Consider the following 57,671-nt stretch of genomic DNA (forward strand, 5'->3'; position numbering starts at 1 on the left):
AACTGAAATAATATCGTTCTTTGATTTCATGTAAATATTCTTGTTTTGCTGCATGAGTCACTACCGAATTCCTTGAAATTGTTGGGTTACCTAACTTATGAGGCAACGACTCCATTTTCAAACCCTTTCGGTTACATTTTTATGAGTCAACTCGACGCCCTCTAATGATTTTATTTTACGAACAATTATTCTATCTTCTCCCGATGTTTTATTGAAGAGTTTATTGTTTATTCATTTATAAAGAAAAAGTGTAAGGCAATCTCTTATATTGTCATTGCTTGAAATACCCATTAAGGATTTTCCTATGAAATATGTTTTCATCAGTTACTCGCACAAAAACAAACAGCGGGTTTACCAAATCAAAGAATTTCTTGAATCGAACGGAATAAAAACATGGATTGATGAAAAAGGAATTGGTGGGGGTGATTCCATCCCCGGTGAAATTGCTGAGGCTCTCAATAATGCAACGGCTTTTATTTGTTTGATTTCTTCTGCTTATATGAAATCAAAGTTTTGTCTGCGCGAATTGGAAATGGCAATGAATACTAATAAAACCATAATTCCACTTCGCTTAGACCGTACTCCTTTTATTCCTAACCTTACCCTAATTATTGGAACCACCAAATACATTGACCTCACTTCATACAGAACTTATCAGCATAAATTAAAAGAAGTAATTAGTAGCATAGAAAATATTGGAATAACTTCAACACAAAATAATCTCAACCATCATTCTCTTCCCTTTCTGGAATATATTTTAATAGTCATACAGCATCACAAAAAAAACATTGCTTTATTAGTATTACTTTTATTAACGATCTTTTTAATTTCAATATTCAACAAAAACAATATTACAAAAACGAATCAACAACATGAATTAAGTTACACAACAAAACGCATACTCATTTTACCTTTTGAACAAATTGGCGATTCAACCGATCTAAATACTACATATGGTATTACGAAAGGGCTGAATGATTACTTAGCAGAACAATTGCCAAATGTAGGCATAAGTGTATTTACTTTACCAGAAAATGCTGATTATAAAACATTTTCAAACAAACAAAGTGAATTAGCAGAATTTGTGATTATCGGAGATGTTCAACGGCTAGAAGACCATCTTAATATTAAGATACTATTCGGAAATACAATGAACGATTCACTTCTTTGGAAAAAAGATTACTCACCAATTAAGATTGAAGATATTGAATATGCAATCTATTATGATTGTTACAAACAAATTTCTGAAAAATTGGGATTACCGATTGAAGCACGACTAATCGAAAAATATGAAACACGAGCTTGGGACGCTTTCAATGAAGGTTTGAATTACGGAAGAAAACCCAAATCAGCCCAAGAGAATAAACTTTCTATGAGAAATTATCAAAAGTCAGTTGAAATTGACCCAGACTTTTATTTAGCATATTGTCATTTGGCAGGTAGTCAGTTATTTCAATATCAAAACTTTGATAATGATAGTGGTTGGATTAGTAAAGCAGAAAGGAATTTAAACAAAGCATTTCAACTTGATAGTTCACGAGCAGAAGTGTACTGGCATAGAGGAAGAATCCTAGAAATAAGAAATCAAAAAGATTCTGCTCTTAATTTATATAACCAGGCATTGAAACGAAATCCCAATCTTTATCAGGTATATTTATACATTGGCAATATCTACTTTCAGCAAAATAAGTATCAGGAAGCTTTTGAACAATTCAAGAAAGCCTATCAATTAAATCGGGTTGACCATCTTACCATAATGAATTTGGGTGCTACTTCTATTGAGTTAGAGCAATACTCAGAAGCCATTCATTATTTGAATAAAGCACTAACTTTAGACTCAACCGAAGAACTGATATTTTCCAATTTGGCTCTCTCTTATCAAAAAAATCATGATTTTAGAAACGCAGATGAAAATTATCGAAAAGCATATGCTCTTGATCCTGAAAATACATTAAATGACTATTCAGAATTTCTTTTGATTACAGAACAATTCACTGTTGCTGATTCTTTATTGTCGCTTCCACTTTCAACCACGAAAACAACAACAGTATTGAAAAATTATCACAGGGGATTTGTGAAATATTTCCTTCGACAAGAGAATTTAGCAAAACAATTTTGGAAACATGCCCTAACAATTATTAATGAATTACTCAAGCAAAATATAAATGACCAGACAATTTTGAGGTTAAGGGCTCTGTGCTATTCTGCACTCAATAACAAAGAGAAATCACTTTATTTTGGAAAACAAATTTTGTTATCTGATTCCACAAACATAGAACACGTTCTCTTAATGGCAAAAATTCATGCAAATTTATCTGAAAAAGAGAAAATGTTTGAATGGATCAAAAAAGCATACAATATTGAACCTTCGACCATAACACAAAATGGCTTCAATTCAGAAGTCGAATTCATACGGTATCAACATGACCCTTCGGTTGAAATATTTTTTAGTGTTCATCATTAATTGATTGCTTTCAAAATAATATCACGAAGTGTTCAATATTCCAACTCTTATCGTATAAATATCATTTTTTTCACTTCGATAAAATTACCGGTCTTCAATTTGTAATAATAGACACCGCTCGCACTACCTGAACCATTCCAAGAAACTGTCTTATATCCAACATCTTGAACTTCATCAACAAGAGTAACCACGTGTTGTCCAAGGAGATTGTAAACGTTCAGCGACACATGTGTGTGAACAGGTAACTGATAACGAATCACAGTTGACGAATTGAATGGATTCGGATAATTTTGATACAAAGCAAAAGTGCTGGGTATTCCTGCCGAGATGGATGAAGCAAGTAGTAATTTAATGCTCTCCTTCTCATCATTTAACATAATTGAAGATGTCCCGGACAATATAATTTGTTTTTCAGCAACACGCAGGGATGCCGCTCCACTATGTTGATGCACATCCCAAGATATTGTTATCGGATATTTTACAGAATGTAACTTTACACCTATTTCTCTACTCTCCGATGTTTCTGCGCACACTAACCAAGTATTTGTGCTGTAGCGTATATCAAAAACTCCATTCGGCGGCAACGGTGGTAATTCGTAGTCTGTTTCTTTCACATTGTCATTGGGGAAACTGAAAAATAATTTTTTTGTTTTTCCGTCACTATCTGTCAAGGTTAGGTAATTGAAATTCAGAGCATCTTCACGTACCGTATTAGTTCGATGAGTCAATGGAGTAATGGATTTTTTTAGGACTAATTTTCCACTAATGCTTGATTTAACCCAATACGCTTTCATTGGCTGCAATACTTCGGTTGGGAAATAGCCTTCATCATAACTGTAAAAAGGAGTTAAAACAATCGAACCCGGTAATTTTTCAATTGAATCAGTACTTATAGGAATACTTAATGTGCCTATCATATTCCAACCAGAGTGTAGCTTCATTGTATCTGAAATTCTCACATCACCCAACATTGATATATTTGTTGCATATGGAAATTTTAGCCAATAACCGACACCGACTTTCAAAGACTCTTTTGCAACATATCCAAAACCTGAGTCAAACGAATAAGCTAAAGAATTCGACGTCTTGAATAGCGAGTCTTTTAATGTTTTATCAACTTTTAAAGAAACTGATATCATATTCCAACCTTTCTTAACATTTGATTCTGATATATATCCATCCAAGATCTCTAAACTATTTTCATCTGTCTGCGCTCGTACTTCATCCTGTTTATATCGTAATTGTAAAGTTGCACGTGACATGTCATCCGTCGTCGCTCGTATCAAATACATTCTATTCACCCGCGCTTCACCCTTATCGCTTGGAACAGATTCCACCCGCAGATTTTGCTTCGGTAACCCGATGCGAGCTTTGCGAGTTGACTTTATTTCTTTTTTGTTGTCGTCAGGCATCGCACTTAATCCCCAAGTACTTGTAGTATCGAATGTATAATATGAAGTTGTCCTTACCCAGTTCACTGAAGTATCACGTGTACTTGTTAGTCTGCGGAATACTTTTGTGGTATCTGCTAACGTATCCGGAATTGTAGTTATTTCCGTCCACACCGGAGGAGTGCCTTCTGTATATTCTATATAGGTTAAAGGGCTTTCAAATCGGTACGTTACATATAAGCTTGATGTCTTTCTTTTAATGGTTCCGGAAGGAATCATCCCGCCTCCTTGAATCGCTGTATCTGCGCTTTCTATTATGAGCGTATCCTGCAAACGTAAACCCAAAGAATCATTTAGTAACAGGGTATTCATAATGCCGATTGTTCCCGATGTAGTTGTATTCGCTCCATTTACAGTAAGATTATAAAATCTCGTCTGAGAGATAATTTTAGAATCATCACCGGCAAATTCAATTGTTGAAATCGTCGTATCAAATGTGCCGTTGTTTATCCAACTTCCATATACTATAATCCCCGGTTGTCCGGCTTTAAGTATTCCACCGGAATCTATGTTCACGTCGTTCGCAATGCTCATATAATTGAAAGCGCTCGAAGGAAATATTAGGTTTCCTCCAGCTTTGATCAACAAACCACAAATCGAATCTTGAGAAGGAAATAAGGAATCAATATTAATATTGACTGTCTTGGAATCAATAACAGCAACCTCGCTTGGGAGTGGAACATGACCTAAAAACCAATTCGCGTCCACTTCCCAATCGCCACTGTCTGCACCAATATACTTGTTTTCTGTACATACATTAGAATAATTGTATATCAATTGAGAGTCATATATTGCTGGAGCAACGTTACCCTTACCCCCTTTTTGATAAATATTGATATTTGTATTGTCATCCAAGATGAACGGGAGAACATCACCTTTTGAGGTGACAACAATGCGTTGTTGTGCAACATTTGGCAACGATAAAATTATTGTTAAAAAAATAATAGTAAAGAACTTCATGGGTTTTCCTTTTCTGATAGTGAATTAGAACTATTGAATTAAACCATCCTCATTTTCCTAAATTCATGTTTCTGCAAACTACATGGATTGAATAGAGGTGTTCTGCTTATCTTTAAAACTCTTTGCCCGCTCAGTAATCTCCCCCGCAATCTTGAAACACCCCTGAAGAATGTTATTTCTTTTTCTGATACTTCTCAGGAATAATCCCCCCGCTAAGAAGAACAACGAAAGAAGAAACAGGAAAAATCGTACAAACGACTTGAGAGTGTTAAACGCCTCAATATTTATTTCTGTTGTCGCCGTTACTCCTTCTGCCACTTGTTCTGTGGCAACGAACGGATTGTATGACCACAACCAGAATAAGCAAATAATACAAAGCAAAAAGAAAAGGTAATTGAGCAATTCAAAAATTAGAATTACTCCTTTCTTTAACCAACGAACAAGTAACTTTTGTTTTGCTAAAGATTGGATTGCTATTGATTTTTGAAGAGTGAAGTCTGTAAAGTTTTGTATTGATTCGAGCATTTTAGTTATTTCAAATGAACAATGTAATTTTCGTTCGTGTAGATTTTTTTTCTGTAATAAATAGTAATGCCTTAGTTCTTGTTGTCTTGCTTAAACCATGCCAGTTTATTAAAAAATTATCTTTCTGTTGAATTCATTAAGTAATATACCAACTGATTAATTTGTCTTTCACCGCAAAAATAATGAAACGAAAATCTCAATATTTTTTCTTTTTCAAAACTTTGAGTTGTGACGTTAAATTTAGTGAGAAGATTAACTCTAATCTTTTCAGCATCCTCGGAATAAATGCTTACTATTCCACCTTTATAATTTGTGTTAATAATCTTTATCCCATAAACTTCTGAAAGACATTCAGAAAAATATTTAGATAAATATGTATTGTGTTTTTCTATTTTATCTTGTCCTATTTTAATAAATTCATCCAGCATAATTGATAAGCTAATCAAGGGTTCTATATCAATTGTTTCTTTAAAATCTTCAATAGTATAGTTATAATGTGAAAATGAGCGATTAGTTTGAACAATTGTATCTGTATTAATTCCGGCTTTTATTAACAATTCTGGACAATGAAATAATATCCCACTCGTTGTTTTACCCAATAACCATTTATGTCCACAACATGCGTAAAAGTGTACTAACGACATTATTTTTTCGTCAACAACAATATTACCAAATGCTTGCGCACCATCTAAAACAATTATTATTCGATTATCACTTATCTCATTAATAGATCCTAGCAACGTACAAACATCTAACGAAGTACCAGATTTATAATAAATATGCGACAATAAAATTATCAATTTCCCACTTAAATTCTTTCCCTTCCAATCAGAAATATTTTGCTTCAATTCTGCAATTAAGTAATCAGTACTAAATGTACCTTTTATAATTTCATTATGGAGTTTTATCTCATAACGAAAACATTTATTATAATCATTTTTAATAATTTTAATTATCGATTCATAATCTGCATCTGAGTGGATGATACAATTTGTTTGATTGTTTTCGATAATTTTAGAGAAAGCGTATCTAATTGAATCTGTTGTACTATTATGTAGTGTAATTCTATTTTCTAGATTAATCTGTTGTGTTGGAGAGATAAAATGTGATAGTTTGGTAAATATATTCCTATAACCATTAAATCTTGATTCATTATTTCCCCTCACAATATAATTAGTAACTATCTCGCTCGATGGAATATTTCCTTTTTTTCTTCTGTAATATTGTAATTCAGTTGTGGTTTCAATCGCTTCACCTCCTATAGAAGCTGTATTAAATGAAATCTCCGTAAAGGTATAATTATTTATCGCTGTAAGATGTTTTGACAGATGTAGAATATATCTAATAACATAAAACACTACTGGTAATATAAACGTAATTAAGCCAAAATAGCTAGTAAAAACGTTAGTACCACATAAATGTGCTAATGGAATTGTTACCGAAACAGTTACAATTACTAAAAATATTTCAATAATGTTATTAATAGGAAGAAATATTGTATCTATTTTTGAATCTATTTTACTGGGTTTATACAAAAACTGAATGTAAGTTTGAAAACTAATTTTTAGAAATTTTGAATTGAAAAGGAATAGAATTCCAACTAGAACTAATGTTGTAAAAGGATCTGAAAGCCAATAGTTTAGAATATATTCCCACCACATTTCTGTTTTTAGTACATCCCAACTAAAAATAGAATTTTCCATTCCGAACTTAATCAAACTCCATGACAGTGAGCAAATTATTAATAAAAAAATGAATTTAAATATAGAATATCTGCACAGTAATGATACCGTACTATATTGTAACAACATTTGGTATAATGTTGAAAAGGAGGTTCTAACGGTTTTCCTAAGGTAATTTATCATTTAACATGTTATAAATTCTAAATTTTGCATACACATTTTGACCATTAATAAATGAATATTTATTGATCAATTTTGCTTGTATTTTGTCATCATTTTTTAGGGTACTAATTGTTTCTACTAGGTCTTGCTTGGACCTTTTATGATTGAATATCAATTTTTCTATCGAATGTTTTAATATTCTAAATGCGTCATATCCAAATATAGAATACCCATGTAATTTTTTCTTACTCAACGTATCTATTGTGTTGTTATCTGGAAAAGATAATAGGACATTTTTTTTATATTTTATTTCTTCTAACCATCTGCCATAAGCGCCGTCACTAAAGAGAATTGGCTCGGGCATTTTTAGTTTTGATTTTTTAATTAATATTTCTTTTGCGTCTTGTTGGTAGCTGAATGCTATCCAGCCATTTATCCCAATTTGTTTACCATAGTTTAATGTTCCAACCAGATCAGTAGTAGTGCTAATTGAAAAAGGAATGATATGATTAATTCCTATTTGAACTTGTAACTGTTGGAGTAAGTCAAATCCATAAGTCGTGGGAGAATATAGAATTCCCAATTGTAGATCTTTGTTATTTTTTAGATTAGAAGTTTTGCTCCATTTTACAATCTCCTCAATCTGTTTCTTATTATTTGCTAATAATCTAAAGGCGATTTTTTCATATCCAATTAAAATATCATCTGCAGTTGCGATTGTAATCAACACAGGTATATTATATAATTTGCCTATTTCTAAACATCCAGTTATTGATTGCGAAGTATTTGCAGCTATAATTCCAACCACCTTGTCCGAAGCAATAACTTTAATAAGGTTGTCCTTTACGTTTTCAATCAGTTCAGCTGTTTGAGATAACATCGAACTTGGTGAAACATCACTTACTAAATTTTCTGTTATATTCAAGAAAATAATTTTATAATTTTTATTATCTTCCTCATTAATTGCAATGTCTACTCCATTACGAATCATATTTCCAAATGATTCTTGCTTAGAAAAATCTCCAACAATTATTATTGTATTCCTTCCTTCAAAAATTTCTACTTTACTACTTAAAATATTTGGTATGCTAAAATGAGCGTTTAGTACAATGAAAGAAAAAAAGAGAAACCAAAATAATAATTTCCATTTTGCTTGTATTAACATGATGGTAGATGTTCTAATTTATTCTTAATAGTTTTATGAAAATTCATCTACCCCCCACCCACTCCACCACCCCGCGCATATCTACCGACTCCGCAAACGCAATCATCTCATCAATCTTATCAACGGCGTCCATGTCGTACTTGGAGCCTTCGGGGAATACGGGGGCGAGCCGGTGGTAGCGCTCGGACAGTATTTGTTTGCATTGATAGTCGGCGATGCCGTTTATTCCATCAAGCATTAAACTTACCAACGGCTTTGCCCACTGTGCGTATCCCCAATTTCGTATCGTTTGAACAGTCAAACACACTGTTTGGTCATTTGCACATAAGTTCATAAATATTGTTTCCTCTTAATACCGTTCCACAAATCCAACGAGGGTAATCTCCCCTTCCCATCGGTGTCTTCATCTTCTCGATAGAAGGTTAGCAATGTCATCGGGTTCGATTGTGCAAATCTTGCTTCTATCCACTCATGATTATGAGTATCATTCCCTATCAAGACTAAAATTATCGCCGCTCCTTCTATTTTACTTTTGATATGTTGACGAATTAATTCTTTCCCCTGTTGACGTTTATCTTCGGTTTCATGTGTAATTATTACGTCGCCAAGTTTTTTTTCTGAAACGCACTTTTGAATAGTATGTATTTTGTTGTTATCCTCGTGGACACAACTAATGAAGATTGACTTACTCATATGTACTCCGTTCTGTTACCTTCCTGCTTTCTGAGCGGCTAACTCAATCCACTTTCCAATGTTGTCATATCCATTATTATCCACCCAATCATAGCACGGATAGTTAGTACTGAAATATATCGGGTTTCCTTTTTCATCATACCCGATAGCACCAAAGTGATTTGAACCCTTTACAGAGGTTTGTTCATTCCTATCTCGTAATTGATGAATGTAAATGCCAAGTAATCCATTTCCTTTTTGAAAACTTTGCTGAAGTTCATATTGTACGTAAGGACGATTGCTCGTGTCAGAACCAAGCAACACAACTGTTACCGAGGTTCCATCAAGTTGCTTATTAATCCAGCGTTTGACAGACTCCTCACCTTCTTTTTCAACCTTTTCAAATTCTGCCGCATCAATAAACCCGGCAATTTCTCTATCTTCTTTGGTGATCCAACTATTTCTTACCTGATTGGCTCGCCAGACATCATTTTTATAATGGAAACTAAAAAATACTCTTCTTGCCATGCCTTCTCTTTTACAATGAATATTTTATTACAATAATTATTGAAAATATAATAATCCCATGAAACACCAGAATTGTTTGTGAGACTAATGCCCTTACCATCGAACCTGCATCTTCTTCTACACAAGATGTATTCATGGAAAAATCTATCTTTGCTTCAGTAAGTAATCTTACTCTCTCGTACAACTTTCTAAACAACCGCTCTTGCCAAAGATAATACCCATCTAACGCCCAAAATATTATCGCCGGGAAATATGCCAGATACATAAAAGATGTATTCGATTCTTTCTGTGCTAAGGCGAATAACGCTGCAACGAGTGTTATTATCCACCCCTTTAGTAAAAACGAATTACTCGCCATTCGATTAATGACGCCTTGAATCATCTCAAGATGCGCGCGTTTGTTTTCCATATTCGGACGTAGTTCCTTCAAATGTCCACGTTAGCGTTGAATCTTTTCGGACGTCATGCACCATTTCACGACTCTGTTCTTCTGTCATGGCGTGACCGTGACAGCCGAATCAATAATAGTTGCTATTTCTGGCATGTGTTGTTTTTTCTAATAATTTCAAAACAGCTTATTACCTGACGGTAATTATCATTTCAAATTTTCTACTTTATTACTTAATTCAACAATTGAAGCATCTGTTGATATCTTTACTAATAAAATAGCATTGATACAATCTTGTTTTGTGAGATAGTTTTCACTTGATTCCGCTATCTTCTTATTGTTTGTCGCGACTAAATTCCAACGCCACAAATCAAATTTATCTTTGTGCATATAGAAAATCATATTGTTTATACCTACTTCTTGTTCGTATGAATCATTTCAAGATACTTTCCTTCTGACAGGATCAGATAATGAAAGCCATGCTCATTAGAAATTCCATTCCGGTGTAGCAAATCGAACATTGAACGAAGTAGTAAGAACGTCTTCTTGTTGTTCTTCCTTCTGCCAATGAAGAGAGCCTTCTACCCAAACGCCGTTAAGGACATTAAGTTCGAATCCTGTTGCAATACCGAACGCTAGTTCATGCTGGTATTTACCGATGAAGTCGCCTTCAAGAAAACCTTTGGCTGAGTTACTACCGTAATATCCTCGAAACACTCCGTTCATTTCCCACTCCGTCCATTGTTGTAATTGGTTTCTTTGAATATTTGTGTGAAGATTAATGAGCAACTGCACATCATCTCCGAAAAGAGGAAAACCACCAGTAACCCAAAGACCATGCTTAGCAAGCGAATAGTTCTTTAATACTGAATCTGTTGAGAATGCGGCGACTGCTATACCAAGTTCTATAATAGTCTTATTCCAATTATTCATCTTAACAGAATCTCTCATTTCTTCAATTTTCATATCCACTCTCTTAGATGCACATTCATCAATTACAATATTATCTGTTTCGGTCATATTAAATTCATCAATTTTCAATTCAAGCGCGCATTGTTTAATTATTTCATTATATACATGCAACTTGTTTACAAGCAACTGTGTATAGGTATCATTGGTTCGCATATCTGTTTCATCATACAACGTAAATCGTAATCCCAATCCTAGTTCACGTTCTCCGGTAGTTGATTGTTTCGAGGCAAAAGAAATTCTCGCCCTGTTGACAAATCTATACCAACTGTCATTGATGTATTTATACAGATCTTGTTTTCCGAGCAACATTCCTGGTGCTATTTCCAGCGCACCTCCTCCCTCCAATAAATTTTGTACACTTACAGCAATTTCCCTTATACTTCCCGGCTTTAAAATAATATCCTGTTCGAGTCCTAGAATTGTAGACGCTGGCGCAGAAGGAACGGCATAATCAATTCTCGCCTTTTCCGATGCTTTATCTATTTCAGGTATTTTAATTTCTTGACTGAATGTGCTAGCAGAGACGAATAATAACGCAGACGAAATAACAAGAATGAACAATCCTGTTCGATATTTCTTTTCCAAAAAAGACACTTTCATAAATTAATTTCCCTCCTTAATGAACTCAACAGCAAATAGTTCTCTTGCATAAGAACCGGAAATACTTTTCTCAGTTGTACTCAGCGTTAACTCATTATTCCCCTGCTTTAGTAATAATGTAATTTCGTACATCCCTCCTTTACCATCTTGGTCACATATAGATATATAAATAAAAAGTCGTCTGCCAATATTCACATTTGAAGGTAAAGGAAGAGAAAACTTATCAAGTTCAGCCGTCGCGTTATCTCCTTTCACAGGAAATCCCTGAACAGTATTATTCGTTCCTTGCAAACGAAGGTCTGCATCATAAACGCAGAGCAAATGGGTATTGAATTGTAGCTCAAATGTAACAACTTCATCGGCCGATGAAATAGCAAATTTATTTTTTATTGGTATCGACATAGAACAGTCCTTTAATTTTTTGATTGATATTGAATTATATGATAATATTTTTTTTAAGTTTTCTTCTTCACATTGTTGCGCCGCTCCAAAAGCAATTTCCTTCCTGGTCTTTGTTCCAAACAGAATTGCCGTTTACACTCTCACCACTATCAATTATCTCAGTATATTGAAGCGTCGTACCCGGAGGTACTGTTCGAACTATTGGCGCACGAGTGGAGGGAACATTTTTTCTGATATTCACTCTTATCGTTGTTACAACAGAACCCGACTCTCTACGACTGTTGTATTCTGAAGAGCCAGTTCCCGTACATTCATTGTATTCCTGAACAACATCACGTAGAAATTGGTCGTATGTTCTTCTGCTATGTGCTAGACCGCTCACCGGGTCTGTCTTCCTTTATAAACCCAAATCATTTATTGACATGGTGATTCCAAAAACAGGGATATAAATATTATAGATAGTCTGAAAACGAATCTGGTCCCAGATACGCAACAAATCCCTTGCATGATATAGTGAGTGTTTAGCTGTTTCTGCAATTTCCTTCCCCTGATGATAATGGAGATCATCCAATATCGCCGGGTCAGATTTCATACCATCAGGTAATTCTAACAACGAAACAGCAGAGTTATAAGAATAGACCTGATAATCTATCCAACTGTTTGACCGAGCATTCCAAAATGTTATGAAAATAACTATGGCAGCAAACTGAAGCATAAAGAATACTGTCGCAGATTCCTTAATTTCTGTTAGACAGAGATTGTTATTCTCATGCATAAAAGAACACCTTGGGTAGTTTTGATAAACAAACAGTACATACTCGGAACATTCTTACGCCGGAACAATCTTCTCTCTTGTTTCTCCGTTGGGCATTTCCACTTTCGACCAAGTCTGATCTGCTTCCCGCAACGTAAGTTTTATTGATGTTATTTTCTCCGTCGCTATTGTTTGCAGTTCGCTTGCGGTCACTAATACGTCGAGTCGATCAGGTGAAACAGGCATTGCTTTGAGTACGGTTTCAACAATTTCCTGAATCTGCACAGCAACTTTGTCTTCAAAACCACCGGAGTTAATTAATTCATTTTCTGCCCACGTAGTACCGGGAGGAACAGTCGTTGTAGCAGTAGTCGTGGTTGTTGCTTTCTTCGTTGGTGTTGGTGTTTTAATCGGAAGGTCATCATCCACAGCTGTTTTTGCCGGACCGATTATGATTCCGAGAGGAAGCATGCTGATGAAGAAGTTTCGTATTTTGCCAGCCGCAGAGTAGGAAAACTGCTTAATGTCGAACACAACACTAACTGGTAATAAATCGGATAGACTTTGCACTAAATGGCTCTGATTATTTCTCCACGCTTTTGCTGCATCCGGATATTTTTTTGCCAATGCCGAAAGCGCGGTGTTGCTTTCTACAAGTGTTGTTATATACTTATCCAGTCGCGACACAACTTCTGCCTTAGATGTTTCATCGAGAACTTTTCCCGATACAGGTGTAGAGGTAAAAGCGACTTTCAAGTCAACTACTACTTCTTCAAGTGAGAACTTTGGAATAGGAAAATCTACTAGTAATGAATGACGTTTATACATTTCCGCAATTTCAAGAACTGCAAGGTCTGCTTGACTGCACCCTTTCACCATCTGGCTAAGGAGAGCGCTTGTAACATTATTTAACGTTGCCATTGTATTTTATTTAGTTATTTGTGTTTCACGTGTACGAAGATTTCCGATGAGATTACTATCAACTTCCTCAGCAACTACTTTCATTGTTACCTCAACTGTATTTTTTTCTTTTGATGGCATACCGGAATATTTAGTTTGCTTTTGAGTTGCATATTTTACTTCAAGGTGAGTGCTGTTAATATTGCTACCGTAGTTTATCGAATGAATTTTTGTCTTGAATTCAAATCTTGCTTCCTCGATTTTCAGAAATGGAATCTGTATTAAAGAAAGTAGCGGAAGCTTTATTGACTCCTCTTTTAATTCAAAACCACTCTTATCGGGTTTGGGAGCACTTTTTTTATATTGAACGATGTACTCGGCTACCCTCACTGAATTAGGATTCAAAGTACCATCTTCATTTCTCTCGTGTGTCAATCCTACTTGTGTTATTACATTGACTGTCGCTAAAGCCGACTGCACCTGAGCATTCATCAATGCAATAAGCGGAGCCCCAATCATGCTCTCAAACTCCCTTGTAGTTGATAATTGTGATTGATTTGTATCTGGCATAATTCTTTATCTGAAAACTTGACTGATAATCAATCTGGTATTCCCAGATAAAACGCTTAATATCATCTCACCCCGTGTACTTCATTATTCACAAAATCTTCTACGTTTACTTCTTCTGCAATGAGTATCCGGATATCATCCATAATAAGAACTGTTCTCAATCTCACCGCTCCTGCCTTCAACTGCTCATTCGTGTTGATAAACTGCCATAGTTCATTAATAAACTGGTCGAAGGGCAAGTCACTGTTGTATTGTATCGTGTGTGTCTGGCTGACAATAAGAAGTAATTGCCGGACTAATTCCCTGCACTCTTCAAGTTTACCATCGTACCGATGTAATACATTCAGTACTGTATGTTGGAGTTCATAAAGACTTTGTGAAGCAATAGAGAGTTGTGATTTTTTTACTGAAATGCTTCTCATGTCTGAATATTTTGGCGTAAGTATTTTACTCCGCACCCCGGCTAATTCCGAAACCTCACTAATATTGTACGTAGAGAATATCTCTTCAGTCTGTTTTATCCAGAAGAATACTTTTTCAATGAATGAAATATCTTTTTTCTCCAGACAGTTTACAATTTGTGGGAACTCCAACAATTTATTTTTCAAAGAATTAACAAGATTGATGGTTGAGAGTCTCATTTCTGCTTACTTTTGCAATAGAAATATCTTGAAGTATGACTATGGTTGTCTCTACGCCCCGGATGCATCATGTTGGTAGTTTTGTTCACTTGATTTCGTTGTCTTGACGAAACGCAGGCTCACATACTCCAATAAGTAGAGACAACCAATTTGTCCTGAAATTATTTTATGCATTGATACTTGCAATACTGTCTTCTAGCATGGTAAGAATTCTGTCAAGTCCTGCCGGTATTTCATCATTGATAGCCTTAACATGAACACCAAGATTATATGTTTTTTCTACTGTGGTACCGCTCGTTGAAGTTTTTTTATAGGAGGCAGTGGCTTTGAAATTTACAAACATATACTTAATCCCCAGTGTTGCACTTCCTGCAAATTCACTTGAAACATTTGCAGTTTCTGTGGAAGTTAATTTTGCATTAAAGTCAATTGTCATCTCTTCAATTCTCAACGCGGGAATGGTAAGCATTGTTAAAAATGGTACTTTAATAGTAACATTATTAACTAAGAATTGTGTTGTTACATCAATACCTGCAGCAAGTATTGCAGCTGTTTTTTTCGCATCAGTATCTGTAGCGGGATCGTGAGTAATTCTTCCCTCTCCCACGAGTTGATCGTATGTCTTATTATGGTCCGGATTGGCAACAGATTTTGCAAAGGCAAAATCTACATACCTTAATTTCTGACCTTTCGGAGTTGTTGTAGACGCCGGATCCTCTTCAAAACCAACTGCCTGTATAAAACTGACCTGGGACATCGAAGCAGCATGTTGAGCTTGCACAGCCGCTTGCAATGGTCCCCCGATATAGACACTAAAGTCTAAACTGTTTAATTCTTGAACTAAATTTGGCATAGTATCACCTTTATTGTTATTTACCGGTGCTTAGTTATTAGGCAACAACCTCACCGGTGTACAGGTTGTTTGCCAGAGTATATTTCTTATTCCTTATCATTCAATATTGTTAACGTGATATTCACTCTTCAAAAACTTGCAAGTACAAACATTCACTACACTCGAATCAACATTATCACTTATCTTGAAGACGCGTAACATTTCTACTTCTTTAGCATCGTTTGACAAAATTTTACTTGCAAATCATAAACCATTTAATGACGTTCTTCTTTTATCCTAGTGTGGACCATGACAGCCTGAATTTGCCCCCGTGCAGACAGACTGTGTGAAAGGTTTCTTTCTCACACAGTCTGAATAGCAAGGGATTTGATGCAACCTTATTGTCCTACCAATGGCCACTGGGTTGACCATCCATACCAACCCCAGTGGTAGTAATAACCCCACCACCAATTATTCCACCACCACCATGGACACCCATTCCATTGCCACCACCACCATGAATACCAGTAATAACCATACCACCAATTCGTATGGCGATGAGAGTCATACCACCAATAGCGATACCAATGAATTTTCCATGGAGATCCAACGAGACAAGGTTGAATAATTCCTATCTGGACAGTGAACCAAGGCTCTTTGTTAAACGACAAACCCGTCCCTCGTGGTATTTCGTCCGGCTCAAATCCATAAACATTTCCTATGTCGGCTAAATACATAGATTGAGCAGGATTACGTTTATCAATAACAATCGCAATGCGTCCTCTATCGTTTGTTTGCGTTTTTACTTTAGAAACAAAGCTGATAAATTGTAATGTTGTTGAATCGCTCCCTTTTCTCAAGGAAATTTCATTGACTGATGCAACTTGCCAATTGAACGAATACCCTTTTACATCAACAAGTTCTTTCTGCAGCGCTTTGAATTTTTCGTGAGAAAGAATTTCTCTCCGGAATGAGTCTGCGCGAGTACCTGTGAGTTCTGTAGTTCTCGCCGCATATCCTTGAAACTTCAATAGCGATTGAAGATCGGGTACCATTTCTTCACGTGTCTGACCATAGACACGCTGGCTCAATGGTGGAACAATAATTACAACCATGAGCAGATATAAGATAAAGATGTAAATCTTAGAGTTTTTCATAACTACTCCATTGTTAATAGTGAATTGAAAATATTTATTACATTAATTTTAGATTTTCCATTACAAGGTTCTTCTTTATTCATTATAAATGAACGAGCGTTCAACTCTCGACTGCTTTAAATACTTGGGCGTCATGAACTATTTCATGACGCTTTTTCTATCCTATTGTGTGTCCCACGACAGCTAAGAAAATTCCTGTTGGTCTCATTAGCGAGATCAACAGGAACGACTTCCGAACATTATCTGCAGAAAGCAATTTGGTCCTCAACTTGATGTAAATTTGAATCACCAGTTGTTAATAAATATGTTGCCGTCAACGTAACTAAATAGGCACATAACGGATCAAGCGCAGTAAAATTATGAGTTATTGTTCCGAATGAATTTGGAATGGCTGGAATCGGACCAAGCGTAATTGTAGGCATCGGACCTTTTAGAGTTAAGCCAATACTTCCAATATTAGGATGAGCAACAGAATAAAGAATATCAACTTTATTTGTAATCTTTTGACACCCTGCATTCATTAATTGTTGAATATCCACCATACAAACTCCATATTCCCCACCTGCAGGGCTGTTCCACGCACCCCATTCCGGATGATGATTGATATTTGTATACATGGTATTATCAACAGCGATCCTCCCACACATTCCGGCTTCCGTTATTGTTGCATCGTTTCCTTGCTGGCGAACAAGCATTCGCAGTGCAAATACTTTATCCTGAGCTAATGGTTTACCGGTAGATGTAGTATCCTGTCCTGCAACCAATCCATTAAGATTAATCGGAGGAAAACCATCAAGCGATTTAGAATCAAGCATAATCTGGTTGCCGTTTGCGACAAACATACCATTACCGGCAGGATCCAACGGGTTGTCATTTTGCTGAGGAACCAGTATCCATCCATCAGCAGCTACGGGAGTGGTAATGGCTCCGGCAATTGGAACATTGCTTACTAAACAATCTTTGTTATTGTAAACATAATGAGGAACCGGTAGATTTTCCAAGGTTGCTTTTTGTACAATGCCGATTTTCGTTGTACCGATTTGTGCCGGAGTAACGCGTTGCCAGTTAATAGGCGCTCCTCCCCCGTCGAAGTTTTTGGTAAATTCAAAACAATATTCCATCGGTTGGCCTCCAAAAGTTTGAGCCAAAATTCCATTTAATCGTAATGAACTGAAAAACGCGTAATTGGATGTTGTCAAACCATCACCGAAGGGGGCGCTATGCATTTGCGTAGAATAGTCAATACCACCGATTCTTAAGAATGCCGGTATGGGAACAGGTAATGATGGCGGTATCTTCATATTCACGCATAGTTCCACACAAAAACAATTAGAAACATTTTCACGATCCTTCTGACGGCCGCGGCTGCGTGGTTCATTCATAATGACTATTCCAGCGCTACTCTCAATTGAAAAATACAGATCAGGTCCCGCAACCCATTCAACATTGATCCCGGAGAAAATAGTTTTAAGGAAATCAGCTTCGGTGTAGTAGATTTTGAACAGCCCATAAGCATTGGTTGTTCCTTGCCCAAGATAATCATCCTGTATAAGATCAACATCAAAGGCTTTTACTGTTAACCCGCTAATTGGTATCTTTTTCTCACAATCTACAACACGTCCGCAAATAACATACAAGCCGAGCAATCGTAATAGCCAGCACCAGAATTTGTATGTAATCCCATATTCCCAATATGCAGTATAAGTTCCTTTCCTTTCCTGCACTTCTCTCCATAAGGGTTGCAGAGTAGTAATATGGAACTGAAAAGGCCCTCGTGGCTTTGGAGGATTTTTAAGTTTTACCTGGATGGGAACACTGCCACATTCAAAATCTATATCGAATGCGCTACCGTTGTATTTTTTTTCTGAGAGTTCAATAGTGAAATTACCCATTTCATCAGTTTCGGTTTCGAACAATAGTCGTTTTGAAAGTGATTTTAATTCCTCTTCACTTCGCTGATGAAAGGTTTCTTTTTCGGGCGCAACTGCATATGCAATTGTGTTCTCGCCAGATTTGTCTACAGAATAAATTTTTACTTTGGCTTTGTAGAGGTAATCAAAACAATCTCCACAATAAAAAGCTCGTAGGTTTCCTTTTAAAATGTAATTCATATAATATTCCTTCAATAATAAATAATAACGCTTACTCTTCTTCGGATTTTCGGCTTACTCCGTATTTTGAAATAAATTTATTTTCTAACGTTTGATAAAATTATTTGCTTTGTTTGATGTCATGAACCATTTAATGGCGTTCTTCTTTTTCTTCGATGCGGACCATGGCAACAACATTAATAGTTGTTTTACATTCTTTTATTTTCAAAAAGCATTTCTTTAATCCTCAATTCTTTTTCCTATAAATATCCCGTCAAGGGAAAGTATATGCACTCGAATTCTTTTCCTTTCCATCTCCCAAAGCAACAACCCCTGCATTACTGGCAATGTTTATAATACCGTTGTTAGCATATTTACTCTTGTCTTCAACAATCCCATATATTGGATCGTCCTCAAAACTGTAATGTAGAACGCGTTCTCTCACAACCTAATCGTATAATAATTGATGATGGTTTTTATTTTTTTAGTGATATTGATTTCGAAACATGCTGTTCCTCCGATGCAAAACTCATGATAGCTCTTTGAGAATAAAGATGTAAGTTTCATCACTGCACCCTGCTCACGACATTCGAGTACGGTCCTTTTCCTTTATTATTCGAGGCACGGACCCGATAGAAGTACCGCACACCGGGCTCTACATTATCATCTATTGTTGAGATGCGCGGAATTTCTGCTAAGGGTTGCCAGGAGGTTGGAGCTGTCGCCTTCGTATCGGCGGACATTCCTTTTTCAAACAAATAATATTCACCATTCTCATCTTTTCGCTCTAATGCTATGATGAAACCCTGTGCGTCTAAATCATCTTTAATGGTGAGCGTAAGAGGCATGGAAGGTTGAACACTCGCTTGACGTTCGGGAGATGTAAATTCGCTTCCGTATTCAATCCACTTTTCCCGTTCGTTCGCATGGATCCCCTTCATCCTCAACTCTGTCTCATCCGCCTTCGTCTCAATTTGCTGACATAACTCCCGTGCCGCTATGCGTCGTTGCAACAATTGTTGTTCAAGGTTTGCAATTTCATTATCGGCGTTTTCTAATGCAGTCAAATCGGCTTTCACGGAGTCAACCGTATCGGGTTGCCCGTTCCAACGGTCAACATTTTTTTCAATTCCGTTCATTTGTTGAGAGCGTCGGTTATATGTTTTTTGGATATATTTTAATGTCATATTTTTTACTTACATGTTTATTGATGAATTAACTATATGTAAAACTTTTTGTCAGACTCAGTTCTGCATGAAGCAAGTACTTATCAGTTAATATCATACAAACCTTCAATTTTAAGTCAATTTCAAATATTTATTCCAAGAATTCGCGTATTTTTTCTCTTTACATGCAAATAAAAAGTATTATTTCGCGTATAAATCCTTTTTCTTTGGCTATAAATACCTTTTCTTCGGCTATAAATACCTTTTCTTCGGCTGTAAATACCTTTTCTTTGGCAATAAATACCTTTTCTTTGGCAATAAATATCTTTTCTTTGGCTGTAAATACCTTTTTTTTCGGAAATAATCTCTTTATTTCAGGTGTAAATACCTTTTCTTTGAGAAGAAATCCTTTTTGTACATCTCGTTCCATACTCATGCTTGAGAATGGGAGGTTTGACACTCCGCGTTCGGAGTGTGAGAACAAGTACTGAAAAAATTCCAAGGCACCATGCTACATTTTTTTGATAATTTGTCGGAAATCAGTCTGAATTTCAGAGAAAATTTGAAGAATCTCTCGGAACTATCATTACAAAATACTTGGAACGAAGTACAACATTTTATTGACTTCGTGAAGGTAGGAAAAAAAATAATGCGGCGAATCACCCCTGAGGGTGATTTTTTAAAAAAAGTGAAAAAATATTTGTAACTATTTTTTCATCTTGAGGGCAACTACTATCGCTTCCGCCCTGTTATGAACCTGAAGTTTATCGTAGATATGTTGAATATGTTTTTTGAGGGTATTGTTAGAAATGAAAAGTTCATCCGCTATCATCGTACGTGTTTTTTTCGTGATGAGCATTTGCAATATTTCCGTCTCCCGGTCTGTTAATTGAAATTCTCTGTGTACGTCTGTTGACATAGAAAGATATTTCAAAATATTCCCGGCAACATGCGGGTCTATCGGCACTAATCCTTCGAGCGCATCTTTGATAGTTTGAATAACCCTCACATTCGGAGAAGACTTTGCAAAATATCCTTTCGCTCCTCTTCTGATTGATTCCAGGACATTGAAATCATCTTCGTGAATCGTGAACATGATAATCTTCGTATCGGGAATTTTTTGTTTGTAGATTTCGAGCGCGTGAATACCGCTCATCTTTCCCGGGATACTTATGTCCTGAAGAATAATATCGGGAACAACGCCTTGTTGAAGATGCTTGATTGCATCTTCGCAAGAAGAAAATGATTGCAAACTGACGTTCCAGTTTGCATCTTCGATTGTATTTTTAATTGAAGTATGAACATCACGCTGGTCATCTACAATCCAAATAGTTAATGTCCCATCCGTGAATTTCTCTGTTAACTCATCCATAAAAAATTCTGCCTGTATTTATAATGAGCGTGTTGCCGAAATGTCATTTGGCAACACGATTTAAGTATTAAATATTTTGAATAAACTCTATGAAAAACCGGAATAAAGATACAAAAACACCGAAAGAAATGCTATTATTTTTGTGATAAAATCTTTTAGGCGTATATATCGCCGTATTATTCAGTCAACTATAGAGATATTCAATGGAAAGATATACGGAATTGTTGAACATTTCTATAAAACGAAGCAGAAGAATGCTTCAAATTCACTATTGCCTCCCTATTATTGTTGAAATTGTTACTCCTTTGCCGACACGGTAGAAAGTATGAGTTGTCCGCTTTGGCTTACCTTTACCCAATATCCCTTCCCCGGCTCAATATGAGTTGCTGGGGTATATCCGTTATTATATCCGAAGATTGGGGATGAAATAATTCCTTCAGGGATTGATGAAATCGTCGCAACATCAACCGGAGCGCTTAAGGAACCGAGCAGATTCCATCCTTCATGAACGGCAATTGTCTCCAACGTCCGTAGTTCCCCTTTGAGTTGAATGGATTGCTCGCTCTCGAATTTCAACCAATAGCCCTCTCCATATCGAAGCGTATCGCTCTGCGCATATCCGTTCGAGAATTTGAATGCGCTCGATGAGGCAGTCGGGAAAAGAACTGAGGTTGCGTAGTTCTCCATCTTCACAGGAACCGAAATAATGTTCCATTTTTCCTTCACGCTAAATGAAGTATAGTAGGCATTAGAGAACTTTACTGTCAGTGTGTGGTGTGCCGTCACATTCGTAAACGTGTAACCTTCTGTTGAATCAATAGAGATTCCATCCACAAAGATACTATCAACATAGTACCCGGAATCGGGAGTGAATGTAAACGAAATGCTCTCTCCGTAATTGAGAGGAAGAACTCCGGACGGGGTAATTGTTCCATGTGCATTGGAGTTAGTTGCAATCGTGTATGTATTGATTGCAAACATCGCATGGAGTGTATGATTGGACGATATGTTCGGAAATGAATATGAAGTATCAGTGGCTACTGAAGTACCATCAACAAGCAAACTACTCACATGGTAACCTGTGTTCGGCGTAATGCTGAATGTTTGAGTGCTTCCGAAGGGAAGCGTCATCGTACCGGAGGGTGTTATCGTCCCGTTTGAATCGGCGGTTGCAGTGATTGAATATATATTGATGGAAAAATAGGCAACAATTGTATGAGCATTCAGAACATTGGTGAACGAATATGTTAACACAACTCCCTGATTCACTCCATCCACCACAATACTATCAAGATGATAGCCGGTAGATGGTGAAACCGTGAACGTTGTATCTCTTCCTTCAATTACTTGCACCGTTCCTGCCGGAACAATGCTTCCGTTCCCTGAAACAGATGCTTGTATTGCATGTTGAACCGGAGGCGGTTCGGGCTGTGCATTTACCCACGCAGTGTACCAGAGAGAAGAAAGCGCAACAGTGGCGCGTTGGAATTGGTCTTTCGTGTACGTTTGGGTTCTTGCCCACAAAGCAGTGTAATATGCAGTCGGAGGATTCCCGCTCCCGTTCCAACCTGAAACAGATTTTGCATAATTATCCGCCGCCATAATTGAATCGGTGTAGGAATTAGAATGATAGATATATTCAAAAATATAATCGAGCGGAGAACTGATGTATCGGGCAGAATCAAGGAGAATAACAAGAGATGATTGGTTTGAAGTTATCATGCTTGATTCATAACGAGAGTGAATTCCGTTGTTGCCAGTAAGTTGACCATCATAATTCTGTGTACAGTGAAGCGGCTGATGCGCATCGCCGACATAATGGCCGAGGTCAGACATTGTTTGTTTCGCACTTGTCATATCTCCGCGTGCAAATTGCGCAGTGAGAGAATCAAGGACAAGCACTGTTGCCCAAGGTAACGTTCCTATGTTACGCACTGTCGCCCTTCCATAAAGCATAATGACAGAATCAAGATTGTGCGGAAGTTGTTGAAAGTTCGGATACTCATCAATATCAATGTAATGGCGTTGCGCTTCTGCAAAGAAAGATGTGTCGGAATAATTTTTTCTTCCATCCGCATCCGAAGCATGTGAAGCATAAAACGAACTATCTGCTTTTAAGGTCGCCATGCTTGAAGGTAAATGTTTCGACGCTTTTTGATTGATGATGCGATGACCTGTAGAGCCCCACGGATAGACCTTTGCCGTGAAGAAAAAGAAAAGTACAGGTAAAAGTATTGAATACAATGAAGAAGAACATTTTTGTCGGTGAATCATGGAATAAAAATAGAATTATTAAGGAAAGAATCCAAAGGGAAGGAGCAACGAGTCCGTCCCTTCGCTGTGAATGAATGTGAATACATTTTGTTGTTTGATTTTTGAAACTCAGTTGAGTACATTAGCCGGTAAATTATATCAACCTGTTGGGGTTTGATATATATTTTTGATGTTTTCTATAATTATTTCATCCCTACGGGATTGGAATCAGATTTATCTTGTACCATTATTAATTACAACACAATAACTTTTGAATATGAAAAACCTCCACATCATCAATCACCCGTTAGTAAAACGGGATTTAACAAAACTAAGGGATAAGAAAACCCCGAGCAATCAGTTCAGGTCAATCCTTCGAAGGATTGCGGCGCTGATGGCGTATGAAGTCACGCGGGATATGCAACTGAAGGAAATTGAAGTCGCTACGCCATTGGAGAAAACTGCGGGACACATTGTTGAAAGTCCTGTGGTGCTTGTGCCGATTCTTCGTGCAGGGCTCGGACTTGTCGGCGGCTTTGTTGAAGTACTGCCGGATGCTCGTGTCGGTCATATCGGTTTGTTCCGCGATGAGGAAACATTGAAGCCGGTAGATTATTATCTGAAACTTCCGAAGAATCTTGAGAAAGCGCTCGTGCTAATTCTTGACCCGATGCTTGCAACCGGAGGAAGCGCGGCGGCGGCGGTAACATTCCTGAAAAATAAAGGGGCGAAGAAGATTAAATTCGTTTCTCTTGTTGCGGCTCCTGAAGGCGTAAAGAAACTTTCCAAAGCGCATCCTGATGTTTTTATTTATGCTTGCTCGCTTGATAGGCAACTGAATGATAAGGGATATATTCTTCCCGGTCTTGGAGATGCGGGAGATAGGATTTTTGGGACAGGAGAATAGTAGTTTCCTGTTTACTGTTTCCTGTTTACTGTTGGCGGCTGTCTGTTTTTTAACCCCGAATCTGGTTCGGGGTTTTTTGTTGAGAGTTGACATTCACCCTGCGCTGAGTTATATTCCAATAGAATGAAAAATATCAATCAATGAAAAGCGGTGTTTATAAACGTCAGAAGTTGGATGAACTTCTCGAATTGTGTAAAACAAATCTTCGCTCGGTGAACGAGGAATTAATCCGACACGCGTATGAGTTTAGTTATGTTGCACATGAGGGTATGGTGCGCGATTCGGGAGAACCGTTTTTCGAGCATCCGTATGCAGTTGCTAAAGTCGTTGCGCAGGAGTTTCCGCTTGATGATGTTTCAGTCGCGTGTGCTTTACTCCACGATGTTGTTGAAGATACAACACGCGAGATAAAAGATATTAAGGCAGAGTTCGGCGCCACTATTGCTAACATTGTTGATGGAACAACAAAGATTACCGATGTAACCCGCGACCATCAGGTAACTCAGGCAGAGAGTTACCGGAAGTTATTGCTTTCGATGGTGACAGATATTCGTGTCATGTTGATAAAGTTTGCCGACCGATTGCACAACATGCGAACGTTGGAACATGTCAAACAGGAGAAACGCCCTCGCATCGCCAAAGAGACGCTTGATATTTACGCCCCGTTCGCTCATAGATTCGGCTTGGCAAAAGTAAAATGGGAGTTGGAAGATGCGGCTTTCAAATATTTACATCCTTCCGAGTACGAAGAGATTGTTCGGAAATTAAAGGCGACGAAAAAAGACCTCGATGGGTACATCAAAGAATTTATCAAACCATTACGAGTCCGGTTGGATGAAGCAGGATTCAAATACGAAATTGAAGGACGACCGAAACATCCGTACAGCATTCATAATAAAATGCTTTCTCGCGGTAAACCGTTTGAGGAAATCTATGACTTGTTTGCTATCCGAATAATTATTGAATCGGAAAACGAAAACGATTGCTTCTTAGTGTATGGAATTGTCTCCTCGGCGTACACTCCCAATTCGGAGCGATTCAAAAATTATGTCTCTGTTCCGAAAAAGAATGGGTATCAGTCACTTCATACAACTGTCGTCGGACCGGACGGGAGAATGATTGAAGTTCAAATCCGCACGCGGGAGATGCACGAGATCGCCGAGAAAGGCGTCGCCGCCCATTGGAAGTATAAAGAAAACATCGCGCAGGTTGATGAGGAATTAGAACATTGGGTACAGTGGGTTCGGGATTTGTTCGAGCATGGAGACCAAGTGAGCGTCGAACAATTGATGGAGAGTTTCAAACTCACACTCTATCAGGATGAGATTTATGTTTTCACGCCGAAAGGAGATTTGAAAACACTTCCCGTGAATGCTACACCGATTGACTTTGCGTTTGCAGTTCACTCGAATGTGGGGTTCCATTGCATCGGCGCAAAGGTGAACGGGAAAATTGTTACGCTTGATACAACGCTTCAAAGCGGCGACCAGGTTGAAATTCTTACATCGAAGAAGCAAACGCCCAATATGGATTGGGAACAAATTGCAATCACTCATAAAGCGAAAACGCACATCCGACGTTGGTTCAAAGATGAAGAACGAAAAGCATTGAACGACGGACGTGAGCAATTAGAAAAACGATTGAAGAAACAGAAGGTGCATTTGAACGAGGAGGATATTGTGAAATATCTTTCGTCGTTTGGCGTCACGACGTTGCGAGATTTCTATTTGAAAATTCACAAGGGAGAGATTGATGCCGACAGCGCAATCAATACAATAAATTTACAGGTCAAGCATATTCAGCCCGAAGAAAAGAAAGAAGAGGAAGCTCCGTCCGGATTTATTGACAGATTTATTCAAACCGCACGAAAAGTAACCGGCGGAATTTCCCTTCGCGGTTCACAGGATTCGTTCCTTCATAGTTATGCGAAATGCTGTAATCCGATTCCGGGCGACCCGATTATCGGATATGTATCTCAAGGGGATGGGATTAAAGTCCATCGGGCAACGTGCAGAAATATTCAGGAACTGATGCTGACGGACAAAAACAGAATCATCGAAGTTTCCTGGCCCCAAATTGAAGGAACAGAATTTTCTGCCGCGATACGAATTACCGGAGAGGACAGAACCGGAATGTTGAACGATATTACCCATTCTATTTCGACGTATCAAAACACAAATATCCGCGGGGTAAATATTGATACACAAGACAGACTGTTTGAAGGATACATTCTTGTCTATGTGAAAGACAAAGAACATCTCAATCGCCTGACAGAACGATTGAGAAAAATTAAAGGTGTTTCGACTGCGGAACGATATTCTGAATCACTGAAAAAACATGAAAAGTAAAAACCACATCTCCCCTACATTTACAAAACATGATGTTGTTCTTCGAGTTGCCCAAACGACGAACAAACGAGCGACCATCGCCGCACCATGGGTTGACCATGTTCTCAATGCTCTGCGTGATGTTATGATGCAAGCACAACCCGAATGCCGGATTGAACTTCGGGACTTCGGAATTTTTGAAGTGAAAGTAACAAAGCCAAAACCAAAAGCGCGTAATCCGAAATCGGGTGAGATTGTGTTCGTCCCGAAACGAAGAAAGACGCATTTCAAACCGGGGAAACTTCTCAAAGAATTTATTTCTCAGCCGGTCGGAAATACTCCTTGAACATGCAAAGGTGTTTGGGAATTGATTACGGGAGCAAACGTATTGGTATCGCCATCAGCGACCCGTTGAATATTATTGCGCGACCATTGAAGTACATTCTTGCTTCGTCTGATGTGAAGAAAGAATTTGAAAAACTGTTGGAAGAATTTCAGGTAAAGACCATTGTTGTCGGTATGCCGTACAATCTGAAAGGAGAAAAAGGACAGAAAGCGGAAGAAGTGGAGAAGTTTATTGCTGATGTGTTGAGTCAATTTACCATTGAAATTGTCCGGTGGGACGAACGATTCTCGACGAAGCAGGTGCATCAGACGTTGCGTGAGATGAATGTGAAGAAAAAACAACGGCAATCAAAAGAGATGATTGATGCGATGGCGGCGGCAGTGATGTTGCAGAGTTATTTGAATAAGTGACTCAGTTTTTACCAAAGAACAACAATCAGTAGGGCAGACATTCTTGTCTGCCGATATATAATCAAAACAACTGATAGAGACAGACAGGAATGTCTGTCCTACCGACTATTATAATTTTGTTGTGAACTATAAAACCGTACATGAACTTATTGAAGAAGGCGAAGGATTTCGGATTGAATTTAAGCGACGGATTTCTTCTCCGGAGAAAATAGCTCGGACGATAATTTCATTTGCCAATACTAAAGGCGGAACGATTCTCTTTGGTGTTGATGATAATGGCTCAATTGTCGGCGTGGAGAGTGAGAAATCGGAAATTGATTTGATTGAGATGGCGGGGCGTGATTTCTCCGACCCGGAGATTCATCCGAAGATTGAAATTATTTCGTTCGGGAGAAAAGATGTCATTGTTTGTCAGATTGAAGAGAGCAAAACCAAACCTCACTTCTTTCTTGGTGAGAGTCATAATAATGATGACTCATTGAAAAAGAACGGTGAAAACACTCGTGTTTATATTCGTGTGAACGATAACACGATGATGGCAAGCAGGGAAACGGTGAAGATTCTTCAGGCAGAACAACCCGACGCGCCACCATTAAAACTTGGCATCGGGGAAAATGAACGTCGTTTGTTCAAATATCTTGAAGAACATCAACGAATCACAGTGCGTGAATATGGCAGACTCATCAATGTAAGCGACAGGCGTGCATCACGCTTGCTTGTTCGTCTCGTTCGTGCGGGTGTTGTTAGAATTCATACGCATGAAGACCGGGAGTTTTTTACGTTCGCGTACGATGTGAAGTATTGAACTATCGTTTTGAGTTTTGGGTTTTAAGGTTTGAAACGATGGAACAAGTTTCAGGAACAGAAGAAATATTGCTATCCGAAATCAGCAATCCCCAATCCGAAATCGTTTTTGTTTCCCACCCTCGTTTTTGATATATTTTGCCGCAAATCAAAACAAACATCATTAAAAACGAAGCATATCAATCTCAATGAATAAACTTCCTATTACGGAAGGACTCACAACCGTTGTTCCTCAAAATCCCATGTACAAGAAAACTATTTTACCGAACGGAATCAGAGTTGTAACCGAGAAGATTCCGCACGTTCGCTCGGTTTCGATAGGCGTTTGGGTTGATGTAGGTTCGCGCAACGAGAACACGGTGAACAACGGCATCTCCCATTTCGTTGAACACATGGTGTTCAAGGGAACAAAGCGGTACAAAGTTCATGAGATTGCACAAAGTTTGGAAAAAGTCGGCGGGTATCTCAACGCCTTCACAACGAAAGAGCACACCTGCTACTACGCCCGAATCCTTGACGAACATCTTCCGTTAGCGATAGATGTTCTCGCCGACATGTCTCAATTTCCTATCTTCAATAAAAAAGAAATGGAGAAGGAAAAACTTGTTGTACTGGAAGAAATCAAGAATCTTGAGGACAGTCCCGACGAATTGATATATGATTACTTCGACCAAAGTCTTTACGGAAAACATCCGCTTGGAATGCCCATCATCGGTACGCCGGAAAACATCATGAACTTTTCCCCCGATACATTATTCGGCTACCTGCACTCGCATTATGTTCCATCGAAGATGGTCGTTGCGGCGGCAGGTAACTTTGAGCATGAAACGTTGTTAAAAATGGTAGAAGCGCTCTTTCAACATCAACCCAACAAAAAAGAAAAACCAAGTTCCAACCGGCTATCAAAACAGAAGAGCGAAACACGTACATACGAAAAACCGATTACACAGGCGCATGTTTGTTTGGGAACGCAAGGTTTCAGCATGAAGCATAAACAACGGTACCCCCTTCTTGTGCTGAACACATTGCTCGGTGAAGGAATGAGTTCGAGATTGTTTCAAACATTGCGCGAGAAACATGGAATGGCTTACACGGTCTATTCGTTTGCAAATTTCCTGAGCGATGCCGGAAACTTCGGCGTGTACATCGGAACGGATGCTGAGAAAGTTGACAAAGCAATTGACCTCATCAAAAGAGAATTGGACAAACTTGCAACGAAGACTGTAACGAGCGCTGAGTTGAAACGAACAAAAGCACAACTGAAGGGCTCAATGATGTTGAGTCTTGAAAACACATCGAACAGAATGATGCGGCTCGGAAGCGGCGAATTATACGTCGGCGAGTATATACCACTCGATGAGATTGTCAGAAGAATTGATTCGGTAACTCAAGAACAGATATTAGAAGTTGCTCAACAGTTATTCCGTCTCGATACGTTTTCAACCATAACTTTGAAACCGAAAAACGGTACTGCCTGACGGTTACCCATTGTATGATTACAAAACAGTCATTAAATCCGAACTTGTTAAGTGCCGAGTATGCTGTTCGCGGACCGATTGTTATTCGCGCACAGCAACTTGAAGAACAAGGACGAAAGATAATTTACTGTAACATCGGGAACCCGCAAGCGCTGAAACAGAAACCTCTCTCCTACATCCGGCAAATGCTGAGTTTACTTGAGTATCCTCGTTTGATGGAAAGTCCTGAAACGCTTCAACTCTATCCGAAAGATATAGTCGAGCGGGCAAAACAATTTCTCAACAAATATCCGCACGGAACGGGAGCTTATACTCAAAGTGCAGGCATTCCGTTCATCAAACAAGCTGTAGCAGATTTTATCAACAAACGGGATGGAATTCCGACAAACAAAGACAACATTATTCTCACCGACGGTGCAAGCAAGGGTGTGCAGGCGGCGTTGATGTCGTTGCTGAAATCACCGAACGACGGGTTTATGATTCCTGTCCCGCAATATCCGCTTTACAGTGCGAGTATTACTCTCTACGGCGGCAAGCAAATCCCATATTTTCTTGATGAAGAGAACAACTGGCAACTGAACGAATCTGAATTGAATAAAAGTATTGCTAAGGCGCATTCAGAAGGAATCAATCCAGTTGCAATTGCTGTCATCAATCCGGGAAATCCGACGGGCGCGATTCTTTCAAAAGAGAATATTCAAATGGTAATTTCATTTGCGAAGCGAAACAACCTTTCGATTCTTGCCGATGAAGTCTATCAGGAGAATGTGTACGATACAAAAGCGAAATTCCATTCGTTTGCAAAAGTGATGTATGAAATGAAGGAGACGGAAGTATCGCTCTTCAGTTTCCATTCCATCTCGAAAGGATTTCTTGGCGAGTGCGGTCACCGCGGCGGCTATACGGAATTCCGGAATATTCCGTCTGATGTCATGGCTGAGTTGGTGAAGTTTCAATCTATCAGTTTATGCGCGAACGCAGTCGGACAGATTGCAACATTTATGATGGTCTCTCCCCCGCAACCCGACGACGAAAGTTATGAAACATACATTTGTGAACGTGACGGCATCCTTAACGAATTGAAAACAAAGGCGGAAATTCTCGGAGTAAAAATCAATCAGATTCCGGGAATGAAACTCGACACGCCTCAAGGTGCGATGTACGCGTTTGTGAAGTTTGAATTACCGGAAGACCCGAGTGTTGACCTTCAAACACTTTCGAAAGAAGAACGATTGTCGTACGAAGCAAGTCGTGATTCCGATTATTGCATGACGCTGTTGGAGGAAACCGGAATATGTGTTGTGCCGGGCTCCGGCTTCGGACAACTCCCCGGAACGCTTCATTTCCGAACTACTTTTCTTCCACCGAAAGATGAGATTAAGGAATTTGTTGAGAAGTTGAAAAACTTTCATCTCAACTATGGTAAAAAATTGGAACACTCGTTTCAACTTGCACAGGTTTGATTTTATTATTGACAAAGAAACATGGCTCTCATTACAATTGATGGAACTCAATACGAAGTTGACCCGAAATTAACAATCATTCAGGCGGCGAAGGAGAACGGAATTACGATTCCGCATTTCTGCTGGCATCCGAAATTATCTGTGGCAGGAAATTGCCGTATGTGTTTGGTTGATGTCGGAAACCCGCGCCGCAACAAAGACGGTACGTTTGTGCAGAATGAAAAGAACGAACGTGTCATTGACTTCATGCCGAAACTTGCAATTGCATGTTCAACACCGGTTGCAGACGGAATGGTCGTCAACACGAAATCTCCAAAAGTTGTGAACGCGCAGGAAGCAGTGATGGAATTCCTCCTCATCAACCATCCGCTTGATTGCCCAATTTGCGATGAAGCAGGAGAATGTAAACTTCAAGACTACGCGTATAAATACAGCGTTGGCGAAAGCCGTTTCGAGTTTAACAAAGTCAGAAAACCGAAACGAGTTGAACTCGGACCAAATGTTATGCTTGATACAGAACGTTGTATCATGTGTTCACGGTGCATTCGTTTCTGCGATGAAATTGTGAAGACACCGCAACTCACCTTCACACAGCGCGGCGACCATGTTGAACTCACAACTTTTCCTGATGTGAAACTCGATAATGCCTATTCGATGAATGTGATTGATTTGTGTCCGGTTGGTGCCCTCACGAGCAGAGATTTTCGTTTCAAAGCGCGTGTGTGGGAATTATCTTCGACCGATTCAGTTTGTGTCGGATGTTCACGCGGTTGTAACACGAAAGTGTGGGTTCGCAACAACGAAATCCTCCGTCTCACGCCCCGCTTCAATCCCGAGGTGAATGATTACTGGATGTGCGACAACGGACGACTCAACACGTTCAAATGGGTGAACTCGGAAAAGCGAATCAGCGCTCCGATGATTCGGAAAGACGGACAACTTGTTGATGTCGGCTGGGATGAAGCGGTTGCAAAAGTTGTTTCAGAACTCCGGCATTACAAGAAAAATGAAATTGCCGCGCTCGGTTCTCCGTTCGCCACGAACGAAGATAATTATGCGTTTGTCAAATTGATGAAACACCTCGGCATTACAAACATTGATTTCATGCCTCATGTGATTGAAGGAGATGAAGATGATTTGCTTGTACGTTCTGATAAAACACCGAACAGTCTCGGAGCGAAAACTGTCGGAGTTCATCCTGAGAATAATTCTTTGAATTTAGAAAATATTATTCGAGGCATCAACGACGGTACAATCAAAGCGCTCTATTCACTTGATGAACACATTGCGTATGAACCGAGAATGTCGGCTGTCCTTTCTAAGTTAGATTTGTTTATCGTTCATGCCTCAATTGAAAATGAGACTGTGAAATTTGCCGATATTATATTTTCTAATGCAACGTATGCCGAGAAAAACGGAACGTACATTAATTTTCAAGGTCATATTCAACGTATCCGCCCGGCAGTTTCCGTGCTTGAACAAGAACGCTCGCTCGATGGATTTGCGATGAGCCGACTTGATAAATTCGGCGCGCAAAATGACCGATGGACACAAGGTTCGAAACGGGATGCACGAGCTGTCTGGAGAGTTTGTTCGCGGATTGCAGGCGCGCTCGGCGCAAAATGGAAATACAACTCTGCAGAAGAAGTGTTCAATGAAATGGCAAACACCCTCGAAGTATTCAAAGGAATGTCGTACCTTAAACTCGGCACACGCGGGATGAAAATAAACTCTACGAGCCATAAGCAAACAATTAATAGCACAGCAAAGGTGACTGCATAACATGGATATCCTTATCGTTCTCATCAAAATTGCAGTTGTTCTTGTTACTTTCTTAACAACGGTAGCGTATGTCGTTCTTCTCGAACGAAGATTAGCCGCCGGAATTCAAAATCGTATCGGTCCGAATCGAGTCGGCTGGCAAGGTGTTCTTCAACCGCTTGCCGATGTTGTAAAACTTGTGATGAAAGAAGACATCGTCCCCGCGCAGGCAAATCGCTTCATTCACGACCTTGCCCCGATGATTTCCATCTTTGCTGCGCTTGTCACGTTCGCTGTCGTTCCTTTCGGAAATACGATTGAACTATTTGGTCAGCAAATCAAATTGCAGATTGCAAGTGTGAATATCGGAGTTTTGTACATCCTTGCGTTTGCCTCGCTCGGAGTATATGGACTGACATTAAGCGGTTGGTCATCAAACAATAAATATTCGTTGCTGGGTGGCTTACGTTCATCGGCACAAATGATTAGTTATGAACTTTCGATGGGACTCTCAATCATCGGCGTGGTGATGATTGCCGGAAGCGTTGAACTTGATAAAATTGTTCTTGCTCAATCGGGATGGAAATGGAATCTCATTCTTCAACCGATAGGATTCATTACGTTCGTTGTTGCGGCATTTGCCGAGACAAACAGAACACCTTTCGATTTACCGGAAGCGGAGCAAGAACTCGTCGCGGGCTATCACACAGAATACACAGGCTTAAAGTTCGGATTGTTTTATCTTTCAGAATATGCAAACATGCTAACCTCAAGCGCGTTAACTACAACTCTCTTCCTTGGCGGTTGGCAAATTCCTTACGCCGAGAACTTTGGTCTACCTGCGTTTTGGTTGAGCGTATTTCAGGTGCTATCATTCTGCATGAAGACCTTGTTGGTTATTGTTTTCTTTATCATTATTCGATGGACAATCCCACGATTCCGTTACGACCAATTGATGAATCTCGGTTGGAAAGTTATGCTGCCGCTCTCTGTTCTCAATATTTTGTTGACCGGCTTAGTTATGTTGCTCATCAATTAATGCTCTTTGGATTGAAAGTGAACTCGATATGAAATCAAACGGACAATTAAAAATCATCCACAAAAAAGATTTAAACTTCTGGCAGAAGATTTACCTGACAGAAATTCTGAAGGGAATCAAACTTACGCTCGCACAGGTTTTCCGACCAAAATTTACGCGGCAATATCCTGAAGAGCGATGGAATCCGCCTGCTTCCTTCCGTGGTCGCCCCGTACTTGTCGAACAAAATGATGTAGAGCGATGTGTCGCGTGTGGATTATGCGCACGCGTTTGCCCTGCTCTGGCAATCGAAGTTCAGGCATCCGAATCTGAATACTGGAAAGAGCGTTATCCTGTTAAGTTTGAAATCAACATGCTTCGTTGCATCTTCTGCGGCTTCTGTGAAGAAGTTTGTCCTGAAGAAGCAATCGTCATGAGTCAGGAATATGAACTAACATTTCACAGTCAGGAAGAAGCAATTTTCGGAAAAGACAAGTTGTTGGTGCCTGTGGAAAAGTTGAAAGACCGATTGGAATTTTTGAGGAAGTACAGATAAGAAATGCCATGAAATTTTCAAAAGGACAGTTTGAGGCATTTTATGAAATTACCAAAGAGGCAAGCGTTGTCGTTCTTGGAGGTCTCGTAGTCGGTGGCGTGCTTACCGATAAAGTAAATTATAGAATTGTATTTTATGGAATTATCATTTACCTTGTACTTGTTATTGGTGCAATTTATTTTAAAAAGAAAGGAGAATAACACTCTTGGAAACTGTTGTAATTATTGGTAGTCTATTAGCCATTTTTTTCTGGACAATTATTTTTCTCACACGCGAGAAAAAAGCCAAGTAATTTTTATGGGTCGAGTTTTCACTCGACCTTTTCATTTCTATCTGTTGATAAATTATGCCAACGTATAAACAAGCCGGAGTCAACATCGAAGCCGGTGATGCTTTCGTCAAACGAATTAAATCTAATGTTCGTTCAACTTTTTCCAAGTCTGTTCTGACAGACATCGGCGCATTCGGGGCTTTTTATGATGCAAGTTTCAAGCAATACAAATCGCCTGTTTTAGTATCCAGCACAGACGGAGTCGGTACGAAACTGAAAATCGCTGTCATGATGAACAAGCACGATACCATCGGTCGGGATTTAGTGAATCATTGTGTAAACGACATTGCCGTGTGCGGCGCAACTCCCCTTTTCTTTCTTGATTATTTTGCAGTAGGAAAACTAAAACTTGACGTAGCAGAGAAAGTTGTCAGCGGTTTGGTGAAGGCATGTAAAGAAAACAAATGTTCACTCGTTGGCGGAGAAACGGCGGAGATGCCGGGAATCTACAGGAAGGATGATTATGACCTTGCCGGTACAATCGTCGGAGTTGTGGAACGGAAAAAAATATTGTACGGAAAAAGAGTGAAATCGGGAGATATTCTTATCGGTTTGCCTTCGACCGGGCTACATACGAACGGATACTCACTGGCAAGAAAAATTCTGTTGAGTAAATTTTCTGTTGATAAGTATTTTCCTGAATTGAAGAAAACCATAGGTGAAGCATTACTTGCAGTTCATCGCTCATATTTGAAGCCAATTCAGAGTCTCCTTCAAATTGATGGCGTTCATGCTCTGGCACATATCACCGGTGGTGGCATTGTTGGAAATACGAGTCGCGTGGTTCCATCTACCCTCGCTTTACACGTTGATTGGTATTCATGGAAACGACCAAACATATTTTCCTTGATTCAAACAGTCGGAAATGTTCCCGAATCGGATATGCGACAAACATTTAACTTGGGCATCGGGCTTGTTATCATAGCATCGAAATCTTCTGCCGATTCAATTCTCACCACATTGACGAAGAAAAAAGAAAAGCCGTTTGTCATTGGTGAGGTGATAAAAAAATAAATCCCTTCGGTTCATAGAAGGGATTTATCAAACTTCTCAACATCAGGTTACAACCTGTACAGTTCTTTCCGAATTGTCTCTTTCGCTTTTTTGACTTCGCGTTCAGCATCCTTTAAACTTTCGTGAAGTTCTTTTCCAACCTCTTTCATAACTCGTTTATGTTCATTCTTGAAGTTATCATTATTGTAATAGTAATGATAACCTTTTGCATCCGGTGCTACATGAAACGACCAATCATCTTCATCTTCTGTTTCAGAAATTTTCATTTTCATGGTTGAAAGTTTCCCTTTACGAATTACTTCAAGACTCAACTCATCTCCTTCGTCAGCATCATTGAGTTCTTCCATCAAATCATCAGCATCCCACACATTTACTGAACCGACCTTTGTAACGACATCGCCGGCTTTCAAACCCGCCTTTTCTGCATCACTGCTTTTCTTTACTTCAGTAACAAGCGCTCCTTTCTTTCCGGGAACTTCAAAATACTCTGCCAGTTGTTTACTGATACTTTGTACAACTAAACCGTGCATTTGAGATTGATTGCCGAAAACCTGAATACGTGGTCGTACGTTCACTCGTGGCGGGTCGGGTACACGAACATGAAAATCTTCATCATCAAAATTAAAGAATGAAAAATCGGAATCCTTGAGACGGTCAATTTCTGCTTTCAAGGTTTTATTCTCTCCGTCCCGTTCGACAAGAATATCTACACTTGTTCCGGGCTTAGTTTTCCGAACCAATGAAGTCAATTCATCACTGTCCTCAACTTCCTTCCCGTTGTACTTTACAATGACATCACCTTTTTCGATTCCCGCGTCCTCAGCCGCGCTATTATCCACTACACTTGAAACGTACGCTCCTGATGTAGTTTTCAGATTTTTCCGTTCTGCCAAACGTCGGGTAACATCTTCAATATTTACTCCAAGATATCCCTGTTTGCTTTTCTTATCCTTAATGAAATGAAATCCGTTTTCCCCAGGCAAACATCCATAGGAAGTAACAACCCCGATGGAGAGGAGTAAAGTGAGTAATAAAATCAATCGTACTTTCATAGAAATAATCCTTGTTGATATAAAAAATTGGAACTTCTTAATTCTACGCGTTAGACAAGAGATTGTTTCATCAGGTTGACAATAACTTAAACAAATTTATTCACAGGTTGGGCTGAAGGGAGGGACAAGATTATTTTAATTATTGAATTCTGTTAAGATTCATCGCTTCTTTCCCTGCGACGATGTATTCATGGACAATTCGAACCGCCTGCTGTTGCCCGTGCCAAACGGGAAGTTTCACCGCCTCCTCATAATTGAGCCATCGAAACTCATTATGCTCATCTGATAATTTTGGCTGAGAACCTTCAGAAACCTGTGCGGCAAACACGGGACATAAATGCACCCAATCGTTCGTTGCATCATAGAACATAGTTATGTCAGGAACTATCCAAAATGCTATTGGTTTCAGTTGGGTCTCTTCATGTAATTCGCGCAATGCCGCATCAACCGACTTTTCATTTTTTTCTATCGAACCGCTGATGATTTGCCAGATATTCGGATACAATCGCTCGTTTTCCTGACGATGAAGCAACAAGTATTTCGGTTTGTCCTGTTCAATCTTGAATACGACTATTTCAATTATTTTACTTACGATGTTTGGCATAATTATTCGATGTCTGTTTCTTTCGAGTAATTGAGGAGTAATCGTTCCGTGGCTTCGTAACATTGTAGTTTGTTCTTACCTCTCTGCTTTGTTGTTTCTTACTCACCAAGAATTCAATTTCTTCGCTGAGAAGGTATTTCCATGTTTTATTGTTTAACATGGAAATATCATAAAGACCAATTTTCGTGCGCGTAAGTTCAACAACGGTGTAACCGAGTTCTTCACACATTCTCCGGATTTGTCTGTTCTTTCCCTCAACGATTGTCATCTCAATCAGGAACTCGCCGTGCTTCTCCGAAATCGTTTTGATTTCGGCAGGAAGTAACTGCTCATCATCAAGTATCATTCCCTTTCGGATTACCTGTTGATGTTTCTCTGTCATGGCTTTATCAAGTTTTATTTGATAGGTCTTTCGTATTTTTGATTCGGGACTTGTCAATCGTTCTCCGAGTTGATTATCATTCGTCAACAAAAGCAGACCTGAACTTTCTTTATCGAGCCGACCCACCGGAAAAACCCATTCATGAACATCTTCGAGTAATTCATAGACTGTCGTTCGCGAAAGTTCATCGGACCGGGTTGTAACAACACCTTTCGGTTTGTTCATCATAACATAAACAAATTGTTTTAGTGGTATTTGTGTTCCTTTGAGTTCAATTTTATCCAAATTCATATCGCACCAAAAACTTGGATTCTTTTCAACCCTACCATTTACCTGAACATCACCACGTTGAATATGTTCAACGGCTTGACTGCGAGAACAATATCCAAGTTTTGAAAGTGCGCGAGCGAGTGTAACGCTCGGGTTTCGTTTTTGCAAAAGAGTAGTTTTCATACCCAATACTAAAAACAAAACAGCCCAATTCCAAAAAGGAATCGGGCTGCTGAAAAGCCGTCTTTTCTTATCGTTTCAACAAAATCGCCTCAGGGTCTTTGAATAACATATGGTCGTGCAGATAATGCATCAACAAAAACGAAAGAACGACGATGTAATAACATTGGTCGAACGACAAACCGAGGAGAGGTTTTAAGTAAATCAATATTGAAATCGTTACAACAGCCATCGCAGTCAATCCGACATTGAAGAAATAAAACTTCCACGGCTTCCCTGCTTTCGACATATTATCTATCATCTTCGTACCGATTTCCCCTTTTTCGTGTCGAATACGGTTGATGAAATATGTTAGACCCAAATATTGGAACGAATGCCACGCGTTGAATCCTTGAAACGCAACATCCAAATTTGGAAATGCGGGAATAAAGAAAGCAATCACAACGGTTAAGGACATCAGAAGAAATTTTGGATAATGCACAACGCCCGAACGAATTTCTTTTACGGATTTCCAGATGAAAAGTGCAACCGAGATTCCAAAGTATCCCCCGACCAACCACACCAACGCTTCATGTTTCAAAAATTCCGGAAAGAGTATGATGTTCGAGCCAATGCGAAATTCCCCGGTGACAAATTTATATGTTGCAATCGGATACAAACTTGAAAAGACTACGCTGTAATCAATAAACTTCGAGAGTTTGGATGGAGGGAGTTTTGCTTTTCTATCATAACATTGCATAAGAAATGCAAGTTGTTCCATAACATGAAGAGACGCCCAAAAGAAAAAGAACGTGATGAGGAATTGAAAATTTGTGACCCCGAAAAAGATAACTCCAATCGGTATGATGAGTGAAGCAACCATAAACATTTTATGTTTGCTAGTGAATTTCTTTTCGAGTGCGGTGCGCGTGTAAGTTGCATACATGTGCGGACCACCGATGAATAACGCTATCAATACATTAACAAGATTTCTACTTGCGTCATCGTCCCACACCAAATCAATTCCCAAGGAATGTAAAAGTCCGTTGATTGAATCCGTTGCCTGATTTGCAAAAAGATATGTGAGAATCGGAACGGCAACGAGAATTGCACTTAAACTGATAAATGTCAAGTCCCACGTTTTATTTCTAAGCCAGTAACCTTCCGATGTTAACGACGATTCTGATTGTAGAGGAACTGAATATGTACTCATAGAACAAATGTGATTGATTTCCCTTGTCAAAATTTACAGCACAAAAATAATTCTTTAAGAAATATTTTCAAAAATAGTATTACGTCAAACCTTCATACATTTTCTCGATAAGATGTTTATATCGTTCTTCCACTACTTTGCGTCGAATCTTTAATGTAGGTGTTAGTTCTCCACTCTCAATTGTGAGCGGCTGAATGAGTAGTGTAAACTTTCTTACGCGCTCATACAAAGCAAAATCCTTCTGTAATTTAGTTACTTCTTCTTCGAAATGCTTTTTGATTTGCGGATGATTAACCAATTCATCAACAGATGTGTAACTAATTGCTTCCCGTTTTGCAAAATCTTTCACAGCATCAAAATCAGGAACGATAAGCGCACTGCAAAACATTTTTTTGTCTCCAATCAAAACAAATTGGTCAATAAACGGGCTTTGGAGAAACGAATTTTCTATCGGCTGTGGTGCGATATTTTTTCCGCCGGAACTAACAAAAAGATGTTTTTTTCTATCAGTGATATGAAGAAATCCATCTTCATCAAACGTGCCGATATCTCCCGTGTGTAACCATCCATCGCTATCAAGCGACTCTTCCGTTTCTTTTTGATTATTCCAATACCCCTTCATAATGTTCGGACCCCGTGCAAGAATTTCTCCGTCACTCGCAATCCTAACTTCAACTCCCGGAATAGGAAGTCCGACGGAGCCAAACTTATAATTATCCAAACGATTCACACTGATGACCGGAGAAGATTCTGATAGACCGTATCCTTCGATAATGGTAATTCCGATTGCCTCAAAAAATTCGCCGAGTTCTTTTCCAAGCGCCGCTCCGCCCGAAACAAAAAACCGTACTCGTCCTCCGGTTCTCGCTTTGATTTTTTGAAACACTAATTTATCCCCGAACCATCTTTGAACAGAAAGCAGCGGAGTGAACTTCTTTAATCTTTTCGCTTTGGCGTATTTTTTTCCAATATCAATTGCCCAATGAAATATTTTTTGTTTGACGGGAGGTTGGTCGGCAATTTGTTTTAAGATTCTGTTTTGAATCTTTTCAAACAATCGAGGCACCGAAGCCATTATTGTAGGGCGAACTTCAAGCAAATTTTCCCGAACTGTTTCAACGCTTTCGGCATATGCGATTGTTGCACCGCAACCGAGTGAGGTATAATATCCTGCCATTCGTTCAAACGAATGACAAAGTGGTAAATACGACAACAAAACATCATCAGTAGAAATTTTTATACACGGCGCGGATGCCTGAATATTACTCACCATGTTTCCATGAGTGAGCATCACTCCTTTCGGATTTCCCGTCGTTCCGGAAGTATAAATTAATGTCAGCAAATCTTCCGGCTTCGATTTATCGATTTCCTGTCCCAGAAAATTTTTTCTTGATGAATACTCTTGTTTCCCTTTTTGTAATATTTCCCGAAAAGAAAGCACTGTGTCATTAAATTCGATTCCACTCTTGTTCATCACAATTATTTTCTGAAGTGATGGAACATCGGAAATTATTTTTAGAACCTTGTTGAGTTGAAATTGATTTGAGACAATAACAAACTTTACCTTTGCATCATTCAAAATAAATTCGATTTGCTTCGGTGTAAGAGTTGTGTAAAGCGGGACATTAATAGCGCCCAGATATAACATCCCCATATCTGCAATAACCCACTCGCTTCGGTTTTCTGAAATGAGCGCCACGCAATCTCCTCTCGAAATTCCGAGCGAAGATAAACCAATTGCAAAATGTTCTACATCGCTACGAAGTTGCGCGTATGAAATCCCTTGGTATTTCCCATCAATTTTTTGTTTGATAACCGGTCGTGTTTCATGTTGGAACTTCAATGTGACGGCATCAAACAATTGAGTTATGGTAGAAAATTCGACAACGAGACTCATGAACAATATCCTGATTTTGAAATATTCATCAATTAAACGTGCCTAAATTAACCTTCCTTTGCTTGAAAACCAAAGATGAAGAATTCCTCCAAAATTGTTTTCTTCAAAATCAATGGAAAATTGCACCCTTTCAAAGCGATTTACAAAGTCCCTTATTGTAGAATCTTTCATTTCACCATGTCATAAAATTTTCATAATATAATGCTTGACTTCCTTCCATTAAGTCTATATATTTGGCGCATTGATTTCCTAATATTCCTTCAAGTTGAATGCTTGTTCAGCATTGAACTTGGCAGAATAGGGAAATTAACCTAATTCACAAGCAATGTTTAACATTTGATAATAAAGGATAATTACATGGTACAATACGGGACCACGCAGTCTGAAGAAAACGAAATTGGTTCCACACAAATTTTCGAAACAAAGGAATTCCCCACACCGCTCAACTTAGAAATGAACGAGCAAAAACATGGGTTGACATTCAAACGATTTTTTACAAAAAAAGGTGTGCATCCTTTTTCGGAAATTGAATGGGAGAAACGAACGGCATCAATCACTAATGAAAAAGGAGAGACAATCTTTGAACAAAAAGATGTCGAAGTTCCCAAGTCGTGGTCAATGACCGCGACGAATATTGTTGCCTCAAAATATTTTCATGGAAAACTTGGGACTGTAGAACGTGAAACGAGCGTCAAGCAAATTATTGACCGCGTTGCTCGCACAATGACTGAGTGGGGATGGAAAGGAAAATATTTTTCAAGCGAAGAAGACGCTGAAATATTTTACAACGAATTGACATTTCTTCTTGTCAATCAATACATGGCGTTCAATAGTCCGGTCTGGTTTAACGTCGGGATTGAAGCGAAGCCACAATGTTCTGCCTGTTTCATCAACTCAGTGAAGGACACGATGGATTCCATTCTTGAACTTGCAAAAACTGAAGGACGATTATTCAAATGGGGTTCGGGAACCGGCTCAAATCTTTCAACACTTCGCTCTTCGAGAGAAAGTCTTTCCGGCGGAGGAACTGCTTCTGGTCCGGTTTCTTTTATGAAGGGATATGATGCTTTTGCCGGTGTGATTAAATCCGGGGGCAAAACCCGTCGCGCCGCAAAGATGGTAATTCTTAATGCAGACCACCCCGACATTCGTGAGTTCATACATTGTAAAGCCGATGAAGAGAAAAAAGCATGGGCACTAATTGAAGCCGGCTACGACGGCGGTTTCAACGTTGTTGGTGGCGCATACGATTCTATCGCATATCAAAATGCCAATCACTCCGTTCGCGCAACGGACGAGTTCATGCGCGCCGTTGTAGATGATAAGCCATGGAAAACAAAATCAGTTCATGAAGGCAAAGTGTTAGATACATATCGCGCTCGTGATTTGATGAAAGAAATTGCTGAAGCCGCGTGGATATGCGGTGACCCCGGGGTTCAGTTCAATTCAACTATCAACGCATGGCACACATGTTCGAACACAGCGCCAATCAACGCGTCAAATCCTTGCAGTGAATATATGTTCCTCGATGACACTGCATGTAATCTTGCATCACTCAACCTGATGAAGTTCCGTACAAGAGATGGTGAGTTCGATGTCGAATCGTTCTGCCATGCAGTAAACATTACAATTACGGCACAGGAATTTGAAGTTGATAACGCAAGTTACCCGACTCCCTCCATCACACAAAACAGTTTTGATTATCGTCCGTTAGGTTTGGGATATGCAAACTTAGGTGCGCTTCTCATGTCACGCGGGCTTCCATACGATAGCATCGAAGGACGAGCGTATGCCGCCGCAATTACAGCGTTGATGTGTGGTCAGGCGTATAAACAATCATCCCTGATTGCAAAAGAAGTTGGTACGTTTAACGGTTTTGCAAAGAATAAAGAACCAATGTTGCGTGTGATGAAGATGCACGGGCTTGCGGCAGACAAAATTGAAGACCGCCATGTCCCGACCAATTTGCTCACATCTGCAAGAAAAGTTTGGGATGATGCGTACGCTCTTGGTCGTCAATTTGGGTTCAGAAATTCTCAGACAACCGTTCTCGCTCCAACCGGGACAATCGGTTTTATGATGGATTGCGACACAACCGGTGTTGAGCCGGATATAGCAATCATCAAATATAAAAAATTAGTTGGCGGCGGCTTGATGAAGATTGTCAACAATTCGGTTGAGCAGACGCTGAAAAAACTCGGATACATTGACGAGCAAATCGAACACATCATGGCGTTCCTCAATAAGAACGATACGATTGAAGGCGCGCCACACTTGAAGGAAGAACATCTGCCCGTCTTTGATTGTGCGTTCAAACCAGCGAAAGGTGAACGAACAATTCATTACATGGGACATGTGCAGATGATGGCGGCGGTTCAACCATTTCTTTCCGGTGCAATTTCCAAAACAGTCAACATGCCGCACGATGCAACGCCGGAAGATATTGCCAACACGTACATCGAAGCATGGCGATTGGGTTTGAAGGCAATTGCAATTTATCGCGACGGATGCAAACGAACACAACCGCTCAGCACAAGTCTTGATTCTGTTTCTACAGAAATTAAGAAACGTGCAATACGTCGCAGACTTCCCGATGAACGCCAGGCAGTGACACACAAATTTTCTGTCGCAGGACATGAAGGGTACATCACGGTCGGATTGTATGAAGACGGCACTCCCGGTGAAATTTTCATCACGATGTCAAAAGAAGGTTCAACGATTTCCGGATTGATGGATGCGTTTGCTACATCCGTTTCGATGGCGTTTCAATACGGCGTTCCGCTTCGCGTTCTCGTCGAGAAATTTTCACACATGCGATTTGAACCGAGCGGATTCACAAACAATCGTGACATTCCGATTGCCAAATCCGTGCTTGATTATATTTTCCGATGGCTTGGAAAGAAGTTCTTGCCTCCGGATGAACAGCCACCTGCAAACATCGAAGAACATGTCGAGTTGGCAGTTGCCGGTGCGTTATCGAACAAAGAAATTCCCAGACTTGCCGCATTGGAAAGGACCGAGCAACAAGTCTTTCGTACACAATCCGATGCACCTCCTTGTAGCGATTGTGGTAGCATCATGGTACGAAACGGCGCTTGCTACAAATGTTTGAATTGCGGCGCAACAAGCGGGTGTTCTTGATAATTGACTTGTTCCATGTTACTTCCTAAACAATACGACCAACTTTCAGAAGTTTTCAAAGAAGCAAGTGCAGTTGTACTTGGAGGTTTGGTTATTGGCACTATACTATCAGAGAAACCTAACTCAATTCTTGTTTTTGTTGGTGTCATTATCTACATTTTGTTAGTGATGATCTCAATTTATTTTAAACGTTATGGAGAATAAGATGGAAGGTGTAATTTTAATTGGCAGTTTAGTTGTCATAGCCGGATTGATAATGATGGCAATAACAAATCGAATGGCTCGCAAAAGTCAGAAATGATTCTTAAATCATGGCTCATTGAACGGCACGTTGTTTCTTACAGCGTGCCGTTTTATATTTGTGCTACCGTTTTCAAATCAAAGAAACAAATATTATGAAAATCTATACCGTTGATGCCTTCATCAACAAAAACAAATACACCGGTAACCCTGCCGCTGTCTGTCTGCTTACCGAACCGGCAGACGAACAATGGATGCAACACATCGCCGCAGAAATGAATCTTTCAGAAACTGCATTTCTTGTCCCGCATCGAAACGGATACAACATCCGATGGTTCACACCAAAAACAGAAGTAGATTTGTGTGGACATGCAACACTTGCGAGCGCACATATTTTGTTTGAAACAGGAAACGTTTCTCCAAACGAAACAATTCGGTTTCATTCAAAGAGCGGCTATCTTCAAGCGAAAAGAAACAATGAATGGATTGAACTCGATTTTCCCGCAACACCGGAAGAACCTGCAACTCTGCTTCCTCCGTTTTTATTTTCGCTTGGAATTACCGCCCGATATATCGGACAAAGTAAATTCGACTACCTTGTTGAAGTGGAATCCGAGAACATCGTTCGGGAGATGAAACCGGATTTCAACATCCTCCGTACAATTCCCTGTCGCGGTGTGATTGTGACAGCAAAATCTGACTCGAAAGAATTTGATTTTATCTCCCGTTACTTCGCTCCCGCATACGGCATTGACGAAGACCCTGTCACCGGCTCAACTCATTGCTGTCTCGCTCCGTATTGGAGTAAGCAACTCGGCAAAACTGAATTCATCGCGTATCAGGCATCGAGCCGAGGTGGAATTCTTCATGTCAAGTTGCAGGGCGACAGAGTAACTCTTGGCGGACAAGCAGTAACTGTTCTCAAAGGAGAACTCGTTTAAACTTTCATTTGTCAATCGTCATTGGTCATTTGTCATTCGTACTATGTGCTTGGTTCTTTGTGCATTCGTCATTGACTACTCGATTAACTGATAACATATAATTTTTCACTTTTAATTTTTAACTAATAATTATGCTCATACTCACAACACCCAACATCGAAGGAAAACAAATCAAACGTTACTACGGCATCGTCAGCGGAGAAGCAATTCTCGGCGCGAATGTATTCAAAGATTTCTTTGCAGGCATTCGTGATATCGTCGGCGGACGCTCCGCCGCGTATGAAAACGAACTCCGCGAAGCGAAGAACATCGCTCTGCAAGAAATGACCATGCAAGCACAACAGATGGGTGCAAATGCTATCCTCGCTGTTGACCTTGATTATGAAACTGTTGGACAATCAATGCTAATGGTAAGCGCAAGCGGAACTGCGGTGTTTTACGAATGAGTCAAATTTAAAAAGTATTCTGAGTATATTCGGCTTCGCAATCCATCTGTTTTCAGTATGATTTTGTCGCGTAGTACACTTATTAGAACAGACTCACGAGTAACACACCCAATTACTTCTTATTCATGAAGTGACACCGATTTCATCGTTAATGAGTTCAGTCAAAATTAATTCAATCAATAAAGGAAACGCGTTTTTTACACATTCTGAGAGAGAAAGTGAAGCGTACGAAGTTGTTTCAGGGACAACCCCGATAATTGTTACCTGTTCAAGTGAAATAACCGAACTTGTGAAATAGAGAATATCGGTTAGTGTGCTATCATGTGCTGAGGCAGGTACAAAACCCTTTGGTTGAATATCAACGCCATTAACGCGAACTATGGTACCGGGTGGTGCATCCACTTGTAAAGCATCAAGTATTATGAGTCGTTCATAGCCGATGTAATAATTGATGAGTTCAATCCCCAACGTGCCGCCATCAATAACTGTTACATGTTTGGGGAGTTGATATTTCATCAACTCCCTTGCCGCATGAATTCCGACACCGTCATCACCAAGGAGAATATTGCCAACGCCGATTATCAGCGTATTCATATCTCACTCTAAAGAATTTTGAACTGCTTGACCTGCTTTCCATCCAACACGTGGACAGCACAAGCAATGCACGGGTCGAACGAGCGAACAATACGTGCAAGCGCAAACGGATTGTCTGTATCTTCAATTTCGGTTCCAATCATGGCGTGTTCAATTGGTCCCGGATTTCCTTTGTCATCTTTCGGTGAAGCATTCCACGTCGTCGGAACAACTGCTTGATAACGAGCAATTTTACCGTTCCTGATTTCAATCCAATGTCCAAGGGCGCCGCGAGCCGCACACCACAATCCCATGCCTTGCGCTTCTTCCGGAATTGTGTGGTCAGTACAAACCGGCTGCTCTAACTTTACCTGCATAATCATCTCCTGAATTTCATCAGCGACAACTTTACATTCTATTGCACGTGCAACATGTCTTCCCATGACTGAATACAAATCATCCTTGTTGATACTCAATGCCGCTAGCATTTCATCAATAAGTTTTGTTACCTTTTGATTTGATTTGGAATCATACGCCAAAGCAATTCTTGCAAGCGGACCTACTTCATACGGAACGCCGCCGTATCGTGGCGCTTTCAACCAGGAATAGGAATCTTTCTTCTCTGGTTTTGGAAATGTTTCTCCTTCGATAGGTTTTTTTCCTGAAGCAGAATTGTACCACGACCATCGGACATCCTCAGTTATTTTCTTTGGGTCAATATTTTCTATCGTTCCGTTTGTCATCCTTCCCATAGGAAAATATCGTTTTCGCTTTGTTACATCAGGCTCTGCATCAAGGTCGAACAAACCGAATGAAAGAAGGTTTTTCACACCGGTTCCAATACTAAAATAATCACGATAGACACTTGCGACTGTAATAACATCAGGCAAATACACATTGTCAATAAACTCAGTCAGTTCTTTCAGTCGCCATAACGATGTAGTAATATTATCAATGCGCGGAATAATGCTAACACCACCCGGCGCCATCGAAGCGACGTGAGGCATTTTTCCCGCCCAGATTGCACACAATTCATGCGCTTTCAAACGGATTTGATATGCGCGAATGTAATGCTCGATAAGTGCATCATTCACGGCTTTCGGCAAGCGATAATCTGCTTCATACCGCGGAACAAATGGCGAAACATCAGGACCTTTGAAAAAATCCAACGCGGCTAAATGATAAAAATGAAGTATATGCGATTGAATGTAATTCGCTCCTTGCATGATATTACGAATTGTTCGACCGTTAGGAGGCGGCATAATTCCAAACGCATTTTCGAGCGCCTGTGCTGAAGCAATTGCATGTGGTGTCGGGCAAACGCCACAAAATCGTTGAGTGATTTGTATTGCATCTAATGGATTTCTCCCGACAAGTATTTGCTCGAAGCCGCGGTATAACGTTCCGCCGACTTTGGCATCTACAACTTTCCTGTTCTCAACAGTGGCTTCGATTTTTAAGTGACCTTCGATTCTTGTCATCGGGTCAATAACGATGTTTGTTCTTACTGTACTCATTGCATTATCTCCGTTGGTAAATTGGTGAGTGAGCATCAGGAAATCCGCTCTCTGTGCAACCGATACAGGGCGCACCTGCACCTACGCACCAGTTCACGCTTCCATTCCATAATCGAATCGGACAATCCGCATTGGTGAAAGGACCTTTGCAACCAAGTTCCAATAAACATCCTTCCTCACCAAACTTCGTAGCAAAGATTCCTTCATCAAGGTAATCCCTGTTGATGCAACGATTGTGAACTGAATGTCCGTAAAAAAGTTTAAGTCTTCCCTGTTCATCCAACTCTTTTTCTTGTGGCATGCCGTACAGTAATATTTTTGCTACTGTTCCGATGAACCAATCGGGATGGCATGGACAGCCTGGAATATTGATAACAGGCGTTGTAATATTCAGCATCTTAAAGACATCTGTTACTCCTTTGCTTCCGGTTGGATTTGGTTCGGCAGCCGGTAAGCCACCGTACGCAGCACACGTTCCAACAGTCAGCACTGCCATCGCATTCCTTCCGAGTAAATCAATCCATTGAAGCATCGTCGTTGGCTTACCTTGTTCTTCACCGACAGAACCGTACACTCCATTCGAGTTTGTTGGAATCGCGCCTTCAACAACTAAGACAAATTTTCCTTGAAAATTTTTTGCCGACTCACGAGCAGTATCAGTTGAAAGTGAACCGGTTGCCGCCATCAAAGTTCCATGATACGTCATGATTAATTTATGTCCCGGCAGAACCTGTTCAAGAATTACATTCTTGATGCTTGGATGAATTGTATTTATCACCGAGACAGAACAGCCGCTGCATGTAGAAGCTTGCAGCCAGATGATTGGATATTCCTTCACTGCTTCCTGCATGGCAACGGCAAGACGGGGAAGAAATTCATTGAGACTTGCAACCGCAAGAGGAGTTGCTGAAGTCCACCGGAGAAATTCTCTTCTTGAAATACTATTTCTATTCATAACAATGTTTGAAGATTATTGAGAAAACGTGAATTTGACTTTCACGTGTGGAATAATTAAACAACAGTTGAATAATTCAATACAAATGAAAGAACACACCAATCTCATCTTCATTATCTTTGAGTATTTCAGGATGATTTGTATGATTTTTTTGATTGGCATCCTGTAAGTAATATATAACGTTCAATTCGTGTGCCATTCAAAGATTTTCATTACACAATTTTGTTACTCCGCTTTAAGAAAAACGAATATCTCACTTGCTTTTGCAACTTTCTCAGAAAATCCTATATTGCTCCTGCATTTTGAACATTGTTTACTCGTAGATGCATCAAAAAGAAATAGACCGTCTTGTACAATCCATATTGAACCAATCTTCTTCAAAGCAGATGTGCTGTAAAGATGGTATTTGTCACGATGGCTTGTGCGTTGTTCACAACAAGGAAGGCGTTCGCAATATTGTCCAAAACGGTGCTTCACGAATCAGCGCAGGAGTCGGTATTGAAGCGGCAGGCGGCATCGAATTTGACCTCGCTCGAATGATTGACCACACTCTCCTGAAACCGGAATCTACCAAAGAACAGGTCATCGCATTGTGCAACGAAGCAAAAAAATATAACTTTGCCAGCGTGTGCATCAATCCAAGTTATGTTTCGCTCTGCGCGAAATTGCTTCGTGATACTGCTGTAAAAGTTTGCACTGTCATCGGATTTCCACTCGGCGCAACATCAACCGCCTCGAAAGCATTTGAATCGGAGCAAGCGTTGAGAGATGGTGCTACTGAACTTGATATGGTCATCAATGTGGGAATGTTGAAATCGGGCGAGTACGATTATGTTGAAAATGATATGTTCGCTGTTGCCTCCACTGCACGACGGTACGGCGCGCTAACAAAAGTGATTCTCGAAACCGGCTTGCTGACCGATGAAGAAAAAATTAAAGCCTGTGTGTTGGCAAAACGTGCCGGAATGGATTTTGTCAAAACCTCCACGGGATTTGCCAAAGGCGGCGCGACTGCGGGCGATATTGCGTTGATGAGAAAAGTAGTCGGCAGTGCGATGGGTGTAAAAGCATCCGGCGGCGTACGAACCCGCGAAGAAGCGCTTGCCATGGTCGCAAGCGGCGCGGATAGAATCGGTGCGAGCGCGAGTGTAAAAATTGTTCTTGGTTCTGAAAGTCAACCACAAACTGAAACTGCGAAAGCGGCAGACCGTTATTAATCTTCACTTACTATGAGAAGTTTTATGAATCGTTTCCTTGTTGCCATTATCGGATTACTTATCATTGCGTTATCGTTCATCGGTTGCTCTTCATCCGAAGAAACACAATCGGAAAAAGAAGCGACGGACAAACAAGTTCAGCAGGAGCAAGCGCAAGAACTTCCTCCTCCTCCCCCTTCAGATACAATCGAAGCGGTCGCAAATGAAGTTCAGCAGGAAACTCAGCAACTCAATCAAACTCAAACAACAACACAAGAAGTAACAGGAACGTACGCTGTTCAAGTCGGAGCGTTTAAAGTCACGGAAACTGCTGACCAGATTGCGTCGCTTGCCCGCTCACGCTTTTCGATGCAAGTGAAATCTATCTTTGATAAAGAGACAGGATTAACAAAAGTGTTAGTTGGTGGCTTTGCAACGAAAGATGAGGCACGTGCTTTTCGGGACCAACTTGCCCGCCAATTTCCTGAAGACTACAAGGATGCGTGGGTAACAGAACTTCCGCGTGAGTAAAAAATTATCATTTCGTCATTCCGACGAATGTCGGAAACCGTTTCTCCGGGGAGGTAATAGATGCCGAAATACCATGCCTGCGGCAGGCAGGAGTTCGGCATGACGTTGTTGGGAATTTTATTTTTGTTGTTGGTTACTGTTTCAACAAGTTTCTCCGCTCCATCTTTACCTCAACAAGAAAAGAACGACACTACCCAAACACTGAAACAGTTCATCAACCAATACGAGAAAACGTTCGACCCGTCCGTCTATCAAATTCCAATTTCCATCTCGCCCACAAGCAACAGTAGTCAACATCCGGTTGCTGATACAATGTCAATGGAGAATGTCGAACTGACTTCCGGATTTCGTGTTCAGGTTCTTACAACTCAGGAAATTGATGAAGCAAATCTTCTTCAAGATTCTTTATCCACAATCTTCCCGACAGAATGGACATATATCATCTATCATACTCCCTATTACAAAGTGCGTGTCGGCAACTACAGTGAACGTCACTCCGCAAACAGAATGATGCGGCAATTGTTAGAACATGGATTTGAAAATGCGTGGGTTGTGCCGGACCAAGTTGTGAAATATCCTCCGGTCCGTGTGCCTCCGGTCGTGATGCCGCTCGATACGCTTCGTTGATTGGTGAGTAGTGATTCGTGATTCGTGAGTGGTTAATGATTTAGGTAATTCGAATTTTCAACTGAAATTTAAAATCATTAATCCGCAATCGCACCCGCCTTAGGCGGGCAAGTCAATCCCTGCCTGCGGCAGGCAGGCGAAATCCGAAATCATCGCTTCAGTCGCACGTTCATTCCCTCCACGCTCCATCTCGCCCGAACTTTCAGCGTGTCACTGTAGAACGTAAAGCGTTCGGAAGGTTTGAAGGGAATCAGCGTTCCGTAAGAATATGCCTTGTTGCTGTCCGAATCAACAAATGCAGTGAGAACGTATTTTCCCTCCTCTAAATTATCAAACAGAAAACTTCCGGACTTGCCAAGAACAAGTTGCCTCTTTCGTACACCCGATGAAAGCGGAATGGCAGAAAGAAATATCTTGGCGGAATCATTCGCATTCTCATTTTGCACAGTTCCTGAAATTGTTCCCAATTTATCTTTGTCAACAACCTGAAACTTGAAGACTTGAACGCTGTCAGCAAAAAGGTTGCCGGCAACATCAACGACTGAGTCGAGAATGATGTTAAATGTGTAAGGCATTCCGTACGTTAATGGAGATTTCGGGGTGAACGTTCCGTGGGTTGTATTCCACCAATGATAGTTTCCGTCAATCTTTTTCTTCGAACTATCGAACAGCGAGAAACTTTGCTCGAACTTTTGTTTGAGAACCCATTCACTGATGGCGATGTGAATTGAATCTTCCGGGAAAACATCTTTGTTGTCGTTAGGGATATTGAGTAACGTTATCTTTGCTTTTGTTGTATCGGGTGAACCGCTTCCGTCAAAGTCCACCGGCTTGCTTGTTGAAAGCATGATGTTCCCAAGTATATCACGACTTTGAGAAATTGCTACACGATATGTCTTTGAACTATCTTGGGGAGTCGTCAGGATGACGGCTTCCGAAAGGGATGTATCGGATGGTGATACGTCAATAACAGAAAGACGTGTGTTCGTAAGCGTATCAACGATAGAAAGATTCTCAGCACGCAACGAAGATGAATCAATCTGCTCGCTGAATCGAAGAAGAACATGTTGCTGGTCGAGTGCCCGTGCGCTGGAAAGAAACGGCGCGGATGTATCTTCAATCGTCAACTGTAGTTGAACATGTTGAAGGACGTTCCGTTCTGCCGTCAAAGAAAATTCCGACTGAGGAACGCCGAACTGGTCTGTCTGCTGGTCGTAGAAAAGATTTTTGTACTCATCACGCACGGCAATGAGACGATAGTTTCCCAATCGAAGATACGGAAGAAGAAAGGTTCCATCTTTTCCTGTTTGAGTGAGGTAATCCGGTTTGGTATGATTCGGATTTAACGTGTCACCGTTTTTGTTATCAAGCAAGTACGCAAAGAGCATGACTCCTTCCGGTTTCTCATCAAATATTTTTCCTGCAATCACCCCGGAATCAATATGGTCTCCAGTCGAAAAAGCGAGCGAGAACGATTCTGCCAACCTGTTTCCGTTCCGTAAATCTTTCACATCGGTCCCGAGTGTGAGAACATACGTCGTGTTTGCGCGAAGTGAATCTGTGAATTTGATTTCGACATCGGTTCCGCTCCAATCGAGTTCCAACTCTCCTAAATCAGGCGAGAGAAAAATAGATTCATCCACCGAGCGTTTGTCCACATACTCGCTGAACGATATTCTGAACACGTCATCGTGAAAGTTCGTCGTTCCACTCGACGGATATGTTTCAAGAATTGTCGGTGGAGTTGTATCTGCCGGACCGCCAGTGGGAGCCATTTGCCCGGCACAGGAGAGAAACAACAACGAGCAAAGTAATAAAACGATTAACAGTAAATGGGAATTCAACTGAATACTCTTAACTGGGAGGGAGTTGCACTCCCGAAATCCTAAGTTCAACTCATGCCCTGAAAAAAAACTAACCTGCTGTAACAAATTCATCTAACCGTTTTCGAGAAGATAACCTCTGAAATTTTGTCACAGGTATTTCCAAACGAACAACAGGTTCGGGAATAGTTTTCTTTTGTTCGAGCATCAACTCAAGAAGCGTTTCTTTTACTCCTTGTAGTTCTTCTATTGCTTCAACAATTGTTTTTGCATATCCCTTACAACCCTTTAACAAAGGTATCGAAGCACAATACAATCCATCACTCATACGTTCAATCTGGATTGGATAATCTAACGAAAGATAATAGTGAATATCGTTTTTCATTGTTGTAATTCTTCTAATTCTTGGAGCGCTTTAATAAGATCTTGAACTTGGTATGTCGGTAATATATCATTTCTGCCGTGAGTTACAAGAGTAATGTTCCAATTCAAATCTGGATGGCTAAACACACGGTGGCTCGTACCATGTTTTGAATGACGCTCTACAAAATTCAAGTTGAGAAGTAGTTTTCTCGCATCACGAAAACGAGTGTTATGTTTTCGCGAACGAAGTTTATTGATAATTGTATGAATTGATTCATCCACATTGCAATAATACCAAAATCAAAGAACCTTTCAAAAGATTTTATGATGGACTCCACTTGACGATTGAAGAGTTAATCAGAAATCAATGAAACAATGAATCTCTATGAGCCGTTGGCAATCGTAAATTGTAAATCAACAACTCTCACTCCTCCAACGTCGAAATATCCCCTTCGGCTAAACCCATCGCACGTGCTTTTAACACACGCCGCATAATTTTTCCTGAGCGGGTTTTCGGGAGTTTGTCAACGACGGTTACTTGTTCCGGTTTTCCAATCGGTCCCAACGTTTTGCCGACGTGTTGTTTGATTTCTTCGAGCAACTCATTCGATGATTGAAAGCCGGAGCGAAGCAGGCAATATGCATGAATCACACTCCCCTTCACTTCGTGAGGAATCCCAATCACCGCCGCTTCTGCAACAGCGGGATGGCTCACCAATGCGCTTTCGACTTCCGCAGTTCCAAGCCGGTAGCCGGAAATTTTTATTACATCATCCACCCTGCCGATAATCCAGAAGTATCCATCCTTATCCCGCTTCGCGGAATCACCTGTTGTATATTTTCCCGGATACTTACTCCAATATTGTTGAACATATCTGTCAGGGTCATTGTAAACAGTTCGTAGCATTGCGGGCCATGGACGGTTTAGAACAAGATACCCTTCCTCTCCATCTGCAACAGGCTTTCCTGTCTCATCAACAATTTCTGCCAGCTGACCAAAAAAGGGACGCGTCCCGGAGCCGGGTTTGAGAGGAACAGTAGGAGTCGGTGTAATCATGAACATCCCGGTTTCCGTTTGCCACCATGTATCCATAATCGGACAACGCCCGCCGCCGATAACTTTGTGATACCACTTCCATGCCTCCGGGTTGATTGGCTCACCGACACTACCGAGTAATCGCAATGATGAGAGGTCATGTTTTCGGGGCCAGGACTCACCGAAACGCATCAGTCCCCGAATTGCAGTCGGCGCTGTGTACAATACTGTAATTCCATATTTCGCAATCAACGACCACCATCGGTCGGGATACGGATATGTCGGTGCGCCTTCATACATGAACGAAGTTGCACCAAGCAAAAGCGGACCATAGACAATGTACGAGTGTCCCGTTACCCAACCAGGGTCTGCGGCGCACCACCAACGGTCTGTGTCATTCAAATCAAAAACATATTTGAGAGTTGAATAGACGCCAACCATGTATCCACCATGAGTATGCAATATTGCTTTTGGCTTTCCTGTCGTGCCTGAAGTGTATAAAATGTAGAGCGGGTCTTCTGCATCCATGACTTCCGTTTGGCATTTGCCGTTAGCGATTGGCAACTTGATTAGTTCATGATAGAAGTAATCTCTTCCCGGTTCCATCCGCACCTGATGTTTCGTTCGCTGAACCACCACAACGGTCTCGACAGAAGGACAGCGCTTCAACGCTTCATCAACGGTTTTCTTCAACTCGACAATTTTCCCGTTCATCCATCCGCCATCCGCCGTAATCACCATGCGAGATTGTGAGTCATCAATTCTTCCCTGCAACGAATCAACACTGAATCCGCCATAGACAACAGAATGAATCGCACCAATCTTTGCACACGCGAGCATCGCAATAACAATTTCAGGAATACGAGGCATGTAAATCGTAACCCGGTCTCCCTTTTTCAATCCCATCGCACGTAGAACATTTGCAAACTGAGAGACTTCCCGATTGAGTGCATAGTACGAATACGTTCTTACCTGAGCATCTTCACCAACCCAAATGAGAGCAAGTTTGTTCTTATGCGATGTTTGTTGATGCCGGTCTAATGCGTTATGCACAATGTTGACCTGCGCTCCGACAAACCATTTGTAGAACGGCTTGCCGCTTTCATCCAACACCTTGTCCCATTTCTTGTACCACTCTAATTCGTTTGCTTCGTTCGACCAAAACTCTTCAAGGTTTTCGTCTGCAAACTTTGCAAGTGCATCCCAATCCTTCACACGCGCCTGTTCGATGACTTCCTGAGATGGATAAAATACTTCGCCTTCTAACTTGCTCTGATTCATTATACTACCTGTGATAATTTCTGATTGCTGAATTACTTGCCCGCCGACGGCGGGTGAAATTGCTGATTATTCTTTTTCGGCATGAGATTATAGTTTTTGCTTCACTGACATTTCTATCAACACAAAGTACAAAGCACCAAGTACGAAGAACAAAGGGCAATGAGCAAGAACTACCAATGACAAATGACGAATGACTATTGACATAATTAGAAATTTTCTTGCATCGCTTTCTTCTCTTCCCTAATTCTTTTATACTCACTCACCGCCTTCTTGTGTTCTTTGTACGTTTTTGTAAACGTGTGTCCCCCCTCTCCATTTGCAACGAAGAAAAGATATTTGTGCTTTTGCGGGAATAGTGCGGCGCGAATTGAAGCGATTCCGGGATTGTTCACGGGTCCCGGCGGCAATCCCGAATTTAAATATGTGTTGTACGGTGACTGCCGTTTCAAATCGCTGTACTTTAACGGGCGAGGACCGTTTGGAAGAATAAACTGAATCGTCGGGTCTGCCTGCAAACGTATTCCTTTCTTCAAACGATTGTAATACACACCCGAAACTATCGCCCTTTCAGAATCAACTCTCGTCTCCCCTTCGATGATTGATGCCATCGTGAGAACATCATGCATCGGTAATTCAAGTGAGTCGGCTCGGGCTAACAATGTGCTATCAAATTCCTTTCTGAATTCTTTCACAAATTCTTCGATGATTGACTTCTCATCATCCTGCCAATAGAACCGATAGGTTTTTGGAAACAGATACCCTTCAAAAGAATGAGATTCAAAACCGAAATCTTCGACAAAATCCTCATCATACACAAGCGACATAAATCGGACTGAATCAATTCCCGCCTCACGGGCAAGAACCGATGCGATTCTCTTCGATGTCCATCCTTCTGGAATACTGACGATGATTGCTTCGATGGAAGTTCCCGTTGCCAAGTCATTCAGAATGTCAACGTTCGACATTCCGCTTCTGAAACGATATTTCCCGATTTGAATTTTCGTCGTTGTGCCGTGAATCTTTCCGGCAAGTTTGAAGAGAAATTTGTTCCTGATGACGTTCGCCTCCGCAAGCCGGTCCATTACTTTTGCAAATGTCTCTCCTTTCGAAACAATGAATACTTTATCGTTCTCAAAGTTGTTCGGCGCCCAAAGAATTTGATAAAGGAAAAATACTCCACCAAAAATTAACAAGAGAAATGATATGAGGAAGAATTTCTTCATGATTCCAAAACAGTTGAGACCAAAGTAATTCTAAGAGGCTGTCTCATAAGTGCAATCGCCTTGGGTGTCATTCCTGCGAA

General features: G+C 40.2%; 55 protein-coding genes. 19 read left to right on the forward strand and 36 right to left on the reverse strand.

The annotated features are described in order from the left end of the window. Positions 1 to 304 precede the first annotated feature (304 nt). A complete protein-coding gene (locus HY960_10545; GenBank protein MBI5216179.1) occupies positions 305 to 2,464 on the forward strand; it encodes a TIR domain-containing protein in 2,160 nt (719 codons plus the stop codon). Between the two features lie 47 nt (positions 2,465 to 2,511). On the opposite strand, the gene HY960_10550 is transcribed toward HY960_10545, so the two are convergent. The 23 genes from HY960_10550 to HY960_10660 form a co-directional block, all read right to left on the reverse strand. Continuing rightward, on the reverse strand, positions 2,512 to 4,875 hold the full coding sequence (locus HY960_10550; GenBank protein ID MBI5216180.1) for a T9SS type A sorting domain-containing protein: 2,364 nt from the start codon (positions 4,873 to 4,875) through the stop codon (positions 2,512 to 2,514). Positions 4,876 to 4,953: 78 nt separating this feature from the next. Next, complete coding sequence (locus tag HY960_10555; protein MBI5216181.1) at positions 4,954 to 5,400, reverse strand: hypothetical protein; 447 nt, start codon at positions 5,398 to 5,400, stop codon at positions 4,954 to 4,956. Positions 5,401 to 5,516: 116 nt separating this feature from the next. After that, complete coding sequence (locus HY960_10560; GenBank protein MBI5216182.1) at positions 5,517 to 7,103, reverse strand: aminotransferase class V-fold PLP-dependent enzyme; 1,587 nt, start codon at positions 7,101 to 7,103, stop codon at positions 5,517 to 5,519. A gap of 145 nt (positions 7,104 to 7,248) precedes the next feature. Further along, entirely contained in the window at positions 7,249 to 8,409 is a 1,161-nt protein-coding gene (locus HY960_10565) for an amino acid ABC transporter substrate-binding protein (GenBank protein MBI5216183.1), read from the reverse strand. A 43-nt stretch (positions 8,410 to 8,452) separates the two neighbouring features. After that, positions 8,453 to 8,743, reverse strand: coding sequence for a hypothetical protein (locus HY960_10570; protein ID MBI5216184.1), 291 nt, complete (start codon positions 8,741 to 8,743; stop codon positions 8,453 to 8,455). Then, the gene (locus HY960_10575) at positions 8,740 to 9,102 is read right to left on the reverse strand and encodes a TIR domain-containing protein (protein ID MBI5216185.1); all 363 of its coding nucleotides are present in this window, start codon (positions 9,100 to 9,102) and stop codon (positions 8,740 to 8,742) included. Before HY960_10575 ends, HY960_10570 begins: the two co-directional genes overlap by 4 nt. Positions 9,103 to 9,117: 15 nt before the next feature. Then, entirely contained in the window at positions 9,118 to 9,609 is a 492-nt protein-coding gene (locus tag HY960_10580) for a TIR domain-containing protein (GenBank protein MBI5216186.1), read from the reverse strand. 10 nt (positions 9,610 to 9,619) lie between these two features. Beyond that, entirely contained in the window at positions 9,620 to 10,018 is a 399-nt protein-coding gene (locus HY960_10585) for a hypothetical protein (GenBank protein ID MBI5216187.1), read from the reverse strand. 186 nt (positions 10,019 to 10,204) lie between these two features. Continuing rightward, positions 10,205 to 10,399 (reverse strand): DUF1508 domain-containing protein, encoded by a 195-nt coding sequence (locus HY960_10590; GenBank protein MBI5216188.1) that lies wholly within the window; start codon positions 10,397 to 10,399, stop codon positions 10,205 to 10,207. 84 nt (positions 10,400 to 10,483) lie between these two features. Beyond that, a complete protein-coding gene (locus HY960_10595) occupies positions 10,484 to 11,569 on the reverse strand; it encodes a hypothetical protein (GenBank protein ID MBI5216189.1) in 1,086 nt (361 codons plus the stop codon). Positions 11,570 to 11,572: 3 nt separating this feature from the next. Further along, the gene (locus HY960_10600; protein MBI5216190.1) at positions 11,573 to 11,971 is read right to left on the reverse strand and encodes a hypothetical protein; all 399 of its coding nucleotides are present in this window, start codon (positions 11,969 to 11,971) and stop codon (positions 11,573 to 11,575) included. A gap of 67 nt (positions 11,972 to 12,038) precedes the next feature. After that, positions 12,039 to 12,353, reverse strand: a complete 315-nt coding sequence (locus tag HY960_10605) for a hypothetical protein (protein ID MBI5216191.1) — start codon at positions 12,351 to 12,353, stop codon at positions 12,039 to 12,041. 15 nt (positions 12,354 to 12,368) lie between these two features. After that, a complete protein-coding gene (locus HY960_10610; GenBank protein ID MBI5216192.1) occupies positions 12,369 to 12,686 on the reverse strand; it encodes a hypothetical protein in 318 nt (105 codons plus the stop codon). Positions 12,687 to 12,800: 114 nt separating this feature from the next. Then, the gene (locus HY960_10615; GenBank protein ID MBI5216193.1) at positions 12,801 to 13,646 is read right to left on the reverse strand and encodes a hypothetical protein; all 846 of its coding nucleotides are present in this window, start codon (positions 13,644 to 13,646) and stop codon (positions 12,801 to 12,803) included. A 6-nt stretch (positions 13,647 to 13,652) separates the two neighbouring features. Then, entirely contained in the window at positions 13,653 to 14,195 is a 543-nt protein-coding gene (locus HY960_10620; GenBank protein MBI5216194.1) for a DUF2589 domain-containing protein, read from the reverse strand. A gap of 62 nt (positions 14,196 to 14,257) precedes the next feature. Next, positions 14,258 to 14,836: a hypothetical protein gene (locus HY960_10625; GenBank protein ID MBI5216195.1), complete on the reverse strand. Its 579-nt coding sequence runs from the start codon at positions 14,834 to 14,836 to the stop codon at positions 14,258 to 14,260. Between the two features lie 166 nt (positions 14,837 to 15,002). Continuing rightward, positions 15,003 to 15,689, reverse strand: coding sequence for a DUF2589 domain-containing protein (locus HY960_10630; protein MBI5216196.1), 687 nt, complete (start codon positions 15,687 to 15,689; stop codon positions 15,003 to 15,005). Positions 15,690 to 16,066: 377 nt separating this feature from the next. Then, positions 16,067 to 16,825, reverse strand: a complete 759-nt coding sequence (locus tag HY960_10635; protein MBI5216197.1) for a hypothetical protein — start codon at positions 16,823 to 16,825, stop codon at positions 16,067 to 16,069. 239 nt (positions 16,826 to 17,064) lie between these two features. Then, positions 17,065 to 18,936, reverse strand: a complete 1,872-nt coding sequence (locus HY960_10640; protein ID MBI5216198.1) for a hypothetical protein — start codon at positions 18,934 to 18,936, stop codon at positions 17,065 to 17,067. Between the two features lie 545 nt (positions 18,937 to 19,481). Beyond that, positions 19,482 to 20,054, reverse strand: a complete 573-nt coding sequence (locus tag HY960_10645; protein MBI5216199.1) for a fibronectin type III domain-containing protein — start codon at positions 20,052 to 20,054, stop codon at positions 19,482 to 19,484. A gap of 208 nt (positions 20,055 to 20,262) precedes the next feature. Then, on the reverse strand, positions 20,263 to 20,511 hold the full coding sequence (locus tag HY960_10650) for a hypothetical protein (protein MBI5216200.1): 249 nt from the start codon (positions 20,509 to 20,511) through the stop codon (positions 20,263 to 20,265). Between the two features lie 276 nt (positions 20,512 to 20,787). Then, the gene (locus HY960_10655; GenBank protein ID MBI5216201.1) at positions 20,788 to 21,453 is read right to left on the reverse strand and encodes a response regulator transcription factor; all 666 of its coding nucleotides are present in this window, start codon (positions 21,451 to 21,453) and stop codon (positions 20,788 to 20,790) included. A 297-nt stretch (positions 21,454 to 21,750) separates the two neighbouring features. Beyond that, positions 21,751 to 23,727: a hypothetical protein gene (locus HY960_10660; GenBank protein MBI5216202.1), complete on the reverse strand. Its 1,977-nt coding sequence runs from the start codon at positions 23,725 to 23,727 to the stop codon at positions 21,751 to 21,753. 256 nt (positions 23,728 to 23,983) lie between these two features. Here HY960_10660 and upp point away from each other — a divergent pair, with 256 nt between their 5' ends. From upp to HY960_10720, 12 genes are all read left to right on the forward strand, one after another. Then, positions 23,984 to 24,613, forward strand: coding sequence for a uracil phosphoribosyltransferase (upp, locus tag HY960_10665; GenBank protein ID MBI5216203.1), 630 nt, complete (start codon positions 23,984 to 23,986; stop codon positions 24,611 to 24,613). A gap of 140 nt (positions 24,614 to 24,753) precedes the next feature. Next, positions 24,754 to 26,961: a bifunctional (p)ppGpp synthetase/guanosine-3',5'-bis(diphosphate) 3'-pyrophosphohydrolase gene (locus HY960_10670; protein MBI5216204.1), complete on the forward strand. Its 2,208-nt coding sequence runs from the start codon at positions 24,754 to 24,756 to the stop codon at positions 26,959 to 26,961. Further along, entirely contained in the window at positions 26,951 to 27,286 is a 336-nt protein-coding gene (locus HY960_10675; protein ID MBI5216205.1) for an integration host factor subunit beta, read from the forward strand. The genes HY960_10670 and HY960_10675 overlap by 11 nt, the downstream gene beginning before the upstream one ends. A 2-nt stretch (positions 27,287 to 27,288) precedes the next feature. After that, positions 27,289 to 27,696, forward strand: a complete 408-nt coding sequence (gene ruvX / locus HY960_10680; protein ID MBI5216206.1) for a Holliday junction resolvase RuvX — start codon at positions 27,289 to 27,291, stop codon at positions 27,694 to 27,696. A gap of 121 nt (positions 27,697 to 27,817) precedes the next feature. Continuing rightward, positions 27,818 to 28,501, forward strand: coding sequence for a putative DNA binding domain-containing protein (locus HY960_10685; GenBank protein MBI5216207.1), 684 nt, complete (start codon positions 27,818 to 27,820; stop codon positions 28,499 to 28,501). A gap of 241 nt (positions 28,502 to 28,742) precedes the next feature. After that, entirely contained in the window at positions 28,743 to 29,978 is a 1,236-nt protein-coding gene (locus HY960_10690) for an insulinase family protein (protein MBI5216208.1), read from the forward strand. A 14-nt stretch (positions 29,979 to 29,992) separates the two neighbouring features. Then, the gene (locus HY960_10695; GenBank protein ID MBI5216209.1) at positions 29,993 to 31,441 is read left to right on the forward strand and encodes an aminotransferase class I/II-fold pyridoxal phosphate-dependent enzyme; all 1,449 of its coding nucleotides are present in this window, start codon (positions 29,993 to 29,995) and stop codon (positions 31,439 to 31,441) included. A gap of 21 nt (positions 31,442 to 31,462) precedes the next feature. Next, entirely contained in the window at positions 31,463 to 33,223 is a 1,761-nt protein-coding gene (locus tag HY960_10700) for a molybdopterin-dependent oxidoreductase (protein MBI5216210.1), read from the forward strand. Between the two features lies 1 nt (position 33,224). Beyond that, positions 33,225 to 34,241 (forward strand): NADH-quinone oxidoreductase subunit NuoH, encoded by a 1,017-nt coding sequence (nuoH, locus tag HY960_10705; protein ID MBI5216211.1) that lies wholly within the window; start codon positions 33,225 to 33,227, stop codon positions 34,239 to 34,241. A 28-nt stretch (positions 34,242 to 34,269) separates the two neighbouring features. Then, entirely contained in the window at positions 34,270 to 34,776 is a 507-nt protein-coding gene (locus HY960_10710) for an NADH-quinone oxidoreductase subunit I (protein MBI5216212.1), read from the forward strand. A gap of 8 nt (positions 34,777 to 34,784) precedes the next feature. After that, positions 34,785 to 34,976: a hypothetical protein gene (locus HY960_10715; protein MBI5216213.1), complete on the forward strand. Its 192-nt coding sequence runs from the start codon at positions 34,785 to 34,787 to the stop codon at positions 34,974 to 34,976. A 146-nt stretch (positions 34,977 to 35,122) separates the two neighbouring features. Further along, positions 35,123 to 36,121: a phosphoribosylformylglycinamidine cyclo-ligase gene (locus HY960_10720; protein MBI5216214.1), complete on the forward strand. Its 999-nt coding sequence runs from the start codon at positions 35,123 to 35,125 to the stop codon at positions 36,119 to 36,121. 47 nt (positions 36,122 to 36,168) lie between these two features. Here the strand turns inward: HY960_10720 and HY960_10725 are convergent, their stop codons facing one another. The 5 genes from HY960_10725 to HY960_10745 all read right to left on the reverse strand — a co-directional run bounded on the left by HY960_10725 (position 36,169) and on the right by HY960_10745 (position 41,698). Next, positions 36,169 to 37,173, reverse strand: coding sequence for a PDZ domain-containing protein (locus tag HY960_10725; GenBank protein ID MBI5216215.1), 1,005 nt, complete (start codon positions 37,171 to 37,173; stop codon positions 36,169 to 36,171). Positions 37,174 to 37,312: 139 nt separating this feature from the next. Next, a complete protein-coding gene (locus HY960_10730) occupies positions 37,313 to 37,777 on the reverse strand; it encodes an NUDIX domain-containing protein (protein MBI5216216.1) in 465 nt (154 codons plus the stop codon). Next, on the reverse strand, positions 37,758 to 38,612 hold the full coding sequence (locus HY960_10735; protein ID MBI5216217.1) for an rRNA pseudouridine synthase: 855 nt from the start codon (positions 38,610 to 38,612) through the stop codon (positions 37,758 to 37,760). Before HY960_10735 ends, HY960_10730 begins: the two co-directional genes overlap by 20 nt. A gap of 67 nt (positions 38,613 to 38,679) precedes the next feature. Beyond that, positions 38,680 to 39,801 (reverse strand): hypothetical protein, encoded by a 1,122-nt coding sequence (locus HY960_10740; GenBank protein ID MBI5216218.1) that lies wholly within the window; start codon positions 39,799 to 39,801, stop codon positions 38,680 to 38,682. 79 nt (positions 39,802 to 39,880) lie between these two features. Further along, positions 39,881 to 41,698 carry a long-chain fatty acid--CoA ligase gene (locus HY960_10745; protein ID MBI5216219.1) on the reverse strand — a complete coding sequence of 606 codons (1,818 nt, stop codon included), beginning with the start codon at positions 41,696 to 41,698 and terminating at the stop codon, positions 39,881 to 39,883. A gap of 453 nt (positions 41,699 to 42,151) precedes the next feature. Between HY960_10745 and HY960_10750 the strand changes: the two genes are divergently transcribed. The 3 genes from HY960_10750 to HY960_10760 all read left to right on the forward strand — a co-directional run bounded on the left by HY960_10750 (position 42,152) and on the right by HY960_10760 (position 46,466). Further along, complete coding sequence (locus HY960_10750) at positions 42,152 to 44,839, forward strand: vitamin B12-dependent ribonucleotide reductase (GenBank protein MBI5216220.1); 2,688 nt, start codon at positions 42,152 to 42,154, stop codon at positions 44,837 to 44,839. A 395-nt stretch (positions 44,840 to 45,234) separates the two neighbouring features. After that, positions 45,235 to 46,020, forward strand: coding sequence for a PhzF family phenazine biosynthesis protein (locus HY960_10755; GenBank protein MBI5216221.1), 786 nt, complete (start codon positions 45,235 to 45,237; stop codon positions 46,018 to 46,020). A 131-nt stretch (positions 46,021 to 46,151) separates the two neighbouring features. Next, positions 46,152 to 46,466 (forward strand): heavy metal-binding domain-containing protein, encoded by a 315-nt coding sequence (locus tag HY960_10760; GenBank protein ID MBI5216222.1) that lies wholly within the window; start codon positions 46,152 to 46,154, stop codon positions 46,464 to 46,466. A gap of 123 nt (positions 46,467 to 46,589) precedes the next feature. Here HY960_10760 and HY960_10765 read toward each other — a convergent pair whose 3' ends face one another. From HY960_10765 to HY960_10775, 3 genes are read right to left on the reverse strand one after another with little or no spacing between them, the layout of a single operon-like run. Next, positions 46,590 to 47,060, reverse strand: coding sequence for a hydrogenase maturation protease (locus HY960_10765; protein MBI5216223.1), 471 nt, complete (start codon positions 47,058 to 47,060; stop codon positions 46,590 to 46,592). Positions 47,061 to 47,068: 8 nt separating this feature from the next. Continuing rightward, complete coding sequence (locus tag HY960_10770) at positions 47,069 to 48,556, reverse strand: nickel-dependent hydrogenase large subunit (protein ID MBI5216224.1); 1,488 nt, start codon at positions 48,554 to 48,556, stop codon at positions 47,069 to 47,071. Positions 48,557 to 48,560: 4 nt separating this feature from the next. Next, positions 48,561 to 49,511, reverse strand: a complete 951-nt coding sequence (locus HY960_10775) for a hydrogenase small subunit (GenBank protein ID MBI5216225.1) — start codon at positions 49,509 to 49,511, stop codon at positions 48,561 to 48,563. Positions 49,512 to 49,897: 386 nt separating this feature from the next. Between HY960_10775 and deoC the strand changes: the two genes are divergently transcribed. The 3 genes from deoC to HY960_10790 are packed head-to-tail and all read left to right on the forward strand — an operon-like array spanning position 49,898 to position 51,865. Beyond that, a complete protein-coding gene (deoC, locus tag HY960_10780) occupies positions 49,898 to 50,728 on the forward strand; it encodes a deoxyribose-phosphate aldolase (GenBank protein MBI5216226.1) in 831 nt (276 codons plus the stop codon). A gap of 24 nt (positions 50,729 to 50,752) precedes the next feature. Next, positions 50,753 to 51,238 (forward strand): SPOR domain-containing protein, encoded by a 486-nt coding sequence (locus HY960_10785; GenBank protein ID MBI5216227.1) that lies wholly within the window; start codon positions 50,753 to 50,755, stop codon positions 51,236 to 51,238. A 60-nt stretch (positions 51,239 to 51,298) separates the two neighbouring features. Then, positions 51,299 to 51,865 carry an SPOR domain-containing protein gene (locus tag HY960_10790; GenBank protein ID MBI5216228.1) on the forward strand — a complete coding sequence of 189 codons (567 nt, stop codon included), beginning with the start codon at positions 51,299 to 51,301 and terminating at the stop codon, positions 51,863 to 51,865. A 149-nt stretch (positions 51,866 to 52,014) separates the two neighbouring features. Here the strand turns inward: HY960_10790 and HY960_10795 are convergent, their stop codons facing one another. From HY960_10795 to mltG, 5 genes are all read right to left on the reverse strand, one after another. Next, the gene (locus HY960_10795) at positions 52,015 to 53,640 is read right to left on the reverse strand and encodes an Ig-like domain-containing protein (protein ID MBI5216229.1); all 1,626 of its coding nucleotides are present in this window, start codon (positions 53,638 to 53,640) and stop codon (positions 52,015 to 52,017) included. 139 nt (positions 53,641 to 53,779) lie between these two features. Then, positions 53,780 to 54,073, reverse strand: coding sequence for a type II toxin-antitoxin system HicB family antitoxin (locus HY960_10800; protein MBI5216230.1), 294 nt, complete (start codon positions 54,071 to 54,073; stop codon positions 53,780 to 53,782). Further along, positions 54,070 to 54,333 (reverse strand): type II toxin-antitoxin system HicA family toxin, encoded by a 264-nt coding sequence (locus HY960_10805; GenBank protein MBI5216231.1) that lies wholly within the window; start codon positions 54,331 to 54,333, stop codon positions 54,070 to 54,072. The genes HY960_10800 and HY960_10805 overlap by 4 nt, the downstream gene beginning before the upstream one ends. Positions 54,334 to 54,475: 142 nt before the next feature. Next, positions 54,476 to 56,368, reverse strand: coding sequence for an acetate--CoA ligase (acs, locus tag HY960_10810; protein MBI5216232.1), 1,893 nt, complete (start codon positions 56,366 to 56,368; stop codon positions 54,476 to 54,478). Between the two features lie 206 nt (positions 56,369 to 56,574). Continuing rightward, entirely contained in the window at positions 56,575 to 57,591 is a 1,017-nt protein-coding gene (gene mltG, locus HY960_10815) for an endolytic transglycosylase MltG (protein ID MBI5216233.1), read from the reverse strand. Between the last annotated feature and the right edge of the window lie 80 nt (positions 57,592 to 57,671).

Source organism: Ignavibacteriota bacterium, from assembly GCA_016212665.1.
Taxonomy (GTDB): domain Bacteria; phylum Bacteroidota; class Ignavibacteria; order UBA10030; family SZUA-254; genus FW602-bin19.

Bases quoted from the DNA above. Each gene is read 5' to 3' on its own strand.
- HY960_10615 (MBI5216193.1), bottom strand. From the start codon at position 13,646: ATGGCAACGTTAAATAATGTTACAAGCGCTCTCCTTAGCCAGATGGTG.
- HY960_10610 (MBI5216192.1), bottom strand. From the start codon at position 12,686: ATGCTTCAGTTTGCTGCCATAGTTATTTTCATAACATTTTGGAATGCT.
- HY960_10585 (MBI5216187.1), bottom strand. From the start codon at position 10,018: ATGGAAAACAAACGCGCGCATCTTGAGATGATTCAAGGCGTCATTAAT.
- HY960_10730 (MBI5216216.1), bottom strand. From the start codon at position 37,777: ATGCCAAACATCGTAAGTAAAATAATTGAAATAGTCGTATTCAAGATT.
- HY960_10715 (MBI5216213.1), top strand. From the start codon at position 34,785: ATGAAATTTTCAAAAGGACAGTTTGAGGCATTTTATGAAATTACCAAA.
- HY960_10580 (MBI5216186.1), bottom strand. From the start codon at position 9,609: ATGGCAAGAAGAGTATTTTTTAGTTTCCATTATAAAAATGATGTCTGG.
- upp (MBI5216203.1), top strand. From the start codon at position 23,984: ATGAAAAACCTCCACATCATCAATCACCCGTTAGTAAAACGGGATTTA.
- HY960_10775 (MBI5216225.1), bottom strand. From the start codon at position 49,511: ATGAATAGAAATAGTATTTCAAGAAGAGAATTTCTCCGGTGGACTTCA.
- HY960_10560 (MBI5216182.1), bottom strand. From the start codon at position 7,103: ATGGAAAATTCTATTTTTAGTTGGGATGTACTAAAAACAGAAATGTGG.
- HY960_10750 (MBI5216220.1), top strand. From the start codon at position 42,152: ATGAACGAGCAAAAACATGGGTTGACATTCAAACGATTTTTTACAAAA.
- HY960_10670 (MBI5216204.1), top strand. From the start codon at position 24,754: ATGAAAAGCGGTGTTTATAAACGTCAGAAGTTGGATGAACTTCTCGAA.
- HY960_10790 (MBI5216228.1), top strand. From the start codon at position 51,299: ATGCCGAAATACCATGCCTGCGGCAGGCAGGAGTTCGGCATGACGTTG.
- mltG (MBI5216233.1), bottom strand. From the start codon at position 57,591: ATGAAGAAATTCTTCCTCATATCATTTCTCTTGTTAATTTTTGGTGGA.
- HY960_10655 (MBI5216201.1), bottom strand. From the start codon at position 21,453: ATGGATGAGTTAACAGAGAAATTCACGGATGGGACATTAACTATTTGG.
- HY960_10645 (MBI5216199.1), bottom strand. From the start codon at position 20,054: ATGAACGGAATTGAAAAAAATGTTGACCGTTGGAACGGGCAACCCGAT.
- HY960_10800 (MBI5216230.1), bottom strand. From the start codon at position 54,073: ATGAAAAACGATATTCACTATTATCTTTCGTTAGATTATCCAATCCAG.
- HY960_10760 (MBI5216222.1), top strand. From the start codon at position 46,152: ATGCTCATACTCACAACACCCAACATCGAAGGAAAACAAATCAAACGT.
- HY960_10555 (MBI5216181.1), bottom strand. From the start codon at position 5,400: ATGCTCGAATCAATACAAAACTTTACAGACTTCACTCTTCAAAAATCA.
- HY960_10565 (MBI5216183.1), bottom strand. From the start codon at position 8,409: ATGTTAATACAAGCAAAATGGAAATTATTATTTTGGTTTCTCTTTTTT.
- acs (MBI5216232.1), bottom strand. From the start codon at position 56,368: ATGAATCAGAGCAAGTTAGAAGGCGAAGTATTTTATCCATCTCAGGAA.
- HY960_10710 (MBI5216212.1), top strand. From the start codon at position 34,270: ATGAAATCAAACGGACAATTAAAAATCATCCACAAAAAAGATTTAAAC.
- HY960_10650 (MBI5216200.1), bottom strand. From the start codon at position 20,511: ATGGAACGAGATGTACAAAAAGGATTTCTTCTCAAAGAAAAGGTATTT.
- HY960_10575 (MBI5216185.1), bottom strand. From the start codon at position 9,102: ATGAGTAAGTCAATCTTCATTAGTTGTGTCCACGAGGATAACAACAAA.
- HY960_10675 (MBI5216205.1), top strand. From the start codon at position 26,951: ATGAAAAGTAAAAACCACATCTCCCCTACATTTACAAAACATGATGTT.
- HY960_10690 (MBI5216208.1), top strand. From the start codon at position 28,743: ATGTACAAGAAAACTATTTTACCGAACGGAATCAGAGTTGTAACCGAG.
- deoC (MBI5216226.1), top strand. From the start codon at position 49,898: ATGTGCTGTAAAGATGGTATTTGTCACGATGGCTTGTGCGTTGTTCAC.
- HY960_10720 (MBI5216214.1), top strand. From the start codon at position 35,123: ATGCCAACGTATAAACAAGCCGGAGTCAACATCGAAGCCGGTGATGCT.
- HY960_10590 (MBI5216188.1), bottom strand. From the start codon at position 10,399: ATGATTTTCTATATGCACAAAGATAAATTTGATTTGTGGCGTTGGAAT.
- HY960_10620 (MBI5216194.1), bottom strand. From the start codon at position 14,195: ATGCCAGATACAAATCAATCACAATTATCAACTACAAGGGAGTTTGAG.
- HY960_10725 (MBI5216215.1), bottom strand. From the start codon at position 37,173: ATGAAAGTACGATTGATTTTATTACTCACTTTACTCCTCTCCATCGGG.
- HY960_10745 (MBI5216219.1), bottom strand. From the start codon at position 41,698: ATGAGTCTCGTTGTCGAATTTTCTACCATAACTCAATTGTTTGATGCC.
- HY960_10770 (MBI5216224.1), bottom strand. From the start codon at position 48,556: ATGAGTACAGTAAGAACAAACATCGTTATTGACCCGATGACAAGAATC.
- HY960_10545 (MBI5216179.1), top strand. From the start codon at position 305: ATGAAATATGTTTTCATCAGTTACTCGCACAAAAACAAACAGCGGGTT.
- HY960_10785 (MBI5216227.1), top strand. From the start codon at position 50,753: ATGAATCGTTTCCTTGTTGCCATTATCGGATTACTTATCATTGCGTTA.
- HY960_10550 (MBI5216180.1), bottom strand. From the start codon at position 4,875: ATGAAGTTCTTTACTATTATTTTTTTAACAATAATTTTATCGTTGCCA.
- ruvX (MBI5216206.1), top strand. From the start codon at position 27,289: ATGCAAAGGTGTTTGGGAATTGATTACGGGAGCAAACGTATTGGTATC.
- HY960_10755 (MBI5216221.1), top strand. From the start codon at position 45,235: ATGAAAATCTATACCGTTGATGCCTTCATCAACAAAAACAAATACACC.
- HY960_10735 (MBI5216217.1), bottom strand. From the start codon at position 38,612: ATGAAAACTACTCTTTTGCAAAAACGAAACCCGAGCGTTACACTCGCT.
- HY960_10625 (MBI5216195.1), bottom strand. From the start codon at position 14,836: ATGAGACTCTCAACCATCAATCTTGTTAATTCTTTGAAAAATAAATTG.
- HY960_10695 (MBI5216209.1), top strand. From the start codon at position 29,993: ATGATTACAAAACAGTCATTAAATCCGAACTTGTTAAGTGCCGAGTAT.
- HY960_10600 (MBI5216190.1), bottom strand. From the start codon at position 11,971: ATGTCGATACCAATAAAAAATAAATTTGCTATTTCATCGGCCGATGAA.
- HY960_10640 (MBI5216198.1), bottom strand. From the start codon at position 18,936: ATGAATTACATTTTAAAAGGAAACCTACGAGCTTTTTATTGTGGAGAT.
- HY960_10630 (MBI5216196.1), bottom strand. From the start codon at position 15,689: ATGCCAAATTTAGTTCAAGAATTAAACAGTTTAGACTTTAGTGTCTAT.
- HY960_10595 (MBI5216189.1), bottom strand. From the start codon at position 11,569: ATGAAAGTGTCTTTTTTGGAAAAGAAATATCGAACAGGATTGTTCATT.
- HY960_10740 (MBI5216218.1), bottom strand. From the start codon at position 39,801: ATGAGTACATATTCAGTTCCTCTACAATCAGAATCGTCGTTAACATCG.
- HY960_10660 (MBI5216202.1), bottom strand. From the start codon at position 23,727: ATGATTCACCGACAAAAATGTTCTTCTTCATTGTATTCAATACTTTTA.
- HY960_10635 (MBI5216197.1), bottom strand. From the start codon at position 16,825: ATGAAAAACTCTAAGATTTACATCTTTATCTTATATCTGCTCATGGTT.
- HY960_10765 (MBI5216223.1), bottom strand. From the start codon at position 47,060: ATGAATACGCTGATAATCGGCGTTGGCAATATTCTCCTTGGTGATGAC.
- nuoH (MBI5216211.1), top strand. From the start codon at position 33,225: ATGGATATCCTTATCGTTCTCATCAAAATTGCAGTTGTTCTTGTTACT.
- HY960_10795 (MBI5216229.1), bottom strand. From the start codon at position 53,640: ATGGCTCCCACTGGCGGTCCGGCAGATACAACTCCACCGACAATTCTT.
- HY960_10700 (MBI5216210.1), top strand. From the start codon at position 31,463: ATGGCTCTCATTACAATTGATGGAACTCAATACGAAGTTGACCCGAAA.
- HY960_10570 (MBI5216184.1), bottom strand. From the start codon at position 8,743: ATGAACTTATGTGCAAATGACCAAACAGTGTGTTTGACTGTTCAAACG.